General features: G+C 68.3%; 56 protein-coding genes and 1 pseudogene. 42 read left to right on the top strand and 15 right to left on the bottom strand.

Annotation, left to right across the window (positions count from 1 at the left end):
• From U1T56_RS21690 to U1T56_RS21550, 29 genes are all read left to right on the top strand, one after another.
• The coding region (locus tag U1T56_RS21690) for an EF-Tu C-terminal domain-related protein (protein WP_471683464.1) at positions 1 to 372 on the top strand (372 nt) is incomplete at its 5' end.
• A 37-nt stretch (positions 373 to 409) separates the two neighbouring features.
• Positions 410 to 718, top strand: coding sequence for a 30S ribosomal protein S10 (gene rpsJ, locus U1T56_RS21685; protein WP_418161595.1), 309 nt, complete (start codon positions 410 to 412; stop codon positions 716 to 718).
• A gap of 13 nt (positions 719 to 731) precedes the next feature.
• On the top strand, positions 732 to 1,451 hold the full coding sequence (gene rplC / locus U1T56_RS21680; protein WP_418161597.1) for a 50S ribosomal protein L3: 720 nt from the start codon (positions 732 to 734) through the stop codon (positions 1,449 to 1,451).
• A gap of 3 nt (positions 1,452 to 1,454) precedes the next feature.
• A complete protein-coding gene (gene rplD / locus U1T56_RS21675) occupies positions 1,455 to 2,075 on the top strand; it encodes a 50S ribosomal protein L4 (protein WP_418161594.1) in 621 nt (206 codons plus the stop codon).
• Positions 2,072 to 2,365, top strand: coding sequence for a 50S ribosomal protein L23 (locus U1T56_RS21670; RefSeq protein WP_418161593.1), 294 nt, complete (start codon positions 2,072 to 2,074; stop codon positions 2,363 to 2,365). The genes rplD and U1T56_RS21670 overlap by 4 nt, the downstream gene beginning before the upstream one ends.
• Positions 2,366 to 2,369: 4 nt before the next feature.
• The gene (rplB, locus tag U1T56_RS21665) at positions 2,370 to 3,215 is read left to right on the top strand and encodes a 50S ribosomal protein L2 (RefSeq protein WP_418161592.1); all 846 of its coding nucleotides are present in this window, start codon (positions 2,370 to 2,372) and stop codon (positions 3,213 to 3,215) included.
• A gap of 5 nt (positions 3,216 to 3,220) precedes the next feature.
• Positions 3,221 to 3,499 carry a 30S ribosomal protein S19 gene (gene rpsS / locus U1T56_RS21660; protein WP_418161591.1) on the top strand — a complete coding sequence of 93 codons (279 nt, stop codon included), beginning with the start codon at positions 3,221 to 3,223 and terminating at the stop codon, positions 3,497 to 3,499.
• Between the two features lie 3 nt (positions 3,500 to 3,502).
• Positions 3,503 to 3,907 carry a 50S ribosomal protein L22 gene (gene rplV / locus U1T56_RS21655; protein ID WP_418161590.1) on the top strand — a complete coding sequence of 135 codons (405 nt, stop codon included), beginning with the start codon at positions 3,503 to 3,505 and terminating at the stop codon, positions 3,905 to 3,907.
• On the top strand, positions 3,907 to 4,623 hold the full coding sequence (gene rpsC, locus U1T56_RS21650; RefSeq protein WP_418161589.1) for a 30S ribosomal protein S3: 717 nt from the start codon (positions 3,907 to 3,909) through the stop codon (positions 4,621 to 4,623). Before rplV ends, rpsC begins: the two co-directional genes overlap by 1 nt.
• Positions 4,620 to 5,057: a 50S ribosomal protein L16 gene (rplP, locus tag U1T56_RS21645; RefSeq protein ID WP_418161588.1), complete on the top strand. Its 438-nt coding sequence runs from the start codon at positions 4,620 to 4,622 to the stop codon at positions 5,055 to 5,057. The genes rpsC and rplP overlap by 4 nt, the downstream gene beginning before the upstream one ends.
• Positions 5,054 to 5,269 carry a 50S ribosomal protein L29 gene (rpmC, locus tag U1T56_RS21640; RefSeq protein WP_418161587.1) on the top strand — a complete coding sequence of 72 codons (216 nt, stop codon included), beginning with the start codon at positions 5,054 to 5,056 and terminating at the stop codon, positions 5,267 to 5,269. The genes rplP and rpmC overlap by 4 nt, the downstream gene beginning before the upstream one ends.
• A 14-nt stretch (positions 5,270 to 5,283) precedes the next feature.
• Positions 5,284 to 5,553 (top strand): 30S ribosomal protein S17, encoded by a 270-nt coding sequence (rpsQ, locus tag U1T56_RS21635; RefSeq protein ID WP_418161586.1) that lies wholly within the window; start codon positions 5,284 to 5,286, stop codon positions 5,551 to 5,553.
• Positions 5,554 to 5,556: 3 nt separating this feature from the next.
• On the top strand, positions 5,557 to 5,925 hold the full coding sequence (gene rplN, locus U1T56_RS21630) for a 50S ribosomal protein L14 (protein WP_418161585.1): 369 nt from the start codon (positions 5,557 to 5,559) through the stop codon (positions 5,923 to 5,925).
• The gene (gene rplX / locus U1T56_RS21625) at positions 5,925 to 6,245 is read left to right on the top strand and encodes a 50S ribosomal protein L24 (protein ID WP_418161584.1); all 321 of its coding nucleotides are present in this window, start codon (positions 5,925 to 5,927) and stop codon (positions 6,243 to 6,245) included. Before rplN ends, rplX begins: the two co-directional genes overlap by 1 nt.
• Before the next feature lie 10 nt (positions 6,246 to 6,255).
• Positions 6,256 to 6,795: a 50S ribosomal protein L5 gene (gene rplE, locus U1T56_RS21620; RefSeq protein ID WP_418161583.1), complete on the top strand. Its 540-nt coding sequence runs from the start codon at positions 6,256 to 6,258 to the stop codon at positions 6,793 to 6,795.
• A gap of 17 nt (positions 6,796 to 6,812) precedes the next feature.
• Positions 6,813 to 7,118, top strand: a complete 306-nt coding sequence (gene rpsN, locus U1T56_RS21615; RefSeq protein WP_418161582.1) for a 30S ribosomal protein S14 — start codon at positions 6,813 to 6,815, stop codon at positions 7,116 to 7,118.
• A gap of 16 nt (positions 7,119 to 7,134) precedes the next feature.
• Positions 7,135 to 7,533, top strand: a complete 399-nt coding sequence (gene rpsH / locus U1T56_RS21610) for a 30S ribosomal protein S8 (protein WP_418161581.1) — start codon at positions 7,135 to 7,137, stop codon at positions 7,531 to 7,533.
• A 1-nt stretch (position 7,534) separates the two neighbouring features.
• On the top strand, positions 7,535 to 8,068 hold the full coding sequence (rplF, locus tag U1T56_RS21605) for a 50S ribosomal protein L6 (protein WP_418161580.1): 534 nt from the start codon (positions 7,535 to 7,537) through the stop codon (positions 8,066 to 8,068).
• A gap of 3 nt (positions 8,069 to 8,071) precedes the next feature.
• On the top strand, positions 8,072 to 8,434 hold the full coding sequence (gene rplR / locus U1T56_RS21600; protein WP_418161579.1) for a 50S ribosomal protein L18: 363 nt from the start codon (positions 8,072 to 8,074) through the stop codon (positions 8,432 to 8,434).
• Positions 8,435 to 8,448: 14 nt separating this feature from the next.
• Positions 8,449 to 9,021 carry a 30S ribosomal protein S5 gene (rpsE, locus tag U1T56_RS21595; protein ID WP_418161578.1) on the top strand — a complete coding sequence of 191 codons (573 nt, stop codon included), beginning with the start codon at positions 8,449 to 8,451 and terminating at the stop codon, positions 9,019 to 9,021.
• 7 nt (positions 9,022 to 9,028) lie between these two features.
• Positions 9,029 to 9,220, top strand: a complete 192-nt coding sequence (rpmD, locus tag U1T56_RS21590) for a 50S ribosomal protein L30 (protein ID WP_418161577.1) — start codon at positions 9,029 to 9,031, stop codon at positions 9,218 to 9,220.
• Between the two features lie 10 nt (positions 9,221 to 9,230).
• Positions 9,231 to 9,710, top strand: coding sequence for a 50S ribosomal protein L15 (gene rplO / locus U1T56_RS21585; protein WP_418161576.1), 480 nt, complete (start codon positions 9,231 to 9,233; stop codon positions 9,708 to 9,710).
• 31 nt (positions 9,711 to 9,741) lie between these two features.
• Complete coding sequence (secY, locus tag U1T56_RS21580; RefSeq protein WP_418161575.1) at positions 9,742 to 11,085, top strand: preprotein translocase subunit SecY; 1,344 nt, start codon at positions 9,742 to 9,744, stop codon at positions 11,083 to 11,085.
• Positions 11,082 to 11,735 carry an adenylate kinase gene (locus U1T56_RS21575; RefSeq protein WP_418161574.1) on the top strand — a complete coding sequence of 218 codons (654 nt, stop codon included), beginning with the start codon at positions 11,082 to 11,084 and terminating at the stop codon, positions 11,733 to 11,735. Before secY ends, U1T56_RS21575 begins: the two co-directional genes overlap by 4 nt.
• Positions 11,736 to 11,840: 105 nt before the next feature.
• Positions 11,841 to 12,221: a 30S ribosomal protein S13 gene (rpsM, locus tag U1T56_RS21570; protein ID WP_418161573.1), complete on the top strand. Its 381-nt coding sequence runs from the start codon at positions 11,841 to 11,843 to the stop codon at positions 12,219 to 12,221.
• A 4-nt stretch (positions 12,222 to 12,225) separates the two neighbouring features.
• Entirely contained in the window at positions 12,226 to 12,621 is a 396-nt protein-coding gene (rpsK, locus tag U1T56_RS21565) for a 30S ribosomal protein S11 (protein ID WP_418161572.1), read from the top strand.
• A gap of 131 nt (positions 12,622 to 12,752) precedes the next feature.
• A complete protein-coding gene (locus tag U1T56_RS21560) occupies positions 12,753 to 13,769 on the top strand; it encodes a DNA-directed RNA polymerase subunit alpha (protein ID WP_418161571.1) in 1,017 nt (338 codons plus the stop codon).
• A gap of 62 nt (positions 13,770 to 13,831) precedes the next feature.
• On the top strand, positions 13,832 to 14,260 hold the full coding sequence (gene rplQ / locus U1T56_RS21555; protein WP_418161570.1) for a 50S ribosomal protein L17: 429 nt from the start codon (positions 13,832 to 13,834) through the stop codon (positions 14,258 to 14,260).
• A gap of 132 nt (positions 14,261 to 14,392) precedes the next feature.
• Positions 14,393 to 15,439 (top strand): dipeptidase, encoded by a 1,047-nt coding sequence (locus tag U1T56_RS21550; RefSeq protein WP_418161569.1) that lies wholly within the window; start codon positions 14,393 to 14,395, stop codon positions 15,437 to 15,439.
• A gap of 21 nt (positions 15,440 to 15,460) precedes the next feature.
• Here U1T56_RS21550 and U1T56_RS21545 read toward each other — a convergent pair whose 3' ends face one another.
• Positions 15,461 to 16,432, bottom strand: a complete 972-nt coding sequence (locus tag U1T56_RS21545; RefSeq protein ID WP_418161568.1) for an AraC-like ligand-binding domain-containing protein — start codon at positions 16,430 to 16,432, stop codon at positions 15,461 to 15,463.
• Positions 16,433 to 16,679: 247 nt separating this feature from the next.
• Here U1T56_RS21545 and capB point away from each other — a divergent pair, with 247 nt between their 5' ends.
• The 3 genes from capB (at position 16,680) to U1T56_RS21530 (ending at position 22,018) form a co-directional block, all read left to right on the top strand.
• A complete protein-coding gene (gene capB, locus U1T56_RS21540) occupies positions 16,680 to 18,431 on the top strand; it encodes a caprolactamase subunit beta (protein WP_418161567.1) in 1,752 nt (583 codons plus the stop codon).
• Positions 18,432 to 18,513: 82 nt separating this feature from the next.
• Positions 18,514 to 20,592 carry a caprolactamase subunit alpha gene (capA, locus tag U1T56_RS21535; RefSeq protein ID WP_418161566.1) on the top strand — a complete coding sequence of 693 codons (2,079 nt, stop codon included), beginning with the start codon at positions 18,514 to 18,516 and terminating at the stop codon, positions 20,590 to 20,592.
• Positions 20,593 to 20,665: 73 nt separating this feature from the next.
• A complete protein-coding gene (locus tag U1T56_RS21530) occupies positions 20,666 to 22,018 on the top strand; it encodes a purine-cytosine permease family protein (RefSeq protein ID WP_418161565.1) in 1,353 nt (450 codons plus the stop codon).
• A gap of 143 nt (positions 22,019 to 22,161) precedes the next feature.
• On the opposite strand, the gene lpdA is transcribed toward U1T56_RS21530, so the two are convergent.
• Entirely contained in the window at positions 22,162 to 23,577 is a 1,416-nt protein-coding gene (lpdA, locus tag U1T56_RS21525) for a dihydrolipoyl dehydrogenase (RefSeq protein ID WP_418161564.1), read from the bottom strand.
• Positions 23,578 to 23,731: 154 nt separating this feature from the next.
• On the opposite strand from lpdA, the gene U1T56_RS21520 reads away from it, so the two are divergent.
• Entirely contained in the window at positions 23,732 to 24,892 is a 1,161-nt protein-coding gene (locus tag U1T56_RS21520) for an AI-2E family transporter (RefSeq protein ID WP_418161563.1), read from the top strand.
• Here the strand turns inward: U1T56_RS21520 and U1T56_RS21515 are convergent.
• The 8 genes and pseudogenes from U1T56_RS21515 to U1T56_RS21480 all read right to left on the bottom strand — a co-directional run bounded on the left by U1T56_RS21515 (position 24,873) and on the right by U1T56_RS21480 (position 35,295).
• Entirely contained in the window at positions 24,873 to 25,025 is a 153-nt protein-coding gene (locus tag U1T56_RS21515) for a type II toxin-antitoxin system VapC family toxin (RefSeq protein ID WP_418161562.1), read from the bottom strand. The two genes, U1T56_RS21520 and U1T56_RS21515, sit on opposite strands and share 20 nt — an antisense overlap.
• A 98-nt stretch (positions 25,026 to 25,123) precedes the next feature.
• Positions 25,124 to 25,273, bottom strand: a pseudogene (locus U1T56_RS21510) (type II toxin-antitoxin system VapC family toxin); the annotation flags it as partial.
• 152 nt (positions 25,274 to 25,425) lie between these two features.
• Positions 25,426 to 26,700 carry a 2-oxoglutarate dehydrogenase complex dihydrolipoyllysine-residue succinyltransferase gene (odhB, locus tag U1T56_RS21505; protein WP_418161561.1) on the bottom strand — a complete coding sequence of 425 codons (1,275 nt, stop codon included), beginning with the start codon at positions 26,698 to 26,700 and terminating at the stop codon, positions 25,426 to 25,428.
• A 28-nt stretch (positions 26,701 to 26,728) separates the two neighbouring features.
• Positions 26,729 to 29,587: a 2-oxoglutarate dehydrogenase E1 component gene (locus tag U1T56_RS21500; RefSeq protein ID WP_418161560.1), complete on the bottom strand. Its 2,859-nt coding sequence runs from the start codon at positions 29,585 to 29,587 to the stop codon at positions 26,729 to 26,731.
• 128 nt (positions 29,588 to 29,715) lie between these two features.
• Positions 29,716 to 30,594, bottom strand: coding sequence for a succinate--CoA ligase subunit alpha (gene sucD / locus U1T56_RS21495; RefSeq protein ID WP_418161559.1), 879 nt, complete (start codon positions 30,592 to 30,594; stop codon positions 29,716 to 29,718).
• A 3-nt stretch (positions 30,595 to 30,597) separates the two neighbouring features.
• A complete protein-coding gene (gene sucC / locus U1T56_RS21490; protein ID WP_418161558.1) occupies positions 30,598 to 31,767 on the bottom strand; it encodes an ADP-forming succinate--CoA ligase subunit beta in 1,170 nt (389 codons plus the stop codon).
• A 24-nt stretch (positions 31,768 to 31,791) separates the two neighbouring features.
• The gene (gene mdh / locus U1T56_RS21485) at positions 31,792 to 32,754 is read right to left on the bottom strand and encodes a malate dehydrogenase (protein WP_418161557.1); all 963 of its coding nucleotides are present in this window, start codon (positions 32,752 to 32,754) and stop codon (positions 31,792 to 31,794) included.
• 222 nt (positions 32,755 to 32,976) lie between these two features.
• A complete protein-coding gene (locus tag U1T56_RS21480; protein WP_418161556.1) occupies positions 32,977 to 35,295 on the bottom strand; it encodes a calcium-binding protein in 2,319 nt (772 codons plus the stop codon).
• 196 nt (positions 35,296 to 35,491) lie between these two features.
• On the opposite strand from U1T56_RS21480, the gene U1T56_RS21475 reads away from it, so the two are divergent.
• Positions 35,492 to 36,091 (top strand): ribbon-helix-helix domain-containing protein, encoded by a 600-nt coding sequence (locus U1T56_RS21475; protein ID WP_418161555.1) that lies wholly within the window; start codon positions 35,492 to 35,494, stop codon positions 36,089 to 36,091.
• Between the two features lie 78 nt (positions 36,092 to 36,169).
• On the opposite strand, the gene U1T56_RS21470 is transcribed toward U1T56_RS21475, so the two are convergent.
• From U1T56_RS21470 to prsR, 4 genes are all read right to left on the bottom strand, one after another.
• Positions 36,170 to 36,748 (bottom strand): response regulator, encoded by a 579-nt coding sequence (locus U1T56_RS21470; protein WP_418161554.1) that lies wholly within the window; start codon positions 36,746 to 36,748, stop codon positions 36,170 to 36,172.
• Between the two features lie 42 nt (positions 36,749 to 36,790).
• Positions 36,791 to 37,381, bottom strand: coding sequence for an ActR/PrrA/RegA family redox response regulator transcription factor (locus U1T56_RS21465; protein ID WP_418161596.1), 591 nt, complete (start codon positions 37,379 to 37,381; stop codon positions 36,791 to 36,793).
• The gene (locus tag U1T56_RS21460; protein ID WP_418161553.1) at positions 37,365 to 38,756 is read right to left on the bottom strand and encodes an ActS/PrrB/RegB family redox-sensitive histidine kinase; all 1,392 of its coding nucleotides are present in this window, start codon (positions 38,754 to 38,756) and stop codon (positions 37,365 to 37,367) included. Before U1T56_RS21460 ends, U1T56_RS21465 begins: the two co-directional genes overlap by 17 nt.
• 171 nt (positions 38,757 to 38,927) lie before the next feature.
• Positions 38,928 to 40,298, bottom strand: coding sequence for a PEP-CTERM-box response regulator transcription factor (gene prsR / locus U1T56_RS21455; protein WP_418161552.1), 1,371 nt, complete (start codon positions 40,296 to 40,298; stop codon positions 38,928 to 38,930).
• Positions 40,299 to 40,989: 691 nt separating this feature from the next.
• Between prsR and U1T56_RS21450 the strand changes: the two genes are divergently transcribed.
• The 5 genes from U1T56_RS21450 to U1T56_RS21430 all read left to right on the top strand — a co-directional run bounded on the left by U1T56_RS21450 (position 40,990) and on the right by U1T56_RS21430 (position 45,371).
• Positions 40,990 to 42,132 (top strand): alpha-D-ribose 1-methylphosphonate 5-triphosphate diphosphatase, encoded by a 1,143-nt coding sequence (locus U1T56_RS21450; protein ID WP_418161551.1) that lies wholly within the window; start codon positions 40,990 to 40,992, stop codon positions 42,130 to 42,132.
• A gap of 68 nt (positions 42,133 to 42,200) precedes the next feature.
• On the top strand, positions 42,201 to 42,929 hold the full coding sequence (locus U1T56_RS21445; protein WP_418161550.1) for a DUF1045 domain-containing protein: 729 nt from the start codon (positions 42,201 to 42,203) through the stop codon (positions 42,927 to 42,929).
• Entirely contained in the window at positions 42,926 to 44,128 is a 1,203-nt protein-coding gene (locus U1T56_RS21440) for a Bcr/CflA family efflux MFS transporter (RefSeq protein ID WP_418161549.1), read from the top strand. The genes U1T56_RS21445 and U1T56_RS21440 overlap by 4 nt, the downstream gene beginning before the upstream one ends.
• A gap of 117 nt (positions 44,129 to 44,245) precedes the next feature.
• The gene (locus U1T56_RS21435) at positions 44,246 to 44,383 is read left to right on the top strand and encodes a hypothetical protein (protein ID WP_418161548.1); all 138 of its coding nucleotides are present in this window, start codon (positions 44,246 to 44,248) and stop codon (positions 44,381 to 44,383) included.
• A 109-nt stretch (positions 44,384 to 44,492) separates the two neighbouring features.
• Complete coding sequence (locus U1T56_RS21430) at positions 44,493 to 45,371, top strand: HpcH/HpaI aldolase/citrate lyase family protein (protein ID WP_418161547.1); 879 nt, start codon at positions 44,493 to 44,495, stop codon at positions 45,369 to 45,371.
• A gap of 19 nt (positions 45,372 to 45,390) precedes the next feature.
• Here U1T56_RS21430 and U1T56_RS21425 read toward each other — a convergent pair whose 3' ends face one another.
• A complete protein-coding gene (locus tag U1T56_RS21425) occupies positions 45,391 to 46,701 on the bottom strand; it encodes a branched-chain amino acid ABC transporter permease (RefSeq protein ID WP_418161546.1) in 1,311 nt (436 codons plus the stop codon).
• A gap of 120 nt (positions 46,702 to 46,821) precedes the next feature.
• Between U1T56_RS21425 and U1T56_RS21420 the strand changes: the two genes are divergently transcribed.
• From U1T56_RS21420 to U1T56_RS24700, 3 genes are all read left to right on the top strand, one after another.
• Positions 46,822 to 47,886, top strand: coding sequence for a MaoC family dehydratase (locus U1T56_RS21420; protein WP_418161545.1), 1,065 nt, complete (start codon positions 46,822 to 46,824; stop codon positions 47,884 to 47,886).
• Between the two features lie 135 nt (positions 47,887 to 48,021).
• Complete coding sequence (locus U1T56_RS21415; protein WP_418161544.1) at positions 48,022 to 48,189, top strand: hypothetical protein; 168 nt, start codon at positions 48,022 to 48,024, stop codon at positions 48,187 to 48,189.
• 37 nt (positions 48,190 to 48,226) lie between these two features.
• Complete coding sequence (locus U1T56_RS24700; RefSeq protein ID WP_471683465.1) at positions 48,227 to 48,811, top strand: helix-turn-helix domain-containing protein; 585 nt, start codon at positions 48,227 to 48,229, stop codon at positions 48,809 to 48,811.
• Positions 48,812 to 49,278 lie beyond the last annotated feature (467 nt).

Genomic DNA, 49,278 nt, shown 5'->3' with positions numbered 1-49,278 from the left:
GGGGACAATATCGGGGTTCTGTTGCGCGGCACCAAGCGGGACGAGGTGGAGCGCGGGCAGGTGCTGTGCAAGCCGGGCTCGATCACGCCGCACACCAGGTTCAAGGGCGAGGTGTACATTCTGACCAAGGAGGAGGGCGGTCGGCACACGCCGTTTTTCTCGAACTACCGGCCGCAGTTCTACTTCCGCACCACCGACGTGACCGGGTCGATCAAGCTGCCCGAGGGCACGGAGATGGTGATGCCGGGGGACAACGTGGCGATGGACGTGGAGCTGATCAGCCCGATCGCGATGGAGAAGGGCCTGCGCTTCGCCATCCGCGAGGGTGGCCGCACCGTCGGCGCCGGCGTCGTCGCCGAGATCATCGCCTAACAGGAAGGAACGGTTCGGCAGCGGACCGGCGACACGCATGGAAACGCAGAACATCCGTATCCGGCTCAAGGCTTTCGATCACCGCGTGCTCGACCAGTCGGTCCGCGAGATCGTCGGCACGGCCAAGCGAACGGGGGCCCGTGTGCGTGGCCCTATCCCGCTGCCGAACCGGATCGAGCGCTTCACGGTGAATCGTTCGCCCCACATCGACAAGAAGAGCCGCGAGCAGTTCGAGATCCGGACGCACAAGCGACTCCTCGACATCGTCGACCCCACGCCGCAGACCGTGGACGCGCTGATGAAGCTCGACCTCGCTGCGGGCGTGGACGTCGAGATCAAGCTCTGAGGGTGAGGCCATGCTGCGTACCGGGCTGATCGCCCAGAAGGTGGGCATGACCCGACTGTTCGGCGTCGACGGCAGCCATGTGCCCGTGACGGTGCTGAAGGTCGAGAAGTGCGAGGTCGTGGCCGTCCGCACCAAGGACAAGGACGGCTACACCGCCGTGCAGATCGGCGTGGGCAAGGCCAAGCCGAAGAACGTGTCGAAGCCGATGCGAGGCCACTTCGCCAAGGCCAAGGTCGAACCCAAGGCCGTGCTCGGCGAGTTCCGGGTCTCCGAGGACGCGCTCTTGAACGTCGGCGACGAGCTCCATGTCGGTCACTTCGTGGCCGGCCAGTTCGTCGACGTCGTGGGCGTCTCGATCGGCAAGGGCTTCGCCGGTGCCATGAAGCGGCACAATTTCGGCGGCCTGCGCGCCACGCACGGTGTCTCGATCTCGCACCGGAGCCACGGCTCGACCGGCAACCGCCAGGATCCGGGCCGCGTGTTCAAGGGCAAGAAGATGGCGGGCCACATGGGTGCCCGTCAGGTGACGGTGCAGAACCTCGAGGTGTTCGGCGTCGACCCCGAACGCGGGCTGATCCTGCTCAAGGGTGGCGTGCCGGGCCCGAAGGGCGGATACCTGCGCATCTCGGACGCGGTGAAGAGCGCTCTGCCGAAACAGGCGCCATTCCCCGCTGCCGTCATCCACAAGGGCGAGGCTCTCGAGACCTTCGCGGTCGGCGAGAGCGAGGCGTAAGCGATGCAGGTTCAGGTCAAGAATCTGGCTGCCGAGGAGGTGGGCTCGGTCGAGCTCCCCGATACGATCTTCGGCGTCGAGGTGCGCACCGACATCCTTCACCGTGTGGTGGTCTGGCAGTTGGCCAAGCGCCGTGCCGGCACCCACAAGGTGAAGAGCCGCGGCGAGATCGCCCGCACCGGTGCGAAGATGTACAAGCAGAAGGGCACCGGCCGGGCCCGTCACGGCTCGCGGCGCGTCAACATCTTCCGCGGCGGCGGTGTGGCCTTCGGACCGAAGCCGCGCGATCACGCGATCGATCTGCCGAAGAAGATCCGGGCGCTGGGCCTCAAGTGCGCGCTCTCGAGCAAGGCCAAAGAAGGCAAGCTCGTGGTCCTGGACGAGGCGAAGCTGCCCGAGCCCAAGACCAAGGCTCTCGTCGGCGCGTTCGACAGGCTGGGCTTGGGCTCGGCGCTCGTGGTCACCGGTGCCGAGGTCGAGCGCAACTTCGCGCTCGCGTCGCGCAATCTGCCGCTCGTCGACGTGCTGCCGGCGCAGGGGCTCAACGTGTACGACATCCTCCGGCGCGACACGCTCGTGCTGACCCAGGATGCCGTGCGCCGGATCGAGGAGCGCCTGGCATGAACCGGCTCGCGATGTACGACGTGATCCTGGCCCCGGTCGTCACCGAGAAGTCGACCCGGGTCTCGGAACACAACCAGGTCGTCTTCAAGGTCAGAAAGGACGCGACCAAGCCCGAGATCAAGGCCGCCGTCGAGGGCCTGTTCGGCGTGAAGGTGACCGCGGTCAACACGCTGGTCCAGAAGGGAAAGACGAAGCGCTTCAAGGGCCGGGTGGGCTTCCGCTCGGACGTGAAGAAGGCAATCGTCACCCTGGCGGAAGGCCAGAGCATCGACGTGACGACGGGAATCTGACGCCATGGCGCTCAAGACCTACAACCCGACCAGCCCGTCGATGCGGCAGCTCGTCCTCGTCGATCGGAGCGAGCTGCACAAGGGCAAGCCGGTCAAGAAGCTGACTGTGGGCCTCTCGAGCTCGGGTGGGCGCAACAATCTCGGTCGGATCACGACCCGCTTCCGCGGCGGTGGCCACAAGCGGGCCTATCGCCTCGTCGACTTCAAGCGACGCGGCAAGTGGGGCATGACCGCCACCGTCGAACGGCTCGAGTACGACCCGAACCGGACGGCGTTCATCGCGCTGATCCGTTACGAGGACGGCGAGCTCGCCTACATCCTGGCCCCGCAGCGGCTCCAGGCCGGCGACAAGGTGGTGGCGGCCGACCGCGTGGACGTGAAGCCCGGCAACGCGGCGCCGCTCAGGGCGATCCCGGTCGGCACGATCGTCCACAACGTCGAGCTGAAACCGGGTGCCGGCGGCCAGCTCGCCCGCTCGGCGGGCGCCTTCGCGCAGCTCATCGGCCGCGACGGCGACTGGAGCATGCTGCGGCTCGGCTCGGGCGAGATCCGCAAGGTGCGCTCGGAGTGCATGGCCTCGATCGGTGCCGTGTCGAACCCCGACCATCAGAACGTGAACTGGGGCAAGGCGGGCCGCATGCGGTGGAAGGGCCGTCGCCCGCACAACCGCGGCGTGTCGATGAACCCTGTCGACCATCCGCACGGCGGCGGCGAAGGCCGGACCTCGGGCGGCCGGCACCCGGTGAGCCCGTGGGGGCAGCCCACCAAGGGCCACAAGACCCGCCGCAACAAGAAGACCGACGGCATGATCATTCGCAGCCGTCATCTCGCCAAGACCAGGGGAGCCTGAGGCTGATGCCGCGCTCTGTTTGGAAGGGCCCGTTCGTCGACGGCTATCTCTTCGACAAGGCCGAAGCTGTCCGCGCGTCGGGCCGTAACGACATCATCAAGACCTGGTCGCGCCGCTCGACGATCGTGCCGGATTTCGTGGGTCTGACCTTCGCCGTCTACAACGGTAAGAAGTTCGTGCCCGTCTACGTCACCGAGAACATGGTCGGCCACAAGTTCGGCGAGTTCTCGCCGACCCGGACCTATTACGGTCACGGCGCCGACAAGAAGGCGAAGAGGAAGTAGGCCATGGGCAAGCCCAAGCGCGAGCGGTCGCTTGCCGACAACGAGGCCATGGCCGTGGCGACCCTGCTGCGCACCAGCCCGCGCAAGCTCGATCTCGTGGCGGCGCTGATCCGCGGCATGGACGCGGGCCGGGCGGTGACCACGCTCGAGTTCTCGCGGAAGCGCATCGCCCAGGCCGTGCGCAAGACGCTCGAGTCCGCGATCGCCAACGCCGAGAACAACCACAATCTCGACGTCGACCGGCTCTACGTGGCCGAGGCCAGCGTCGGCAAGCATATGGTCATGAAGCGCCTGCACGCCCGTGCGCGCGGCCGTGCCGGCAGGATCGAGAAGCACCTGAGCCGGTTGCGGATCGTCGTGCGCGAGCGAGCCGACGAGGTCGAGACGGCCGAGAAGGAGGCCGCCTGATGGGCCAGAAAGTCAATCCGGTCGGGCTCCGGCTCGGCATCAACCGCACCTGGGATTCGCGCTGGTACGACGATCGTGGCTACGCGAAGCTCCTGGCCGAGGATCTCAAGATCCGCTCGTTCATCGAGAAGCGGCTCGCTCAGGCCGGCATCAGCCGCGTCGTGATCGAGCGTCCCGCCAAGCGGGCCCGGATCACGATTCACACTGCCCGCCCAGGTGTCGTGATCGGCAAGAAGGGCCAGGAGATCGAGACGCTCAGGAAGGAGCTCGCGGCGCTCACCTCGGGCGAGGTGCACCTCAACATCACCGAGGTGCGGAAGCCCGAGCTCGACGCGAAGCTCGTCGCCGAGAACATCGCCCAGCAGCTCCAGCGGCGCGTGACCTTCCGTCGCGCCATGAAGCGCGCGGTACAGTCGGCGATGCGCCTGGGCGCTCAGGGCATCAAGGTGACCTGCGGCGGCCGCCTCGGCGGGGCCGAGATCGCCCGCAGCGAGTGGTACCGCGAGGGCCGCGTGCCGCTGCACACGCTGCGCGCCAACGTCGACTTCGCGCGTGCCACGGCGCACACGCCCTATGGCACGTGCGGCGTGAAGGTCTGGGTGTTCCGTGGCGAGATCATGGAGCACGATCCGATGGCCTACGACAAGCGCCTGGCCGAGATCGGCCCGAGCCACGAAGGCCACCGGCGCGATCGCGAGCGGGGTGAACGGCCATGATGCAGCCCAAGCGCACGAAGTTCCGCAAGGCGCACAAAGGCCGTATCCACGGCCTTGCGAAGGGCGGTTTCGAGCTTAACTTTGGTGCCTACGGCATGAAGGCGCTCGAGCCCGGCCGGGTGACGGCCCGGCAGATCGAGGCGGCCCGGCGTGCCATCACGCGCCACCTGAAGCGTGTCGGCCGGGTGTGGATCCGGGTGTTCCCGGATGTCCCCGTGTCGAAGAAGCCGGCCGAGGTCCGGATGGGCAAGGGCAAGGGCTCGGTCGAGTTCTGGGTCTGCCGCATCAAGCCCGGCAGGATCATGTTCGAGATCGACGGCGTACCCGAGGAGCTGGCGGCGGAGGCCATCCAGCGCGGCGCCGCCAAGCTTCCGGTGGAGACCCGCTTCGTGCGGCGCATTCAGCAGACCGGCGAGGAGGCCGCGGCGGCATGACCAAGGTGGCCGACTTCCGTGCCAAGACGACGGACCAGCTGCGGGACCAGCTCCTGCAGCTCAAGAAGGAGCAGTTCAACCTGCGCTTCCAGAAGGCGACGGGACAGCTCGAGAGCACCGCTCGGGTGCGGCAGGTGCGGCGCGACATCGCGCGCATCCTGACTGTGCTCGGCGATCGGGCGAGGTCGTCGTCTACCGCAGCGCAGGGTTGAGGAGTTAGACGGCGATGCCGAGGCGCATCCTCCAGGGCACCGTGGTGAGCGACAAGGGCGACAAGACCGTGATCGTGTCGGTCGAGCGTCGCGTCATGCACCCGATCTACAAGAAGTACATCCGGCGCACGAAGCGGTACGCGGCGCACGACCCCGAGAACCGCTACAAGGTCGGGGACGTGGTCCGCATCATCGAGTGCCGGCCGTTGTCGCGGACCAAGCACTTCGAGGTGCTCGCCGAGGGTGCCGAGGCTGGTGCCGCCGAGCCGACGACGGAGGCCTGAGCCATGATCCAGCCCGAGACCAATCTCGAGGTCGCCGACAATTCCGGCGCCCGCCGGGTGCAGTGCATCCGTGTGCTCGGCGGCTCGCACCGGAAGTACGGCGGGGTGGGCGACGTGATCGTGGTCTCCGTCAAGGAGGCGATCCCGCGCGGCAAGGTGAAGAAGGGCGACGTCCACATGGCGGTCATCGTCCGCACCGCCAAGGAGATCCACCGCCCGGATGGCAGCGCCATCCGCTTCGACAAGAATGCGGCCGTGCTCATCAACAAGCAGGGCGAGCCGATCGGCACGCGCATCTTCGGGCCGGTGACGCGCGAGCTTCGGGCGAAGCGCTTCATGAAGATCATCTCGCTCGCCCCGGAGGTGCTGTGATGGCCGCGAAAGTCAAGAAGGGCGATCGGGTCGTCGTCCTGTCCGGTCGGGACAAGGGCAAGGAGGGCGAGGTGCTCGCCGTCATGCCCAAGGAGAACCGCGTCGTCGTGCAGGGCGTGATGCTGGTCAGGCGGCATCAGAAGGCGAGCCCGCGCAACCCCGAGGGCGGGATCGTCACCAAGGAGGCGCCCATCCACGTCTCCAACGTGGCGCATCTCGACCCCAGGGACGGCAAGCCGACGCGGGTGGGCTTCAAGTTCCTCGAGGACGGCCGCAAGGTGCGCTACGCCAAGCGCTCCGGCGAAGTGATCGATCGCTGAGAGACGTAAGATGGCACGGTTGAAGGAGCATTACCGCGAGGTCGTGGCGCCCGCGCTGCAGAAGCGGTTCAACTACAAGAACCCGATGCAGGTGCCCCGCCTCGAGAAGATCGTCATCAACATGGCGGTCGGCGAGGCGGTGCAGGACGCGAAGAAGCTGACCAACGCCACGAACGAGCTCGCGAAGATCAGCGGCCAGAAGCCGGCGATCTGCAAGGCACGGAAATCGGTCGCGAACTTCAAGCTGCGGCAGGGCCAGCCCATCGGCTGCAAGGTCACGCTGCGCGCCGAGCGCATGTACGAGTTCCTGGATCGGCTGATCAACATCGCGCTGCCGCGCGTGCGCGATTTCCGCGGCGTGTCGCCGAAGAGCTTCGACGGCCGGGGCAACTACGCCTTCGGCATCAAGGAGCAGATCATCTTCCCCGAGATCAACTTCGACGACGTCGACGAGACGCGGGGAATGGACATCATCATCTGCACCACGGCGCGGACCGACGAGGAGGCGAGAGAGCTGCTCGCGGGCTTCAACATGCCGTTCAGGAAGTGACGGGGCGAGGTCAGGTCATGGCGAAGAAGAGCGCCGTCGAGAAGAACAACCGTCGCCGCCGTATGGTGGACCGGTTCGCGGCCAAACGCGCTGCTCTGAAGGCGATCATCATGGATCGCGACCGCGACCCCGAGGAGCGCTTCGAGGCGACCTTGAAGCTCGCGGAGCTGCCGCGCAACGGCTCGAAGGTGCGGGTGCGCAACCGCTGCATCCTCACCGGTCGCCCGCGCGGTTACTATCGTAAGTTCGGTCTCTCGCGCATCGCGCTCCGGGAGCTGGCATCCGAAGGCCAGATCCCCGGCGTGGTGAAGGCGAGCTGGTAAGGCGGGAATAGCCAAGATGGCGATGAGCGACCCGCTCGGGGATATGCTGACCCGGATCCGCAACGGGCAGATGGCGAACAAGAGCGCCATCAAGGCTCCGGCTTCCAAGCTGCGGGCCAATGTGCTCGAGGTGTTGCGGCGCGAGGGTTACATCCGCGGCTACGAGACGGTGGATCTCGGCGGCGGCAAGATGGAGCTGAACATCCAGCTCAAGTACCACAATGGCGAGCCCGTGATCCGCGAGCTGCGTCGGGTGTCCAAGCCCGGCCGCCGGATCTATGCCGGCGTCAAGGAGCTGCCCAAGGTCTATAACGGCCTCGGCATCGCGATCCTGTCGACGCCGCGCGGGGTTCTGTCCGACGCCGAGGCGCGCGAGGCGCGGGTCGGCGGCGAAGTGCTCTGCACGGTGTTCTGACATGTCACGGATCGGCAAGCATCCCGTCGTGGTGCCCAGCGGCGTCACGGTGAACCTCGAGGGTCGCAAGATCACCGCCAAGGGCAAGCTCGGCGAGCTCTCGCTCGAGCTGCCGCCCGAGGTCGACGTGGCGCTCGACGACGGCAAGGTCACGGTCAGGCCACGTGACCAGGAGAAGCGCTCGCGGGCGATGTGGGGCATGTCCCGCTCGCTCGTGCAGAACCTGGTCAAGGGCGTGTCCGAGGGTTATACGCGCAAGCTCGAGATCGCGGGCGTGGGCTACCGCGCCGCCGTCGACGGCAAGGTCTTGAACCTGCAGCTCGGCTACAGCCACGACATCAAGTTCGCGATCCCGCCGGACGTGAAGATCGTCTGCGAGAGCCCGACCGCGATCACGATCAGTGGTGCGGACAAGCAGCGCGTCGGTCAGATCGCGGCCGAGATTCGGGCGTTCCGCAAGCCCGAGCCGTACAAGGGCAAGGGTGTGAAGTACGCGGAGGAGAAGATCCTCCGCAAGGAAGGCAAGAAGAAGTAGGCCATGGTCAAGGCTGCTGAGCGGTTCGAGCGGCGGCGGCGCCGGGTGCGCTACGCCCTCAAGGTGAATGGCAATGGCCGTCTGCGGCTGTCCGTGTTTCGTTCGGGCCGCCACATCTATGGCCAGGTGATCGACGACGCCGAGGGCCGGACCCTCGTCGCGGCGTCGACGCTGGACAAGACCCTGCGTGGCGAACTCAAGACCGGGGCGGACAAGAACGCGGCGCATCGCGTGGGCCTGCTGCTCGCCGAGCGCGCCAAGGCTGCGGGCATCGAGACGGTGATGTTCGACCGCGGCGGCTACAAGTATCACGGCCGGGTCAAGGCCCTTGCCGATGGCGCCCGCGAGGGCGGCCTGCAGTTCTAGGACGAGGAAAATCCATGGCACGCCAAGGTCGCGAGAGGGCCGCGGACGACCGTCAGGACAGCGAGCTGATCGATCGCCTGGTGAGCGTCAACCGTGTCGCCAAGGTGGTGAAGGGCGGCCGCCGTTTCGGCTTCTCCGCGCTGGTCGTCGTCGGCGACGGTAAGGGGCGGGTCGGCTACGGCAGCGGCAAGGCCCGCGAGGTGCCAGAGGCGGTCAGGAAGGCGACGGAGCAGGCGAAGCGGTCGATGATCCGCGTCCCGCTGCGCCAGGGCCGCACGCTGCACCACGACGTCATCGGCCATTTCGGCGCCGGCCGGGTGCTCCTGCGCACGGCTCCTCCGGGCACCGGCATCATCGCCGGCGGCCCGATGCGCGCCGTGTGCGAGGCACTGGGCATCCAGGACGTGGTCGGCAAGTCGCTCGGCTCGACCAACCCCCACAACATGGTCAAGGCGACCTTCAACGCGCTGGGGCTCGTCGTGAGCCCGCGTGCGGTGGCCGCGAAGCGCGGTCGCAAGGTGGCCGACATCCTGGGCCGCCGTGACGCTGCCGAGGCCACGGCCCAGCCGCAGGCCCGGGCGGAGTGAGCACATCATGGCGACGAAGCTGAAGGTCACCCAGATCAAGAGCCCGATCGCGCGCCCCGAGATCCAGGAGCGCACGCTGATCGCTCTGGGACTCAACAAGCTGCACCGCTCCCGCGTGCTGGCCGACACCCCGGCCAATCGCGGGCGGATCGAGAAGGTGAAGCATCTGCTCCGCGTCGAGCAGGTCGAGAGCGAATGAGTATCCGCCGATGAAGCTCAACGAACTCCGCGACAATCCGGGTGCTCGGCCGTCCGGCAAGCGCCTCGGGCGGGGCATCGGCTCGGGCCTGGGCAAGACGTCGGGCAAGGGCCACAAAGGTGCGAAGGCCCGCAAGAGCAACCCCAAGCCCCGCTTCTTCGAGGGCGGCCAGATGCCGATCTACCGGCGTCTGCCCAAGCGCGGCTTCAAGAATCCGACCCGTCCGAACTATGCCGAGGTCAATGTCGGCCGGCTGCAGGCCGCGATCGAAGCCGGCAAGCTCGACGCGGGCAAGACCATCGATGCCGAGGCGCTGATCGCCGCCGGCCTCGTCCGTCGTGCGCTCGACGGCATCCGGCTCCTGGGGCAGGGCGAGCTCAAGACCGCGGTGACGGTCGAGGTCGTGGGCGCCTCGAAGGGGGCTATTGCCGCGGTCGAGCAGGCCGGCGGCAAGGTCGTGGTGCTCGGCGCGGCTTCGGCCGAGGCGTGAGCGGCACCGCGGCAGCGAAGGGGAGATCCGAATGGCGTCGATAGCCGAGCAGCTCGCCGCCAACATCAATTTCGGCGTGTTGAGCAAGGCCACGGAGCTCAAGCAGCGCCTGTGGTTCACGCTCGGCTGCCTCGTCGTCTATCGTATCGGCACTTATATCCCGCTGCCGGGCATCGATCCCGAGGTGATGGCGCAGATCTTCCAGCAGCAGCGCGGCGGCATCCTCGGCATGTTCAACATGTTCGCAGGCGGTGCGCTCGCGCGCATGTCGATCTTCGCGCTCGGCATCTTGCCCTACATCTCGGCGTCGATCATCCTCCAGCTCATGACGGCGATCTCGCCGCAGCTCGAGGCCCTGAAAAAGGAGGGCGAGAGCGGGCGGAAGAAGATCAACCAGTACACCCGCTACCTCACGGTGCTGCTGGCGGCCTTCCAGTCCTGGGGCCTTGCCGTCGGGCTCGAGGCCATGAGCGGACCTTCCGGCTCCGCCGTGATCGATCCGGGCTGGTTCTTCCGCATCACGACCGTGATCACGATCGTGGGCGGCACCTTGTTCCTGATGTGGCTCGGCGAGCAGATCACCGCCCGCGGCATCGGCAACGGCACCTCGCTCATCATCTTCATCGGCATCATCGCCCAATTGCCGCACGCGCTCGTGAGCCTGCTCGAGCTCGGCCGCACAGGCGCCATGTCGCCGCTGTTCATCGTCTTCTTCCTCGTCATGGCGGTCGCGGTCATCGCGCTCATCGTCTTCTTCGAGCGGGCGCAGCGCCGGATCCTCGTGCAGTACCCGAAGCGGCAGCAGGGCAATCGCATCTTCGGCGGCGAGAGCTCGCATCTGCCGCTCAAGCTCAACACCTCGGGCGTCATCCCGGCGATCTTTGCGAGCTCGCTCCTCCTCCTGCCCGCCACCGTCGGCGGCTTCGCGGGCGGGGCCGGCCCCGACTGGTTCGTCGCGATCACGGCGTCCCTGGGCTACGGCCGGCCGCTGCACATCGCGATCTACGTCGCACTCATCGTGTTCTTCACCTTCTTCTACACCTCGATCGTCTTCAATCCGCAGGAGACGGCCGAGAATCTGAGGAAGCACGGCGGCTACGTGCCGGGCTACCGCCCCGGCCAGCGCACGGCCGAGTATCTCGACTACGTGCTCACGCGCCTGACCACGATCGGCGCCATCTATCTCGCAGCCGTCTGCGTCCTGCCCGAGATCCTGATCGCGCGGTACTCCGTCCCGTTCTACTTCGGCGGCACCAGCCTCCTCATCGTGGTGTCGGTCACGATGGACACTGTGGCGCAGATACAGTCCCATCTGATTGCGCATCAATACGAGGGGCTGATCAAGAAGGCCCGCTTGAGAGGGAGAAGGGGATGAGGCTGATTCTGCTCGGGCCGCCCGGAGCGGGTAAGGGCACGCAGGCGCAGTGGATCAAGGACACCTACAAGATTCCGCAGCTTTCCACGGGTGAGATGCTGCGCGAGGCCGTCGCCAAGGGTACCGAGGTCGGGCGCGAGGCGAAGGCGGTCATGGAAGCGGGCAAGCTCGTTTCCGACGAGATCATCAACCGGATCGTGGCCGAGCGGATCGACCAGCCCGACTGCGTCAACGGTTTCATCCTGGATGGCTACCCGCGGACGATCCCGCAGGCCGAGGCTTTGGACCGGATGCTCGCCGAGCGAGGCCTCGCCCTCGACGCCGTGGTCGAGATCCGGGTCGACAACGAAGCGCTGGTCGAGCGGATCGCCGGCCGGTTCTCGTGCGCGAAGTGCGGTGCCGGCTACCACGACAAGTTCAAGCCGACCAAGGTGCCCGGCGTGTGTGACGAATGCGGCGGCACCGAGTTCGTGCGCCGCAAGGACGACAATGCCGAGACGGTAAAGCAGCGCCTTGCCGCCTATGAGGCGCAGACCGCACCGCTCCTGCCGTACTATCGGGCCAAGGGCCTGGTGCGCACGGTCGACGGCATGGCGTCCATCGAGGAGGTGACCGCGGCAATCCGGCGAGCGCTGGATGCGGCGGCCTGATTGACACTAGAGGTTCGGTGCCTATAATCCCGGCGCTTCGCAGAGCCGGTCCACGGCGACGGACCGGACGCGCCGTGTGTATTGGCGCAGATTGAGGAGAAGGACGTGGCGCGTATTGCGGGTGTCAACATCCCGAGCCAGAAGCAGGTGTGGGTCGCGCTCACCTACATCTACGGGATCGGGCCCCACAACTCGAAGAAGCTGCTCTCGGAAATCGGTGTTCCGTTCGAGCGTCGCGTGAACGAGCTCACGGATGCCGAGATCAACCGCATCCGCGAGAAGATCGACCGCGAGTACAAGGTCGAGGGTGACCTCCGCCGCGAGGTCGCGATGAACATCAAGCGGCTGATGGACCTCGGCTGCTACCGTGGTCTGCGCCATCGCAAGGGCCTGCCGGTTCGCGGCCAGCGCACGCACACCAACGCGCGCACGCGCAAGGGTCCGGCACGGCCGATCGCCGGCAAGAAGAAGGCGACGAAGAAGTAAAGAGATGGCAGCTACCGACAACACCCAGCGCTTGCGTCGGCGCGAGCGCAAGAACATCTCGGCGGGCGTGGCCCACGTGATGGCGTCGTTCAACAACACCGTCATCACGATCACCGACGTCCAGGGCAACGTGATCGCCTGGGCGACGGCGGGCTCGCAGGGCTTCAAGGGCTCGCGCAAGAGTACCCCGTTCGCGGCGCAGGTCGCGGCCGAACAGGCCGGCCGCCGCGCTGCCGAGCACGGCATGAAGTCGCTCGAGGTGCAGGTGAAGGGGCCGGGCTCGGGCCGCGAGTCGGCGCTCCGTGCGCTGCAGGCGGTCGGGTTCCAGATCACCTCGATCAAGGACGTCACCCCGATCCCGCACAACGGTTGCCGGCCGCGCAAGCGGCGCCGCGTGTAAGCGCCGAGCACCCGGCGCAAGCTCCTTAAGGGCAGGGAGGCCTGGGGTGCTTCGCGGCACCCTTGGGCCTCTTGCCGTTTGACGCCGCTGTGTCCCCCGTTCGCAATCGCTGGCGATAGCGAGGAAGATCCGTGATCCAGAAGAATTGGCAGGACCTGATCAAGCCGCAGCGGCTCGACGTGCAGCCCGGCCGTCGGCCCGATCGCGAGGCCACCATCGTCGTCGAGCCCTTGGAGCGCGGCTTCGGCATCACGCTGGGCAACGCGCTCCGGCGCGTCCTGCTGTCGTCGCTCCAGGGTGCCGCCATCACCCAGATTCACATCGACGGCGTGCTCCACGAGTTCTCGAGCATCCCCGGCGTGCGCGAGGACGTGACCGACATCGTCCTCAATCTGAAGGCGCTCGGCCTGCGCATGCACAGCGATGTGCCCAAGCGCATGCATCTCAAGGTCGAGGGCCCGTGCATCGTCACGGCCGGCATGATCGAAGCCGGCCACGACGTCGAGATCATGGATCCCGACCACGTCATCTGCCATGTCGACAAGGGCGGCAAGCTCTCGATGGAGATGACGGTCCAGCTCGGCAAGGGCTACGTGCCGGCCTCGATGAACAAGGCCGAGGACGCGCCCATCGGCCTCATCGCCATCGACGCGATCTACAGCCCGGTGCGCAAGGTGGCCTACAAGGTCGACAATGCGCGTGTCGGCCAGCAGACCGACTATGACCGCCTGACGCTTCAGGTCGAGACCGACGGTTCGGTGGCGCCCGACGACGCGGTGGGCCTCGCTGCCCGGATTCTGCAGGACCAGCTCCAGCTCTTCATCAACTTCGAGGAGCCGCACCTCGCCCAGCCGCAGGAGCGGCGGCCCGAACTGCCGTTCAACCCGAACCTGCTGCGGAAGGTCGACGAGCTCGAGCTCTCGGTCCGCTCGGCCAACTGCCTCAAGAACGACAACATCGTCTACATCGGCGATCTCGTTCAGAAGACCGAAGCGGAGATGCTGCGCACGCCCAACTTCGGCCGCAAGTCCCTGAACGAGATCAAGGAGGTGCTGTCGCAGATGGGGCTGCATCTCGGCATGGAGGTGCCGGGCTGGCCGCCGGAGAACATCGAGGAGCTCGCCCGCAAGGTCGAGGAACCCTATTGAGCCAACGATAGCCCGGCCGCCGTCGCGAAGACCTCCGGCCGGACGAGAGGGAAGCACCTGTCATGCGTCACGCCAAGCGCGGCCGCCGGTTCAGCCGTAGCCACAGCCACCGCCAGGCCATGTTCGCCAACATGGCCCAGGCCCTCGTCAAGCACGAGCAGATCGTCACCACGCTGCCCAAGGCCAAGGATCTCCGGCCCGTGGTCGAGAAGCTCATCACGCTCGGCAAGCGCGGCGACCTGCACGCCCGCCGCCTCCTGATCGCCCGCACCCGCTCCGAGGCGACCGCAGCGAAGCTCATCGATGTCCTCGGCCCCCGCTACAAGGACCGCGCCGGCGGCTATGTCCGTATCCTGAAGGCGGGCTTCCGCTACGGCGACAACGCGCCGCTCGCGGTGATCGAGCTCGTGGATCGCGACGTGAACGCGAAGGGCCAGGACAGCGGCCCGGTCGAGGTCCATGAGGAGGTCGAGGCGCAGGCCGTCGCCTGAGCCCCGGACGGCCGAAGAGCCGCCGCATCTGGACAGCTTTCGGCGAAGGGGTGCCTTGCGAGGCGCCCCTTTTGCTTTTCACCGCGAACCGCCTAGCTTGCCCTCGGACGAGCCACGAGAGCCCAGGTCACGATGCCGAACCCGATCGCCGTCTTCGACGGCCACAACGACACGCTGCTGCGCCTCTTTCAGGAGAAGCTGCCGCTCACGAGCTTCGTCGAAGGCAGTGGGGCCGGTCACATCGACCTGCCGCGGGCACGCGCCGGCGGCTTCAAGGGTGGCCTGTTCGCCTGCTTCGTGCCGTCCGTCCGCCCGGCCGGCGCGGGCCTGCCCACCGGTGTCCGCGGCTATACCGCCGAGGGCCGCACACCCTCGCTCGAGCACGCCCAGCGCGTCACCTTCGCCCTCGCCGCCCGCCTGCGCCGCCTCGAGCGCGCAGGTGCCCTTTCCGTCTGCCGCAGCGTCGCCGACATCCGCGCCGCCATGACGGCGGGCCGGCTCGCCGCCGTCTTCCACATCGAGGGGGCGGAAGCGATCGATCCCGAGCTCGAGGCGCTCGAGGTCCTCCATGCCGCGGGCTTACGCTCACTCGGGCCGGTCTGGAGCCGCCCCAACGTCTTCGGCCACGGCGTTCCGTTCCGCTTCCCGAGCTCACCCGACACCGGCCCCGGCCTCACCGAGGCCGGCAAGGCGCTGGTCCGTGCCTGCAACGAGCTCGGAATCGTCGTCGACCTCAGCCACCTCAACGAGCAGGGCTTCTGGGACGTGGCGAAGCTGAGCACGGCTCCTTTGGTCGCCAGCCACTCCAACGCCCATGCCTTGTGCCCGGCCTCGCGCAACCTCACCGACCGCCAGCTCGACGCGATCCGCGAGAGCGGCGGCCTGGTCGGCCTCAACTTCGCCGCCGGCTTCCTGCGCCCCGACGGCCGCGACGATCCCGACGTACCGCTCGACGTGCTCGCCGACCATCTCGACCGTCTCGTCGATCGCCTCGGCATCGACGGCGTGGCGTTGGGTTCGGACTTCGACGGCTGCACCGTGCCCGTCGCGATTCGCGACGCCGCCGGCCTGCCGCGTCTGTTCGACCATCTGCGCGCCCGCGGCTGGGACGAGCCGAGCCTCGCGAAGCTCGCGCACGAGAACTGGCTGCGCGTCCTCGAGCGCACCTGGGGCGGGTGAGGGGTCCGATCCGGCCAGCGCTCAGCAGCGGCCGGCGAGGGCACGGGTGATCGCCGCGGCACGGACCTCGCGCGGCGTGAGGCCGAACAGGCTCTTGAACTGGCGCGCGAACTGCGCCTGGTCGCTGAAGCCGCACGTATAGGCGATCTCGGCGATGCTGCGCCGGTTGGCGGGCTGGCGCAGCGCGGCCTCGGCGGCGCGCAGGCGGGTCTCGCGCACGAAGCCGCATACCGTGCGGCCGGCGTCGCGGAAGAGATCGTGCAGATAGCGGGTGGAGATGCCGCAGGCGCGCGCGATCCGCTCGGGCGAGAGGTCGGGATCGCCGAGATGCTGACGGATATGGGCCTCGATCCGCGCCATGTGTGCCTCGCGCACCGTGCTGGCGCTGCTCGCGAGCACGCGCGGATCGCCGCCGATGGCGAGGGCCAGAAGATCGACGAGCTGCCGCCCCACCGTGTCGAGCATGGCGGCATCGGCCGCATCCAGCCGCTTGGGCACGAGGCGCAGCATGTCGGCGAAGAAGGCACCCACGCCCGTGGTGGCGTCGAACTCGAGGGCGCAGAACCGGTCGGGGCGGCGCAGGCGCTCGCCGAGGAGCGATCCCGGCACCTTCAGCACGAACAGGTCGTTGGGCTCGGCGTAGCTGAACTCGTAGGGCTCGTGGCTGCGCTCGATGATGAAGCCGCCGGGCAGGCAGCACACGTCCTGCCCGCACTGCGCGAAGCTGACCGGCGCTCCGGCCGGCAGGGTCACGAGATACTGCTCGCCGGTCTCCGCCACCAGATGGTGACGCCGCCGCCGGTAGGTGAGCGGGTCCGAGGTCAGGCGCGAGAGCGAGGCCGGGCCGAGCTCCCAGGCGACCAGCGTGCCGTCGAAGCTCTCGGGGGCCGGAAAGCCGAGATCGAGCGGGAAATAGGTGGCGGCAATGATCTCCGACCAGCGCGCCGCGCGCTGGCCCCGAGGTATGCCGGCGGTACGAAGCGGTGACGCCATCGCTCCCGAGCGGCCCGGCCCTTGTAGCCGGGATCGCCTCCCCCCTGATCGATCCGCCGCGAGAATGCGTCGGGACGGCATTGCCTGGCAAGCGGCTGTCCTCATCTACCGCCCCGATCTGCGCTCCGCGTCGAGTTTTTCTGCGCGCAGCGTCAAGACGCAGGGCCGGTCGCGCGCTCATGCTCCACCTCCACGAAACATCGGCCGGCTTTCGGGCCGGGCCACGATCATCGGGAGGCATCAGGCGATGCGACGGCAAGTCGACCCGATCACGCTCTCCGTGGTGCGCGGCGTGCTCGAGACCACCCAGCGCGAGATGACGGTGGCGCTCGAGAAGACCGCGCGCTCGAGCGTGTTCAATCTGGCGCACGACTATTCCAACGCGCTGTTCAACCACGTGCCCGAGATGATCCTGCAGGGCCAGGACATCCCGATCCATCTCGGCTCCTTGATCCCGGCCATGAAGGCCGTGGCGCGCTTCTTCGGCGACGACATCCACGAAGGCGACGTCATCCTGCACAACGACCCGGCCTACGCCGGCTCGCACATCATCGACACCTGCATGTACAAGCCGGTGTTCTACAAAGGCGAGCTCGTCTTCTGGACGGTGTGCAAGGGTCACCTCACCGACATCGGCGGGCCGGTGCCGGCGGGCTACAACCCGGCCGCCACCGAGATCTACGCGGAAGGCCTGCGCATCCCCCCGGTCAAGATCCGGGACAAGGGGGTCGAGCGCTACGACGTCATGAACCTGCTCCTCACCAACATGCGCGCCCGCCGCAACCAGGAAGGCGACTTCAACGCCATGCTGGGTGCCGTGCAGGTCGGCGAGCGCAACCTCATAGCGCTCCTCGACAAGTACGGCGTCGAGGAGGCTCGGGCCTGCATCGACGAGCTCCTCGCCATGGCCGACCGGCACATGCGCACCCTGATCGCGTCCGTTCCCGACGGCACCTACAAGGGTACCGCCATTCTCGAGGATGCCGGTCACGGGCTCGGCGACTTCGCGATCACAGCGACCGTGACCATTGCGGGCGATAGCTGCCACATCCGCATCGACAGCCCGCCGCAGGTGCCCTACTTCATCAATTCCTACGAGGGGAACTCCTACTCCGGTGTCTATCTGGGCCTGATGATGTTCGCCCAGGTGCCGCCGCCCTACAACGAAGGCCTCTATCGCTGTGTCACGGTCGACATGGGCGAGAAGGGCACCTTGTGCAACGCGCACGAGCCGGCACCCCACGTCAATTGCACGACGACACCCATGGAGACGCTCACCGACGCGGTGCGCCTCGCCTTCGAGCAGGCGGCTCCCGCCCGGGTCAGCGCATCCTGGGGCCATGCCAACGGCTGCAACATCGCCGGCTGGGACACGCGCCACGACGAGGAGTACGTGACGATGGTGCTGGCCTCGATCATCTCGGGTGCCGGCGCCACTCCGCACCAGGACGGCTGGCACGCCTGCGGGCCGGAATGCTGCTTCGGTGCTCTGGAATCGGGCGACATCGAGCTGCTCGAATACTCGTACCCGATCATCATCCACCGCTACGCGCTCATGACCGACAGCGGCGGGGCCGGCAAGTTCCGCGGCGGCTCCGGTACCTGCTGGGAAGTCGAGCCTCTCGACCGGCCGATGCGGTTCATCACCTTCGGTGAGGGCCGGCGCATCCCGGCGATGGGAGCCGCCGGCGCCCGCTCGGCGCTGATCGAGCCCAAGGTGGGCCGGCTCGAGATCACGCGCGGCGGTCGCACCGAGGTCGTCAAGCGCAACGTCATCGAGACCATCCGGCCCGGCGAGCGCGCCGCCAACATGAATCCCGGTGGCGGCGGCTACGGCAACCCGTACGAGCGTCCGATCGAGAAGGTGGTGACCGACGTGCGCGCCGGGCTGGTCTCGCTCGACGGTGCGCGCCTCGACTACGGCGTCGTGATCGCGGACGCCACGACGCTCGCCGTCGACCACGCCGCGACCGAGGCCCTACGGCGGCTGCGGGGTTGAGCCCCGAAAAGCGCCCTTTCCCGACCTTCCATCATCGAGCCGACCGCCCCGCTGCTCGCCCGCGCGGGGCAGGAGGAGAGACATGCGCAGCAAGTACCGTCTGGGTGCGGATGCCGGCGGCACCTTCACCGATTTCGTCCTCGCCGATAACGCCGGCAATGTCCGCCTCTACAAGACCCCCTCGACCCCGGACGATCCCACCCGAGCGCTCGCCGCCGGCCTCGAGCTGATCGCCCACGATCTCGGCCTCACCCCGGCCGAGATCGTGGCCGAGAGCGATCTTTGCATCAACGGCACCACGGTGGGCCTCAACGCCCTGATCCAGCACAAAGGGGCCAAGGTCGGCCTGCTCTGCACCGCCGGCCACGAGGACAGCCTCGAGATCCGCCTCGGCCACAAAGAGGACGGCCACCGCTACGACCCCGAATATCCCCCGGCCACCATGCTGGTGCCGCGCCATCGGCGCCGGCCGATCCGCGAGCGCGTGCTCTCGACCGGCGAGGTGCGGATCCCGCTCCACGAGAGCGACGTGCGCGAAGCCTGCGAGCTGTTCCGGGCCGAGGGCGTGGAATCGGTCGCGATCTCGTTCGTCTGGTCCGTGCTCGATCCGTCCCACGAGCGCCGTGCGGCCGAGATCGTCCGCGCCATGCTGCCGGACGTGCCGGTCACCGTGGGCTCCGAGCTCTACCCACAGGTCCGGGAATATACCCGCACCTCGACCGCGGTGGTGAACGCCTATCTCGGGCCGATCATGAAGGCTTACGTCGAGCGCGTGGACCGGTTCTTCCGCGATCTCGGGGCGAAGCAGCCCGTGCGCTACTTCCAGTCCAACGGCGGCCTCGCCACCGGGGCGGTGATGGCCGACCGCTCGGTCTACGCCATCAACTCCGGCCCGGCCTCCGCACCCCAGGCCGGGCTCTACGTGGCCGAGCCGTTCGATGCTCGGAACGTCATCACCGTCGACATGGGCGGCACCTCGTTCGACATCACGCTGGTGAAGGACGGTGTCACCAACATCAAGAAGAACGCCGATTTCTTACGCTACCGCATCGGCGTGCCGATGATCCAGGTCGAGACCTTGGGTGCCGGCGGCGGCTCGATCGGCTGGATCGACGAGCTGGGCCTCCTGCAGGTCGGCCCGCAGAGTGCCGGTGCGGTGCCCGGTCCCGCCTGCTACGGCAAAGGCGGCACCGAACCCACCGTCACCGACGCCAACCTGGTCCTGGGCTATGTCAGCCCCGAAGGGCTGCTCGGCGGGCGCATGGCGCTCGATCGCGACCAGGCCGTGGAGGCCATCCGCCGCCGCATCGCCGAGCCCTTGGGCATCTCGGTCGAGCGCGCCGCCTACGGCATGTTCACCATCGTCAACAACAACATGGTGAACGGCATCCGCCGCGTCTCGGTCGAGCGCGGCTACGACCCGCGCGACTTCGTCCTGGTCGCGGCCGGGGGTGCCACTGCCGCCCACATCACGGCCCTCGCGCGCGAGATGGGGATCGGCACGGTGCTGGTGCCCAAGCTCGCCTCGGGCCTGTGCGCCTTCGGCCAGATCATCTCGGACGTGAAGTACAACCACATGGCGACGGCCCCCTTGCGCCTCGAAGGCAACGAGGCCTTCGCCCGCATCGACGCGCTCTTCGCCGAGATCGAGGCCGAGGGCAGGGCGTATCTTGAGCGGGACGGCTTCGACGAGGAGACGATCGCCATCCGCCGCAGCATGGACATGCGCTATGTCGGCCAGGTCCACGAGTGCACGGTCGAGATCGGCAACTTCCGGATCGACGCCTCGACCATCGACGAGGTCAAGGCGGCGTTCCACCGCCGGCACGAAGAGCTCTACACCTATGCCGAGCCCAGGACGCCGATCGAGGTGGTCAACATCGAGAGCACCTTCTTCGGTCGGGTGAGCAAGCCGCAGCCGCCGCGCATCGCCCGCGGCGGCGACCCGGCGGCGCTCAAAGGCCGGCGCGAGATGATCTTCGATGCTTCCGGCAGCGCCATCACCGCACCGGTCTACGACGGAGCGAAGCTGGGTGCGGAGGCCGTGATCGCCGGGCCCGCCGTGATCGAGGAGCCGACCACGACCATCGTGCTCGAGCCGGGCTGGACCGCCCGCCTCGACGAGCGCGGCACTTACGTCCTGACCGGCTCCTCTGCCTGAAGCGGGCAGCTTTTTCGGGATGACAACCAAATGGGGTGCCGAACCGGCGCCCCGATCAGGGAGAAGCAATGCCATGGCTGGAACCGTGACCGACGGTAAGGGTGCCTCCACCGATCTCGACTACGCTTCGGCGGCCGTGCCGCCGGACGGCCGGATGCCCAAAGGTGCCCTGACGATGGCCTGGTGGGCCGTGTGCAGCGCCATGTTCTACATTGTCGTCGCCGCCACGCTGGCGCTCAACTTCGGCGCCAGGAACGCCATGATCGGCATGGCGCTCTCGGTTGTGGCCTACGGGCTCATCAACGGCGTGCTCAGCCGCTACGCGATCCGCACCGGCCTCTCGGTGGCACTGTTCTCGCGCGTGCTGTTCGGCAATATCGGTGCTGCGATCGCGACCCTGATCTTCTTCGCGACCGCGACCTATTATGCCGTGTTCGAGGGCTCGGTGATCGCCGTCGCCCTGAGCCACGTCTTTCCGAGCCTCGGCTACGAGCTCGCGGCGCTCGTCGTGGTGCTCTACAGCGTGGCGCTGATCTTCGGCAGCATCCAGCACTGGCTCGACAAGCTGAACGGCGTGCTGCTGCCGTTCTACGCGCTCGGCCTGCTCGCCGCCATCGTCCTCACCATCGCCACCTACGGCTACAGCCACGCCTGGCTCGACATGGGTCCGGCCGGTGGCGCGCCTGCGAACGGCTGGTGGAGCTGCTTTGTCTACTTCATGGGGGTGTGGATTCTCATGATGTACACGTTCGACTACGCCCGCTTCGGCCGCAAGGAGGATGCCGACTACCACGCCCGCTTCAACTTCGGCATGCCGTTCTATCTCGTCACCTTCTTCCTGAACGGTGTCGCGGGCATCTTCCTCGCGAGCTCGATCCCGACCGAGGGAGCCTTGAGCGAGGTCTCGGTGGTGCTGGCACTCCTTCAGCTCATGGGGATTTGGGGGCTCGTCTTCGTCTGGGTCACGCAGACCCGGATCAACACTGCGAACTTCTATCTCGCGGCCGTCAACATGGAATCGTTCTTCCAGCTCGTGGCTGGGCTGAGCTTCAGCCGGATCGTCTGGGCGGTCGTGGTCGGTGCCATCGTCTACGGGCTGATGCTGGCCGACGTGTTCGGCTGGATTCTCCAGGCCCTGGCCTACCAGGGGATCTTCGTCGTCGCCTGGGTGGCGATCGCGCTCGGGCACATCCTGCTCACGCGCGATGGCGGGGTCGTCGAGTACCGCAGCGACCGGGTCCCGGCCTTCGACCCGAACGGCCTGATCGCCTGGTTCGCCGCGGCTGCCGTCGGCGTGGTGCTGCTCGAGGCGGGCGGCTCCTTCGCCGGGTTCTCGGCCCCGGCCACCGCCGTCGTCGCGGGTCTCGTCTACCTCTTGCTCCGCAGCAAGGCGCGGCGCGGCCGGCTCGCCGGCGAAACGGCGTAAGCCTCGAAGATAGGACGGCGAGCAGGCCGAGATCACCTAGGCCGGGCGGTCGCTCCCGTTGCGGAAGCGGCGGGGAGGAAGCCGGATCTGCCACGCCGGCGGCAAGCGGCGCCGCCCGGAGGGGAGCGCCGCTTGCGGGCGGGTCAGAGGTGGATCGGCTTGCCGAACGCCGCGGCCATCGCCGCCTCCTTCACCGCCTCCTCGAGCGTGGGATGCGCGTGGCAGGTGCGGGCGATGTCCTCGGACGAGGCGCCGAACTCCATGGCGATGCCGATCTCGGCGATCAGCACCCCGGCCTCGGGGCCGATGATGTGCGCACCCAGCACCCTGTCGGTCTTCTCCTCGGCCAGGATCTTGACGAAGCCGTCCGTGGTGCCGACCGAGCGCGCGCGGGAGTTCGCCATGAACGGGAACTTGCCGACCTTGTACGCGATGCCGGCCTCCTTGAGCTGCTCCTCGGTCTTGCCGATCGAGGCCACCTCGGGAGCCGTGTAGACCACGCCCGGAATGATGTCGTAGTCGATGTGGGGCTTCTGGCCGGCGAGGCGCTCGGCGCAGACCGAGCCTTCCTCTTCCGCCTTGTGCGCCAGCATCGGGCCCTTGATGACGTCGCCGATGGCGTAGATGCCGGGCACGTTCGTGGCGAAGTGGTCGTCCACCTCGATCCGGCCACGATTGTCGAGCCGTACGCCGACCTTCTCGAGCCCGAGGCCCTCGGTGTAGGGACGCCGGCCGATCGCGACCAGGACGGTGTCGCAGGCGATGGTCTCGGGGGCACCACCTGCTGCGGGCTCGACCGTGACCTGGAGTCGGTCGCCCGAGCCGTCCACGCCGGTCACCTTGGTGCCGAGCCTGAAGCTCATGCCCTGCTTCGTGAGGATCTTCTGGAACTCCTTCGCGACCTCGCCGTCCATGCCGGGCGTGATGCGGTCGAGGAACTCGACCACCGTGACCTTGGCGCCGAGCCGCCGCCAGACCGTGCCCATCTCGAGGCCGATGTAGCCGGCGCCCACGACGAGGAGATGCTCGGGCACCCGCTCGAGATCGAGGGCACCCGTCGAGGAGACGATGCGCTCCTCGTCGATCGTCACTCCCGGCAGCGGCATCACGTCCGAGCCCGTGGCGATCAGGATGTTCCTGGTCGCGAGCTCCCTGGCGCCGCCATCGCCGCTCTGCTGGACCACGACCTTGCCGGGGCTCTCGATCCGGCCGGTGCCCACGACGTAATCGACCTTGTTCTTCTTGAACAGGAACTCGATGCCCTGAGTCAGGCCTTTGACGACCTTGTCCTTGTTGTCGAGCATGGCGCCGAGGTCGAGCTCGACATCCTTGATCTTGATGCCGTGCCGGCCCATGCCGTGCACGGCCTCCTCGTAGAGATGCGAGGAGTGGAGCAGCGCCTTCGAGGGGATGCAGCCGACGTTGAGGCAGGTGCCGCCGAGGCTGCCGCGCTTCTCGACGCAGGCCACCTTCATGCCGAGCTGGGCGGCCTTGATCGCGGCGACGTAGCCGCCCGGACCGCCGCCGACGACGACGAGATCGTATGCTGCCTCACTCACGGAACCGTTCTCCTGACCCAGGACATCGTTGGCCGGCGGCCGAGAGCCGCCGAATCGCGCCGCAGCCTAGCGGCACCGGCCGACGAGGTCACCCATTGCCGGCTACGACATGGAAGCGCAGTCTCGGCCGGAAGAGCCAAGAGGGAGAGGCTCGATGTCGGACACGACCACGCAACCGGCCGATCTTATGGTCTCGCGCGTCGCCGTCGAAGCGGTGGTCAGGGTGGGGCTGCTCCTGCTCCTGACCTTCTGGTGCTTCACGATCGCGAAGCCTTTCCTGGTCCCGGTCGTCTGGGGAACGCTTATCGCGGTCGCGATCCACCCGGTCCATCACCGGCTGCGCCATGATCTCGGCGACCGCGACCGGCTGGCGGCGTTCCTGGTGAGCTTCCTGCTCCTGATTCTGCTCATCCTGCCGCTGGTCGTGCTCTCGCGAGCGCTCGTGGATAACGTGGCGAGTCTCGCCCGCGTGCTGGCCGAGGGCGGGATCGCCCTGCCACCGCCGCCCGAAGGGCTCGCCGGCTGGCCGGTGATCGGCCCGCCGCTCGACGAGTTCTGGCGCCTCGCCCTCGACAACCTGCGGACTGCGCTCGGTCAGGTGACGCCGCAGCTCAAGGTGCTGGCGGGCTGGCTGGTCTCGCTCGTGGCCGGGGCCGGCTTCGGCATCCTCAACTTCCTGATCGCGATCGTCATCGCCGGCATCCTCCTGGTCCATGTCCGCGAGGCGGGCGGGTTCGCGCAGGCAGTGTCCGTCCGCCTTGTCGGCAGCCGTGGGCCGGAGCTGGTCGAGCTCACCGAGCGGACGGTGCGCAGCGTCGCGCGCGGCATCCTCGGCACGGCGATCGTCCAGTCGATGCTGGCCGGCATCGGCTTCGTCGCAGTCCACGTGCCCGGGGCGGCCTTCCTGACCCTGATCTGCTTTCTGCTCTGCATCGTTCAGATTGGCCCCGCGATCGTGCTGCTGGGAGCCGTGATCTGGGTTTTCTCGACGGCGACGCTTCCGGCAGCACTTCTGTTCCTCGTCTGGTGCCTGTTCGTGGCGCTGCTCGACAACGTGCTCAAGCCCTACCTGATGGCGCGGGGTGGGGGCGTGCCGCTCGCAGTCGTGTTCGTGGGTGCCATCGGCGGGCTGCTCGCGCACGGGCTGATCGGCCTGTTCGTGGGGCCGGTCGTGTTCGCGCTGGGGTTCCGGCTGTTCCAGGCCTGGATCGCCGGGCCGGAGGCGGCCGTGGCGGCGAGCCGGCAGGCGGAGCCGAGCGCTTCGCCGCCTACCGGCAGGACGGGTCCGACGCCGGTCAGAGGGCGGCGATCTTGACGTCGGTCTGGCGGAAGCCGTCGCCCTCGAACAGAGGCGGAGCATCGAGCTGCCTGGCGGGCGCATGGGCGAACAGGTCGCCGAAATGGAGGACGGCGGGCGGAGAGCCGCAACCTTTCCCGAAGCGGCGCATGCCCTCGTCCGCATGCTGGGCCTGCAGCCTGTCGACAGGGACGATCTCGATGCCGTTCGCCCCGGCGAGGCGCCGGGCCGGTCGGTGGCCGCCTGCCCACGACGCAGGCGGAGCACCCTGAGGGTCTCGATCAGCGTGCCGGCCGACATCACCGGCTCGTTCCGCGCCAGGCGTTCGGCGGACGCCAACGCCTCCGGCTCGTCCTGGAGCATCGCCACGATGGCCGACGTGTCGACGGCGAGGATCACAGGACCGGGTTGCCCTCGTCGTCGTGGAGATCCTTGTCGGTGAAGCCGGGGCGCCGCTCGGGCAGGGATTTCATCGATGGGATGATCTCCCGCGTCTTGCGCAGCTTCTTCCTATTAGGCCGGCGGCCCGAAGGCCGCCAGCACAGATCCGTTCAGGCGTCGATCAGCATCCGCTCGGGCGCCTCGATGCACTCCTTGACGCGCACCAGGAACGAGACGGCCTCCCTGCCGTCGATGATCCGGTGGTCGTAGGACAGCGCCAAGTACATCATCGGCCGCGCCTGGATCGAGCCGTCCGGCATCACCACGGGGCGCAGTTTCGTGGCGTGCATGCCGAGGATGCCGACCTGCGGCGGATTCAGGATCGGCGTGCTCAGCATCGAGCCGAACACCCCGCCGTTGGTGATCGTGAAGGTGCCGCCCGTGAGCTCCTCCATGGCGAGCTTGCCGTCGCGCGCCCGCTTGCCGAGGTCGGCGATGCGCTTCTCGATGTCGGCGAGGCCGAGCACATCCGCGTCGCGCACCACCGGCACGACGAGCCCCTGGTCGGTGCTCACCGCCACGCCGATGTCGTAGTAGTGCTTGTAGACGATGTCGTCGCCGTCGATCTCGGCATTGACCGCAGGATAAGCCTTCAGCGCCTCGATCGCCGCCTTCACGAAGAAGCTCATGAATCCCAGCTTGATGCCGTGCTTCTTCTGGAAGGCGTCCTGGTAGCGGCTCCGGAGCTCGCTCACCGCCGTCATGTCGACCTCGTTGAAGGTCGTGAGCATGGCGGCGGTGTTCTGCGCCTCTTTCAGCCGCTCGGCGATGCGCTTCCTGAGCCGGGTCATCCGCACCCGCTCCTCGCGGCCCGTGGGCCGTGCCGCCGGAGCGGGGGCCGGCGCAGAAGCAGCAGGGGCCGCCTTCGCGGCCGCGGGATGGGTCAGCACGTCGGCCTTGGTCACGTTGCCCTTGGGGCCGGTCGGCGTCACCGCGGCGAGGTCGATTCCTTTCTCCTCGGCGAGCTTGCGCGCGGCGGGACCGGCCTGGGCGGCGCCACCGCCGGGCTGGGCCGCCTGCGTTTCCGCCTTCTCCATCGCCCGGGCCGGCGCGCTCATGGGCGAGGCAGGGCCGTCACCCTCGGCGAGAGCCTGCTCCTTGACGTCGGCCGCAGCAGGCTTCTGCGGCAGCGCCGCAGCGGCGGCGCCTCCGGTCTCGATCCGGCCGATCACGGTGCCGACCGAGACGTCGCTGCCGACGTCGACCAGGATCTCCGAGAGCACGCCCGCCGAGGGGGCCGGCACCTCGAGGCTCACCTTGTCGGTCTCGAGCTCCACCACCGGCTCGTCGGCGCTCACCGGCTCGCCGGCCTTTTTCAGCCACTTCGCGACCGTGGCCTCGGTGACCGACTCACCGAGCGTCGGCACGCGAATCTCGATGCTCATTCCCTGTCTCCCCCGTGACGATGCCGGTTCAAACGCTGAACGCGTCCTCGACGAGCTGGCGCTGCTCGCGCTCGTGCTGGGCATGGTAGCCGGTGGCCGGGGCCGCGGACGGCCGCCGCCCGGCGTAAGCGAGGCGCCGCTGCTCGAAGCCCGCAGCTTCCATCAGGTTCTCGATCCTGGGCGCCACGAAGAACCAGGCCCCCATGTTGCGCGGCTCCTCCTGGCACCAGACCAGCCGCACGTCCTTGCGATAGCGCTTCAGCTCGGCCGCGAGCGCTTCCTCCGGGAAGGGAGCCAGCTCCTCGAGCCGGACCAGCGCCACCTGGCTGTCGAGGCCCTTGTCTTCGCGCGCCTGCAGGAGCTCGTAATAGATCTTGCCCGAGCAGAGGATGACCCGCTCCACCTCCTGGTCCGCCGCGGACGGAGGGGCCTCCCACAGCACGCGGTGGAAACTCGAGCCGGTCGAGAGCTCCTCGAGCGTGCTGACACAGCGCTTGTGCCGGAGTAGCGACTTCGGCGTCATCACGATGAGCGGCTTCCGGAACTCGCGATGGAGCTGCCGCCGCAGCACGTGGAAGTAGCTCGCCGGCGTGCTCGGGTAGACGATCTGCATGTTGTTCTCGGCGTAGAGCTGGAGAAAGCGCTCCAGCCTGGCCGAGCTGTGCTCCGGACCCTGGCCCTCGTAGCCGTGGGGCAGAAGGTTGACGAGGCCGCACATGCGCAGCCACTTGCTCTCGCCCGAGCTGATGAACTGGTCGTAGTAGACCTGCGCCCCGTTGGCGAAGTCGCCGAACTGCGCCTCCCAGATCGTGAGGCAGTTCGGGTCGGCGAGGCTGTAGCCGTACTCGAAGCCCAGCACCCCCTCCTCGGAGAGGATGGAATCGATCACCTCGATCGAGGCCTGGTCGGGCCGCAGATGCGCCAGGGGGATGTGCTTCTCCTCGGTCATCTGGTCGTAGATGACGGCGTGGCGTTGGCTGAACGTGCCGCGGCCCACGTCCTCGCCCGAGAGCCGGACCGGGAAGCCCTCGCAGAGCAGCGTGGCGAAGGCGAGGTGCTCGGCCGTGGCCCAGTCGATGCCCTGGCCTTCCTCGATCGCCTTGCGGCGCTGCTGGATGACGCGCTTCAGGCGGGGATGGACGTTGAGGCTCGGCGGCAGGTCGGTCATCTTCAGGCCGAGCTCGCGCAGCGTCTCCGGCGCCACCCCGGTCTTGCCGCGCTCGTACTCGATGGGAGCGGCGCGCAGGCCCCGCCAGGCACCCTCGAGCCAGTCGATCTTGTTGGGCTTGTAGTTGCGTGCGGCCTCGTGCGCCGCCTCGAGCTGCCGGATGAAGGCGTCGTACATTCCTTGCGCCTCGCCCGGCTGGACGATGCCCTCCTGCTCGAGCTGGCGGGCGAAGATCTGCCGCACGCTCGGGTGCTGGGCGATCTTCTTGTACATGAGCGGCTGGGTGAAGCCGGGCTCGTCGCCTTCGTTGTGGCCGTGGCGCCGGTAGCACCACATGTCGATGACCACGTCCTTCTTGAACTTCTGGCGGAACTCGGTCGCGAGGCGGGCGACGTGGGTGACGGCCACGGGATCGTCGCCGTTGACGTGGAACACCGGGCACTGAACGCCGCGCGCCACGTCCGAAGGATAGGGCGAGCTGCGCGAATAGGCCGGGCTCGTGGTGAAGCCGATCTGGTTGTTGATGATGACGTGGATCGTGCCGCCGATGCGGTAGCCCTTGAGATCCATCATCTCCAGGCACTCGTGCACGACACCCTGGCCGATGAAGGCGGCATCACCGTGCAGGAGGACGCCCATGACGCGCGTACGCTCGGTGTCGCCCTTCTGGCGCTGCTTCGCGCGCGCCTTGCCCATGACGACCGGGTTCACGGCCTCGAGGTGCGAGGGGTTGGCCGTGAGCGAGAGATGGATCTGCTTTCCGTCGGGGAGCGTCCGGTCGGTCGAGGTGCCGAGATGGTACTTGACGTCGCCCGAGCCCAGGACCTCGTCGAACACCGCCTTGCCCTGGAATTCGGACAGGATCGCGGCGTAGGGCTTGCCCATGACGTTGGCGAGCACGTTGAGCCGGCCGCGGTGCGGCATGCCGAGCACGATCTCCTCGCAGCCGAGCTCGGCCGCGGTGCGGATGATCGTCTCGAGCGCGGGGATGGCGCTCTCGCCGCCGTCGAGGCCGAAGCGCTTCGTGCCAGGGAACTTGACGTGCAGGAACTGCTCGAAGCCTTCGGTGGCGGTGAGCTGCTCCAGGACCTCGCGCTTGTCCTCGGCGGTGGTGGTGAAGATGCCACCGGTACCCTCGATGCGCGACTGGATCCAGGCTTTCTGCTCGGGGTCCTGGATGTGCATGAACTCGATGCCGACCGTGCCGCTGTAGGTCTTCTTCAAGACCTCCATGATCTGGCGCAGCGTGGCCTTCTCGAGGCCCAGCACGTAGTCGAGATAGAACTCGCGGTCGAGGTCGGCGTCGGTGAAGCCGTAGGACCTGTAGTCGAGCTCGGGATGATGCTCGTTGTGGGTGAGGCCCAAGGGATCGAGCCGCGCGATCAGATGGCCGCGCACGCGGTACGCACGGATCAGCATGATCACGCGCAGATGATCGCGGATGAGCTGCTTCGTTGCCGCCTCGTCGAGGCTGCCCGCGAACGCCGCAGGCGCTGGTGCCGGCTGCACCAGGCGCAGGTGCGAGGGTCGGGGCTGGACCGCGGCGCGCGCGCGCTCGAACAGCGCCCGGTTCTCGGGCTCGAGCTCGTCGAAATAGGCGCGCCAGCTCGGGTCGATCGAGGCCGGGTCCGTCAGGTAGCGGGCGTAGAGCTCCTCGATGAAGGAGCTGTTGCCGCCATAGAGAAAGGAAGTCTGCTCGAGCTCGCGTCGCTTCGCCATCGTCCTGACCACCTCTCGCGGGCGCCGCGCGCCTGGCGGGACAGGAGCGGCACCGGCCGTTCACCCAAGAACCGTTCTCGAGAAGCGAGCGGGCGGTCTATGCGACCGCCCGCTCGGGGTGGCTCGCCTCAGCGGCCCCCCATCGCCTCGACCATCGCCTCGCCGATATGGGCGGGGCTCTTCGCGATCCGAATGCCTGCAGCCTGCATGGCCTCGATCTTCTCCTCGGCGCCGCCCTTGCCGCCCGAGATGATCGCCCCGGCGTGGCCCATGCGGCGCCCCGGAGGGGCCGTGCGGCCGGCGATGAAGCCGACGATCGGCTTCTTGCAGCCGGAAGCCTTCCAGAACGCGGCGGCCTCCTCCTCGGCCGAGCCGCCGATCTCGCCGATCATGATGATGCCTTCGGTCTGAGGGTCCTCGATGAACATCTGCAGCACGTCGATGAACTCGGTCCCCTTCACCGGGTCGCCGCCGATGCCGACGCAGGTCGACTGACCCAGGCCCGGGCGGGTGGTCTGGGCCACCGCTTCATAGGTAAGCGTGCCCGAGCGCGAGACAATGCCGATCTTGCCGGGGAGGTGGATGTGCCCCGGCATGATCCCGATCTTGCACTGGCCGGGCGTGATGACGCCAGGGCAGTTCGGACCGACCAGACGCGATTTCGAGCCCGAGAGGGCGCGCTTGACCTTGACCATGTCCATCACCGGGATGCCCTCGGTGATGCAGACGATCAGCGGCACCTCGGCGTCGATCGCCTCCAGGATCGCGTCGGCCGCGAACGGGGCCGGGACGTAGATCACCGAGGCGTCGCAGCCGGTCTGCTCCCGCGCCTCCTGGACCGTGTTGAACACCGGCAGGCCCAGATGGGTCTCCCCGCCCTTGCCGGGGGTGACCCCACCCACCATCCTGGTGCCGTAGGCGATGGCCTGCTCGGAGTGGAAGGTTCCCTGGGCACCGGTGAAGCCCTGGCAGATGACCTTGGTGCTGGCGTCGATCAGAACGGACATCGCTCAGGCGGCCTTCTTGACGGCGTTGACGACCTTCTCGGCGGCATCGGCGAGGTCGTCCGCCGGGATGATCGGCAGGCCCGACTCGCGCATGATCTGTTTGCCGAGATCCACGTTGGTGCCCTCGAGGCGGACCACCAGCGGCACGTTGAGGTTGACCTCGCGTGCCGCGGCGACCACACCCTCGGCGATCACGTCGCAGCGCATGATGCCGCCGAAGATGTTGACGAGCACACCCTCGACGTTGGGGTCCGAAAGCAGCAGCTTGAAGGCCGCAGTGACGCGCTCCTTGGTGGCGCCGCCGCCCACGTCGAGAAAGTTCGCGGGCTCGCCGCCATAGAGCTTGATGATGTCCATGGTCGCCATGGCGAGGCCCGCGCCGTTGACCATGCAGGCGATGTTGCCGTCGAGCTTGATGTAGTTGAGCTCGTGCCGGCTGGCCTCGATCTCGTGCGGGTCCTCCTCGTCGAGGTCCCGGAGCTCCATGATCTTGGGCTGGCGGTAGAGCGCGTTGCTGTCGAAGTTCATCTTGGCATCGAGCGCCACGAGATCACCCTCGGCCGTGACCACGAGCGGGTTGATCTCGACGAGCGACGCGTCGCGCTCGACGAAGCACTGGTAGAGGCCCTTCATGAACGCGACCGCCCTGCCGACCTCCTTGCCCTTGAGGCCGAGACCGAAGGCGAGGAGCCGGCCGTGGAAGGACTGGAAGCCGGTGGCAGGGTCGATCGCGACCTTGATGATCTTCTCGGGATGCTTGGCCGCGACCTCCTCGATCTCGACCCCGCCTTCGGTCGAGGCCATGAAGGTCACGCGCGAGGTGGCGCGGTCGAGCACCGCACCGAGATAGAGCTCGCGGGCGATGTTGCAGCCGTCCTCGATGTAGACGCGTTTCACCACGCGCCCCTGCGGGCCGGTCTGGTGGGTGACCAGCGTCATGCCGAGCATCTTGTCGGCGAGCTGGCGCACCTCCTCGACCGAGCGGGCGAGCTTGACGCCACCGCCCTTGCCGCGACCGCCGGCGTGGATCTGCGCCTTGACCACCCAGACCGGGCCGCCGAGTGCCCGGGCCGCCTGCTCGGCCTCCTCGGGCGTGTAGGCCACCTGGCCGCGGAGAACGGTGACTCCGTACTCCTTGAGCAGCGCCTTGGCCTGGTATTCGTGAATGTTCATGCGTCGCTTCCCTGGGCTCGCCGTTTAGAGCTGCACCTGGCCCATCCCGTTCACGACCTGGCAGAGCGCGCGCACGGCCGACACGGACTTGTCGAACATCGCCTTCTCGTCGGCGTCGAGCTCGATCTCGACGATCTTCTCGACGCCGTTCCTGCCGATGATCACCGGCACGCCGACATAGAGGCCGTTCACGCCGTACTGGCCGGTGAGGTAGGCGGCGCAGGGCAGGAGCCGGCGCTGGTCCTTGAGGTAGCTCTCGGCCATCTGGATGGCGGAAGCCGCCGGCGCATAGAACGCCGAGCCGGTCTTCAAGAGCTTCACGATCTCCGCACCGCCGTCGCGGGTGCGCTGAACGATCGCATCCAGCCGCTCCTGCGTGGTCCAGCCCATCTTGACGAGGTCGGGCAGCGGGATGCCCGCCACGGTCGAGTAGCGCACGAGCGGGACCATGGTGTCGCCGTGGCCGCCGAGCACGAACGCGGTCACGTCCTCGACCGAGACCTTGAACTCCTCGGCGAGGAACAGGCGGAAGCGCGCACTGTCGAGCACGCCGGCCATGCCGACCACGCGCTCCGGCTTGAAGCCCGTGACCTTCTGCATCACCGCCACCATCACGTCGAGCGGGTTGGTGATGACGATGACGAAAGCGTTGGGCGCGTACTTCTTGATGTTCTCGCCGACGGTCTTGACCACGCCGGTGTTGATCCCGATCAGGTCGTCGCGGCTCATGCCGGGCTTCCTGGGCACGCCGGCCGTCACGATGACGACGTCCGCACCCTCGATCGCGGCATAGTCGTTGGTGCCGGTAAGAGTGGCGTTGTAGCCCTCGACGGGGCCCGTCTGCGCCAGATCGAGCGCCTTGCCGGCCGGCATGTCCTCGACCACGTCGAACAGCACGACGTCGCCCAGCTCCTTCTGGGCCGCGAGGAGGGCAAGGGTGCCGCCGATCTGGCCGGCACCGATGAGCGCTATCTTGTTGCGAGCCATGCGACTGCGTGCCCCTCTTCTGGTCGGTTGATGCGGCTTGGCTGAAGTGGCGCTCTATCTACCCCCAGGTCCGGCGAGGGACAAGGCGAGCACCCGACGGCCCGGCGAGGCCCGCATGCGTCCAATCAGCGCGTGGATCACGTCATCGACGGGACGAAAAATGATTCGGGCGGCCGTAGAGCCGCCCGAGATCATCGCAAGACAGCGCAAAGATGTCGCAGGCTAGGACGTCGCACCGTCCGAGCCGGTGAACGTCGCGACCTCGTGAAGAGGCGTGCCCGGGCCGACGCCGACGGGGTTCATCAAGGTGGCGACATGCTCCGGCACATAATGGCTGCCGCTGCCGTCGAGATCGACGATCACCTTGATGTCGGCCGTGCCGTTACCGTCGGCCTCGGTCGCCTCGAAGCGCAGGAAGTCGCCCGCGTTCGCGGCGTTCGGGTCGAATCCGGTCCCGGCGAGCAGGCGGCCGAGGTCGAGCCGGTCGCCGGCCGTGGCATCGAAGTCGAGAATGATGTCGCGGCCGTCGCCCAAGGCCGTGAGCACGAACCTGTCGGCGCCGGCTCCGCCCGCGAGCACGTCCCGGCCGGGGCCGCCCACGAGAATGTCGTCGCCGTCGCCGCCGAACAGGCGGTCGTCGCCGTCGCCGCCGTCGAGGAAGTCCCCGCCGCCGTTGCCGAACAGGTTGTCGTTGCCGTCGCGGCCCGCGATCGCATCGATGCCGTCCGTGCCGGCGAGCGTGTCGCTGCCGGGGCCGCCGTCGTCGTTCAGATCGTCGATCGTGACCGTGATCGTCGCCGGTCGGCTCTCGAGCCCATCCGCGTCGGTGACGACGAGGCTCGCCTCGCGCGTGCCGGGGTGCGGGTCGGTGTCGTTCAGCAGCCGGACGGCGTTCAGCACGTCCTGGTAGTGCTGGATGCTGTCCTGGCCGGAGAGCCGGAGATGGGTGGTGCTGGCCTCCTCGATCCGGATCGAGGTACCATCGACGATCCCGTCGCCGTTCCGGTCGAGCGTGTGGCCGAACGCGAGGTGATCGCCGCTCTGGAACTGCGTGAGCCGCAGCTCCGCGCCGCTCAGGCTGGTGCCGTCGTCCCGGATGGTGATGTTGAAGGCGCCGTCCTCGTGCCCGCCACCGTAGAACAGGGCCAGATCCTGCACGGGCCCGAGATGCAGGCGGAAGGTGACGTCGTTGTAGTCGCCGTCCGCGGGCTTGCTGCCGGCGTCGAACAGCTTGTCCTCCATCGAGAAGACGAGATCGCCCGTAGCGCTGTCGTACCAGGACACCACGTGCGTCTGGCCGTCGGGGTTCAGCACGTTGACGTGCGGCGAGCCCGGGTCCGGATCGACGGTGACGAACAGAACGCCCCTGACCAGCGTCTCGTGGCCATGGGCGTCGATGTGGATCAGCACCGGCGGCACGCCGTCGCCGATGGCGGCCGGAGCAGAATGGTCGGCGCCGCTGCGCAGCTCGAACCGGCCGCCGTCTTCGAGCAGGCCGGGGGCGTTCAGGCGAAACCCGTCCGAGACCAGGAAGAAGCCGAGCTGCGAGCCGCCGGGGATCACGCCCAGGGATGTCGAATCGCCCGGTGTGAGCGGGCCCTTGCCGTCCAGGATGTAGGGTAGGCTCGGATCGAGGACCGTGCTGTTGACGTTCGGGAACAGCAGCTTCGCCGCGCCGAGATGGCCATCGGCGTCGACCTGGAACACGCCGAGCGAGCTCTTCAGCTTCGCGACCTCGCCCTCGAACACGATGCTGGCCGTTCGGGCGGCGTCGAGCGCGACGTCGCGCGGGTCGATGCCGTTGATCCTGCCGTCGGGCAGCCGGACACGCTCGACGAGGCCGGGATCGTCCTTGGTCGACCCGTACGCGAAGCCGATGCTCTGCTCGCGCACGAGGCCGTGGGTGGCGCCGGCGATCTCGATCGTGGGCGCCGTCGGGGGCGAGGAGGGCTCGCCGTCGCCCCGCTCCCCCAGAGCACCCTCGATGCGCGGGAACTCGGCCCCATAGGAGAGCGCAGTCGGGCCCAAGGGACCTGTCGGGTTGAGGCCGGGGCCGATGTCACCCGGATCGTAAGGGGCGAACGCAGCGCCACCGCCGGCGGTCGTCTTGCCCCGACCTTCGCCCGCCGCCGTGTCGGTGTCGCCCGGCACGGGAATCTGGACGATCGTCACCGGCTGCGCGGGCGGCCCCACGAGGTCGGCGCGGGCGAGCAGCGTGTCGGCATCGACCGGCGGACCACCCAGCACCGAGAGCGTGGGCGGATGGCCGGGATGGCCGAAGAAGCGATCGAGGACGAGAACGCCGCCGTGCTCGGGTGTGACCACCAGATCGTCGCCGTCGATCACGTAGCGGGCGTGCTTGGGATCGAAGATCTCGTCCGGGAGCGCCACGGGCTGGCCCGGCGCCACCGGGATCGTGATGCGCTCCCCGATCGCCGGCGGCTCCATGACCAGTGGCCTGGTCGGTGCCGCGGCGCGAGGAACCTGCGCCGCCGGTGTCGCGGAGCCCGTCACGGGCTTCGAGGGTGTTGCCTCGTTCATGGTGTGACTCCAAGGCGCTCCATGGTGTGGCTCCGGGCATTCGCGGCAGGCAGACATACTCCGAAGCGCGTGCTAACCAAATCAAAACTATTAAGCGATATGTGTAGAAGCCAATGGCGCGGCGGGTTGCTATCCTGTCATACGCTATTAAGCCGGTGGTAACGAAAAGGGGCCCGGACGGATGATCCGGAAAACGATGCGCATTGGCGAGGTGCGTACCTCGATCAAGCTCGAGAAGGAATTCTGGAGCTATCTTAAAGACGTAGCCGAAGAGCGCAACATGCGCCTTTCGGCTCTGGTCAACGAGGTGGCGGACGCAACCCCGGAGCGCACGAACCTCGCCTCGACATTGCGCACCTTCGCCCTGACCCATGCGAGGCTGCGCGCCCAGACGCTGCAGCGCGAGCTGGACCGCCTGTCGCTCGCCGGCAACACCCAGGACCTGACCCGGGTGCTCGAGGCGTGCCCGCTGCCGTGCGTGGTGCTCGATCAGGAGCGGGTGGTAAAACAGATCAACCGTGCCTTCGCGCTCTGGCTGAACCTCGACCCGCGTGCCACGATCGGCCAGAAGCTCGACAACATCATGATCCTGCGCGCACAGGGCCTGAAGGAGCTCTGGGCAGGGCTGGGCGACGGGCGGCTGGCGCGGGCGACGTTCAGCGCTACCTATGTCTCGCCCGGCAAGGTACGCACCGCCCAGGCCGTGGCGGTGGCGCTGAGCAGCGGCGAGGACACCGGAAGCCGAGGCGGGCGCGGCTCGGTGGTGCTGTTCGAGACCCTGGCGGGCCGGAGCTAGGCTGGTCCGCTCGTGACACGTGCCACATCCGCCCGCCACTCGGGTCGCGAGGATCTCCGCGGCTTGCCTCGCCGCCGCTCAGGGGCGCGGCGCCCGCTTCGAGAGGATGCGCTGCAGGGTGCGGCGGTGCATGTTGAGCCGGCGTGCCGTTTCCGACACGTTGCGGTTGCACTGCTCGAACACGCGCTGGATGTGCTCCCAGCGCACCCGGTCCGCCGACATCGGCCGGACCAAGGGCTCCAGGCCGTCGTCGGCCTGGCCGAGGAGGGTCGCCACCACCTGCTCGGCCTGGACGGGCTTGGCGAGGTAGCCCGCTGCGCCCGCCTTGAGGGCCACGAGGCTCGACGCGATGCTATCGTAGCCTGTGAGGATGACGATGCGCACGCCCGGCCGCAGCTCCTGCAGGGTGCCGATCAGCTCCATGCCGTACCCGTCCTGCAGATTGAGATCGAGCACGGCATAGTCCGGGCAGAAGTCGGCAGCCACGTCGTAGGCCTCCTTGAGGCTGCCGGCCGTCGCCACCTCGAACCCCTCGCGCTCGAAGGCGCGGACGAGGTTTTTGCGCAAGGCCACCTCGTCGTCGACCAGGAGAAGCTTGCGGCTCTCCGACCCGACACGGCCTCCTGCCATGCCGGGCTGCTCTTTCTGCACGGCCATCTCCCCCACTTTCTCGTGCTGCCGCCGGGCGCCGTGCGATGCTTACTCCCTTGGCGCCCGTTTGTTGAGGATGCGCTGCAGGGTGCGGCGGTGCATGTTGAGCCGGCGTGCCGTTTCCGACACGTTGCGGTTGCACTGCTCGAACACGCGCTGGATGTGCTCCCAGCGCACCCGGTCCGCCGACATCGGATTGGCCGGCGGCGGCGGCAGGCTCGAGCCCGTGGCGAGGAGCGCGTTGATGACGTCGTCGGCATCGGCCGGTTTCGCCAGATAGTCGGCCGCTCCCGCCTTCACCGCCGCCACGGCGGTGGCGATGTTGCCGTAGCCGGTCAGAATCACGACCCGGACCTTGGGATGGAGCTCGCGCAGCCGCTTGACCAGCTCGATGCCGCTCCCATCCTCGAGGCGCAGGTCGATCACGGCATAGTCCGGCTTCACGCTGTGCGCGAGGTTCAGCCCGGCTTTCAGGCTGTCGGCGGTATAGACCTGGAAATTGCGCCGCTCCATCGCGCGCTGCAGGCTGCGCCGCAAGGGCGCGTCGTCGTCGACGAGGATGAGGATGGGGGAGTCGCCGCTGGCGCGCTCACCCGGTGCCGACGGTGTCGCCGGCGACGTGTTAGTCGCGTTTTCCATCATGGTTCAGCTCTCCGAAGGCCCGCTCGAGAAACTGCGTCGGCCAGCTCAGTGTGACGCGCGCTCCCTGCTCCGCGTTGTCAAAATGAACCTTTGCGCCCGTTCGGGCAAGCAAGGTATTCGCGATGAAAATGCCCAAGCCTAGTCCTCCCTGCTCGCGCCGGGTGGAAAGGAACGGCTCTCCCAGCCAGTGGAGCAATTCTGCCGGGAAGCCGGGTCCGTCGTCCTGGATCGTGAGAACCAGTGCGGTGCGCGACGGCTGCACCCGAATCTCCACTCGTCTTCGTGCGAACTGGATCGCGTTGTCGATCAGGTTGGCGAGCGAGTGGCGCAGTTCCGGCGTCAGGCCGACATGCGGCTCCTCCGTGTCGTCGACCCGATCGACCGTGATTCGCACCGCGATGTCGGGGCGGGCGAACTCCGCTGCGATGTGCTCGAGCATGCTCGAGATAGGGGCTCGCGTGAACCGTGCGTGCTCCCGGTGGTCGGAAGGCTTGCCGAGGCCGGCCAGGAGATCGCGGCAGCGCCGTGCCTGCGTCAGGAGCTCGGCGACGTCCTCGGCCAGAGGGCTCCCCGGCGGCAGCTCGCGCACCAGCTCCTTGGCGATGATGTTGATGGTCGCAAGCGGCGTGCCCAGAAGATGGGCTGCCGCCGCCGCCTGACCGCCCAAGGCCGAGAGCTGCTGCTCGCGGGCGAGCGCCAGTTGGGTGGCGCTGAGCGCCTCGGCGCGCTGGCGTGCCTCCTCGGCGATGCTCCAGGCGAAGACCGCGATCAGGACGACCGCCATGCTGAGCGCCACCCAGCCGCCCACACGGTAGAGCGCCGGCAGGGTGAGCCCGCCGTCGCGCCAGGGCAAAGGCCCCCCGGCAAGCGCCAGGACCGCGACGCACAGGAGCGCCAGCAGCGTGATGCCTACCGTCGAGCGCAGGTCGAGCGTGGCGGCGGCCAGCGCCATCGGGACGAGCAGAAGGACAGCGAACGGATTCTGCAGGCCGCCGGTCAGCACCACGAGATAGCAGAGCTGCAGGATGTCGAACGCAAACAGAGCCGCAGCGCTCCGCTCCGGCAGACGCGTGGTCGCCTTGAGTCCCAGGGTCAACGCCAGGTTGACGAGCGCGCTCAGTACCACGGCTGGCAGAAGCGCTGCGAGCGGCAGGGTGATGCCGAGCGAGAAATGCACGAACAAGATGGTGAAGAGCTGCCCGGCCACCGCGATCCAGCGGATCAGCGAGACTGTGTGCAGCCGAACCCGGCCCGGCGTGCCCTTGGCGAGACCACTCAGCGCTTGCAGGCGCTCCACCAGCCACGCCCTGCCGGTTTCTTTGCCAAGCCCGCCCGCAGGTGGCTCCCGGCTCGCATCGAAGATCCTCGTCACGCGCCCTTCCGTGCCGATCCGACGATGTCCGCTTTCATAACGTCGACCAGCCGTTGATGGGAGGAATTTCTTTCTGTCAACGCGACTTTCCGTAGCAGGGGCCGCCCCCCGAGGGGGACTGCTCGCCACACATGGGCCGGCAGCATCACGATCGTCGGCGGGGCATGCGTTTCAGCTCCTGAGCCGGTGCTGGCGCAGGAGGTCGTAGAGCGTGGGCCGGCTCACCCCGAGCAGTCGCGCCGCTAGGGACAGGTTCCCTTCCGAACGGGCCAGCGCCCGGCGCAGCACCGCGTGCTCGGCCCGCTCGCGGCAGCTCCTGAGGTCGAGATCACCGATCTCCTCGGCCTCGGCCGGGAGGTCGAGATCCTCGGGCCGGATGCGCGGGCTCTCCGCCATGATCACGGCGCGCTTGACGCGGTTCTGCAGCTCGCGGACGTTGCCGGGCCAGCGATGGGTGTCGAGCGCGCGCAGAGCGCCGCTCGTGTAGCCCTTCACCTTGCGCCCGAGAGAACTTGCATACTGGGTCAGAAAGTAGCGTGCGAGCAGCACGGCATCGCCGTCGCGCTCGCGCAGAGGCGGGATATGCACACCGATTTCGGCCAGCCGGTAATAGAGATCCTCGCGGAACTCTCCGCTCGCCATGAGCTTGCCGAGATCGCGATGCGTAGCGCAGATCACCCGCACGTCGACCTCGATCTCGCGCCGCCCGCCGATCCGCTCGAGCACGCGCTCCTGCAGGAAGCGCAGGAGCTTGGCCTGCAGGCTCAAGGGCAGATCGCCGATCTCGTCGAGGAACAGCGTGCCGCGATGGGCGAGCTCGATCTTGCCCTGGGTCTGCTTGACCGCGCCGGTGAAGGCGCCGCGTTCGTAGCCGAACAGCTCGGCCTCTAGGAGGGTATCCGGAATCGCGGCACAGTTGATGGCGACGAAGCGCTCGCTGCGCCTTGCGCTCAGGGCGTGGAGTGCTCGGGCGACCACCTCCTTGCCCGTGCCGCTCTCGCCCGTGAGCACGACGCTGAGATCGGACGGTGCCACCCGCTCGATCGTGCGGCAGACCTTGAGCATCGCCGGGCTGTCGCCGACCACGCCGGGCAGCGAGGTGTGGCTGGTCGAGAGCAGCCGGCGCTGGTGCTCGTCCTCGAGCTCGGTGAGGTGGAGCGCTCGGTCGAGCGTGACGCGGATCCGCTCGGTCTGGATCGGCTTCAGGTGGAAATCGTAGGCGCCGCAGCCGACCGCACGGACCGCATGGTCATGGTCCTGCTGGCCGGTCATGACGATCACCTTGGTGCCGGGTGCGCTGTCGAGGATCGACTCCAGCACCCTGAAGCCCTCGGTGACGCCGTGCGGGTCCGGCGGCAGGCCCAGGTCGAGCAGCACCACGGGCGGGGCGTGCTCGCGCAGGAGCCCCAGCGCCTCGGTCCGGTCGTACGCCTCCAGCAGATCGAGGCTGTCCAGCGCCGCCCGCAGATGCATCTGCTGCAGCGGGTCATCCTCGATGACCAGAACCTTGCCGGGATTGATCACCACGACGGCATTCCGCAACTGACCTCACGCACGCCCTGCCTCTTGGATGGCCACTTTAGAGCATGTTCTCCCTGCAGGGGAAAAAAGTTCATCGGGGCATACTGGAGAATGGCAGCTCAGCCGGGAAAGGCAACCGGTATTGTACAGTTGCACAAGCAACCGGTCAACGAAGGTCAAATAATCCATAGTTGAAGGCAGGTCGTGTCGCCTGAACCGAGAATTCAATGCCAGCCAAGGTCGCGTTCGAGAAACATTCTGGATCGCCATCAGCTTGACGATCGAACGCAAGGCGCCGCATCAGAAGCGGACGGACTCGATTCAACCATAGAACATCCGAAGCGGTACATGCAACGTTGCACCACTCGCCTCGACCTTCGCCGTCAAGTCCTCCTACACCAACGATGATTAGCGATCCTTTGCCTACATCTCGCGGTATTTCGAAACTGCGGAAGCGGCAAGCGACCGCTGGCATCTTGCTTCCAGGTTGCTATGGTCCTGGCGGCTTTGCAAATACCAATCGCTCGATCGACAGCTCGGTTTCGCCTCGTCCGATTCGCGGCCGGCCGGGCGTTCTTCTGTCGCACGGCTCCCGTCCGCTCCCGAAGCGCGTCCGAGCCGGGCCGAAGCGGCGAAGATGCCATGGCATCTTCCCTACGGCTGGGGACCGTGCCACTCCTGCCTTGCCTGCGTCGCAGCTCGAGGTCGTTCCATGCGCGAGCCCTTCGTCCTCACCAATGCCCGGATCGTCACGGAAGACAGAGTCGTCACGGGCTCGCTCGTCGTCCGTGACGGCCTCGTCGAAGCCGTCGACGAAGGACCGAGCCGGACCAGGAGCGCCATCGATCTCGAGGGTGACTGGCTCTTGCCCGGTCTGGTCGAACTCCACACCGACAATCTCGAGCGACAGTTTACACCGCGTCCCGGCGTCCGTTGGCCGGCCGATGCCGCCATGCTCACCCACGATGCGCAGGTGGCGGCCGCCGGCATCACCACCGTGTGCGATGCCATCTGCGTCGGCTTCTATGGCGGCAAGAGCGAGCGGCTGGAGTATCTCAACCTGTCGATCGAGGTCCTGCGCCGCGCGCAGCGCGCCGGCGCCCTCAAGGCCGAGCATTTTCTCCACCTCCGGCTCGAGCTCACCGATCCCCACATGCTCGAGCTGTTCGAGCCACTGAGGGACGAGCCGTCCTTGCGGCTGGTCTCGCTCATGGACCATACCCCGGGCCAGCGGCAGTGGCGCGATCTCGACCGGCTTCGGGGCTTTCATCTCGGGCGCGAGGTCAAGGACGAGGCCGAGTTCCAGGCCATGGTGGCGCGCCGCATCGAGGAGCAGCGCACCTATGTCGAGCGGCATCGCGCGGCGGTGCTGCGCCTGCTCGACGGTCACCGTGCCGTTCGTGCCAGCCACGACGACACCACCGAGGCGCACGTGGCCGAGGCCAGTGCCTGCGGCTGCGCCATAGCCGAGTTCCCGACCACCCTCGAGGCGGCGCGCGCGGCGCGCGCGGCCGGGATGAGCATCGTCATGGGAGCGCCCAACCTCGTCATCGGTGGCTCGCATTCCGGCAACGTCGCCGCCGCCGAGCTGGTCGAGCACGGGCTCCTCGACGTCTTCTCCTCGGACTACGTGCCCGCGAGCCTGCTCCAGGCCGCCTTCCTGCTGCGCGAGGGCTTCGGCATCCCGATGCCGGACGCGATCGCGCCTGTGACCCGGATACCGGCAGACCTGCTGGGTCTCGGCGATCGCGGGCGGATAGCGCCCGGGGCTCGTGCCGACCTCGTCCGGGTGCGCGAGATCGGCGTGACGCCCACCGTACTCGCGGTCTGGCGCGAGGGGTGGAGAATCGCGTAAGAGCCCGATTGGCGGAACCAGCCGGCATCGACCGCGATTCGAGGGGCACGCCGCAGGAGAACGCATCCATGAGCGCCGATACCGGAACCGACAGCGATTACGGCCCGATGGACACCCGCTACGCGGTCTACTACGCGCCGCCGCCGGGAAGTCCCCTGAAGCGGCTCGCGGATGCCTGGCTCGGCAGGGACCCCGATCGCGACGAGCGCGTCTCGTTCCCGGTGGTCGATGGCATCACGCCGGAACGGCTGCTCGAGATCACCGCCGCACCCCGGCACTACGGCTTCCATGCCACCCTGAAGGCTCCGTTCGCTCTCGCCGAGGGCATGGAGGCCGCCGGTCTTCTCGGCGATGTCGAACAGTTCGCCATGTCGCGCAGGCCCTGCCGTGTGAAGCTCAAGGTGGGCGAGCTCGCGGGCTTCCTGGCCCTCGTACCGGCCGAGCCGTCGCCGGCGGTCGACCGGCTCGCGGCCGACTGCGTGCGCGAGTTCGAGCGCTTCCGCGCCCCTCTGTCCGAGGAGGAGCGCGCCCGCCGCCAGCCCGAGCGTCTGTCCGAGCAGGAGCGCGCCTATCTCGATCGGTGGGGCTATCCTTACGTGTTCGAGCTGTTCCGCTTCCACATGACGCTCACCGGGCCTCTGGAGGAGCCCGAACGCGGACGGGTGAGGGCGATCCTCGAGCACGCCTTTGCCCCCTATCTCGTGGAGCCGCTCGTGATCGACCAGATCGCTCTCTTCACCCAGACCCACCGCGTGGCGCCGTTCCGCGTCGCCGGCCGCTTCCCGTTCCGGGCTTGATCGCCGGCATCACGCCGCGTCCGGTCGCCCCCGGCTCGCGCGCCTTCATCGCCCTGATCGCGGCGATCATGACGCTCACGGCGATGTCGATCGACATCAACCTGCCGGCCATTCCGGCGACCGCCCACGCCCTCGGCGCCGGCCTCACCACGACCCAGCTCACGGTGACGCTGTTCTTCGCGGGCTTCGCGATCGGCCAGCTCCTCTGGGGGATGCTCTCGGACCGGACCGGCCGCAAGCCCGCCATGCTCGTGGGCTTCGTGCTCTACGAGATCACCACGCTCGGCTGCGCACTGGCGCCCGACATCGCGACCCTCCTGAGCTTGCGCGTGCTCGAGGGCTTCTCGGCCGGGGCCGCGGCCGTGCTCGGGCGGGCCGTGATCCGCGACCTGTTCGAGGGGCCGCAGATGGCGCGCATCCTCTCCCTGGCGCTCGCGGCCTTCGTCACCGCCCCGATCATCGCCCCCTCGATCGGGGCGGTGATCCTGAGCCTCGCCGGCTGGCGCTGGATCTTCGGCTTTCTCGCCGTCTATGGTGCCGTGCTGATGGTGCTGGCCGCCCTCTTCCTCGAGGAGAGCCTGAAGACGAGGAACCCGACAGCACTGCGGCCGGGAAAGCTGGTCGAGGCCTTCGCCGCCGTGTTCCTCGACCCGCGCAGCCGGCCCTGGGCCACTGTCACCATCCTGATCTTCGGCACGCTCACGACCTATCTCACCAACGCCTCGGCTGTGTTCATGGCAGGCTACGGCCTCGGCGCTTCCGCCTTCGGCGGCGCGTTCGCGGTGATCGCGGCCTGCTCGTCGGCCGGCAACCTGCTCAACTCGCGCCTCGTGCGCCGCTTCCGGCTTCCGCGCGTCGTCCGCGCAGCGCTCGCGGCGGCCTGTCTTTGCGCGATCCTGGCCCTCGCCGTCGCCGCGACCGATTTCGGCGGTGTCGAGGCCCTGATCGCGAGCTTGGGCTTGTTCTTCGTCGCCTTCGGTCTGGTCGTGGCCAACGCCACCACGCTGGCGCTGCAGCCGCACGGTGCGATCGCCGGCTCCGCCGCGGCGGCGCTCGGCTTCGCCCAGACCGTGGTGCCGGCCGGCATAGCGAGCCTGGTCGCCGCCCTCTACGACGGCACGGCCCGGCCCATGCTCGCCGCCATCATCCTCCTGGTCGCGGCGAGCTTGCTCGTCTCGGCCAGGTCATCCGCAAGGTGAGCGGCCGTTCCCGAAGACGATGCTCCCTCTCGCGCGAGTGATGGAACCGAAACGATCTTTCCCTCTTCTTTGCACGACATCCGAGATCATGGACGGAACACCACGGAGGGACGGATCATGACCATCCCCGATCCCCTGACCTTGCTGATCGCTTCCTACGTCCTGCCGGCGGCGGTGACGACCTACTCGGCCTGGCTCCTCTACGTCGGCGCCGCCGAGCGCCTGTGCTGCCAGAAGGGCCGTCGGAAGCGCTGAGCCGCCCGCATTCCTGCACCCGGACGGTCCGCTCCTCCACGGCTTCCGACCTGCGCGAGCCTTCGCTATAGCAGCGCACGAGATCGCAAGCTTCGAGGAGAGCGCAGCAATGCCCGCCACCGTCCGTCCGCGCCGCAGCATCCTCTACATGCCGGGCTCCAATCCGCGTGCGCTCGAGAAAGGCCGCACGCTTCCGGCCGACGGCCTCATCCTCGACCTCGAGGACGCGGTGGCGCCCGACGCCAAGGAGCAGGGCCGCGCCGAGATCAGGAAGGCGCTCGAGGCCAAGGCGGCTTACGGTGGCCGCGAGCTGATCGTCCGCGTCAACGGCCTGGATACGCCCTGGGGCCACACCGACCTCGTCGCCATGGCGCAGGCCGGTGCCGATGCCATCCTGCTTCCCAAGGTCGACAGCGTCGATATGGTCCGCCGCGCCGCTTGCGTCCTGGACGGCGCCGGCGCTCCCGTCGATCTTCCCATCTGGTGTATGATGGAGACCCCGCGCGGCATCCTCCACGCCGAGGAGATCGCCGACCATCCGCGCGTCGCCTGCCTCGTCATGGGCACCTCCGACCTCACCAAGGACCTGCACGCGCTCCACACGCCCATGCGCCTGCCGATGCTGGTCTCACTCGGTACCTGCCTCCTCGCCGCGCGTGCTGCCGGCATCTCGATCCTCGACGGCGTCCATCTCGACCTCGCCGACGAGGAGGGCTTCAAGGCCTCCTGCCGGCAGGGCCGGGAGTTCGGCTTCGACGGCAAGACCCTGATTCACCCCAAGCAGATCGAGCCCGCCAACGCCGCCTTCGGTCCCGGCGAGGCCGACGTCGCCTGGGCGCGCAGGATCATCGCCGCCTTCGAGGAAGCGCAAGGTCAGGGCAAAGGTGTCGTCGTCGTCGACGGCAAGCTCGTCGAGAATCTGCACGTCGCCGAGGCGAGACGGCTCGTCGCCATGGCCGAGGCGATCGCCGCCCGCGGCAACGCCTGACCCGGCCGGCCGGCTGCCCTCAGGCCCGCGGCCGGCCGCCCCACACGTTCGGATTCTCGGCCGCCCCCGCCGCCTCGCCGAACAGGCCGTGCGGCCGCAGGATCAGCATCAGCGCCAGCAGCCCGAACAGCGCCACCTCGCGATAGGCGCCGGGCAGATAGCCCGCCCACAGGCCCTCGAGCAGCCCGATCAGGACACCGCCCAGCGCCGCCCCCGACACCGAGCCGATCCCGCCGACCACGGCCGCCGCCAGCGCCTTGAACCCCCAGAGCGTCCCCATCCCGAAGCCCACGATGCCGTAGCGCATCGCGACCACGAACCCCGCCGTCGCCGCGACCATGCTCCCGAGCACGCACGCCCGCCGCAGCGTCCGGTCGGTGTCGACCCCGAGCAGCGCCGCCGCTTCCGGATCGTCGGCGCAGGCACGATAGGCCCGCCCGAACGCGGTCCGCCGCAGCACGACGACGACACCCACGATCGTCGCCGCCGCGATTCCGGCGAGTACGAGTTGCCCCAGGCTCAGCATGACCTCGCCCCCGCTTCCGGCGAGGAGCGTCAGCGGCTGGTCGAGGAACGGCTCCAGCCAGCGCTGCTGCGCGCCGACGAGGAGCCGCAGGCCCTCGCTCACGACGATGGCGAGCCCGATCGTCGCGATCAGGAGCGCTTGCGAGCTGCGCTCCTGCAGGGGTGCGAACACCGCCGCCGCCAGCACCGCCCCGAGCCCGATCCCGGCCAGGACCGCGAGCAGGAGGCCCACCCCGGCCGCGACCGGCGCCACCCCCGCCAGGCCCAGCGCCGCCAGCACGAACCCGTTGAGCGCCGCGAACGCCCCCACCGTCGTGAAGTCGCCGAACGCGAGATTGATCCGCCCGGTGATCCCGTAGATCAGCGCGTACCCTGTCGCGAGCAGCGCATAGATCGCCGAAGGCGCGATGGCGTTGGCGAGCTGCTGCAGGAAGTAGGGCAGGGGGGCGAGCCCGCCCGGCCGCCCGGCCGCCAGCCCGAGGGTCGGATCGTCGAGCCCGTACTCGCGCAGGAAGAACAGCGCCGCCGCCGAGAGCTCGCCGTCGCGCTCCGAGCGCACGCCCATGAGCTCCGGCGCGAGCCGCCCCGGCTCGTCCGGCGCGAACCGGCAGGTCAGGTGCTGCTCCCCCCGTGCCTCTTCCGCCCGGTAGCGCAGAATCACCGTATCGGGCAGCTCCGGTGCCACCACCCGCTCCACGACCCGCGGACTCCGCCCCGCCTCCAGCACGGCGAGCGCCCGCTCGCAGATCTCCATCCGCGGCCGCTCGTCCGGCGCGCAGGCCGCGAGGAGGCCGAGCGCCCACACCAGCCCGTACCCCGCTGCGAGCCTGTGCCACGTTGCGCCAAATCGCCGCCTTCTCCGGCCGCGCCCCAACCTCTAGCCCTCCCGGATGACGGCAACCGGATCGGGAGCGCGGACCAGGCCATGACCAAGACCAACGCCGGCAACTTCTTCGAGGATTTCTGCCTCGGCCAGGAGATCCGCCACGCCACCCCCCGCACGGTCACGGCCGGCGACGCCGCCCTTTACCTGGCGCTCACCGGCTCCCGCTTCTTGCAGCACTGCTCCGACCCGTTCGCAAGCGCGCACGGCCTGCCCCGGGCCCCGGTCGAGGACCTCCTCGCCTTCCACATCGTCTTCGGCAAGACCGTCCCCGACATCTCCCTGAACGCCGTCGCCAACCTCGGCTATGCCGACGGCCGCTTCCTCGGTCTCGTCTACCCCGGCGACACGCTCCACGCCCGCTCGGAAGTGATCGGCCTTAAACAGACCTCGAGCGGCCAGACCGGCATCGTCTGGGTCAGAAGCCGCGGCTTCAGGCAGGACGGTACCCTCGTCCTCGACTATGTCCGCTGGGTGATGGTGCGAAAGCGCGACCCGAAGTCCCCCGCTCCCGATCCCGTCACGCCCGAGCTTCCCCGTTTCGTCACGCCCGACCGCCTCGTCGTCCCTGCCGGCCTCCGGGTCTCCCGCATCGACCCCGCCGAGACCGGCTCGCCCTTCTTCTTCGAGGACTACGAGCCCGGCGAGCGCATCGACCATGTCGACGGCATGGGGGTGATGGAAAGCGAGCACCGGCTCGCCACCCGCCTCTACCAGAACACCGCCCGCGTCCACTTCAACGACCACACCGAGCGCCAGGGCCGCCTCGGTGCCTGCATCGTCTACGGCGGCGTCGTCATCTCGCTCGCCCGCGCCCTTTCTTTCAACGGCCTCGGTAACGCGCTCCACATCCTCGCCATCAACGCCGGCAGCCACGTCAACCCCTGCCGCGCCGGCGACACCGTCTACGCCTGGTCCGAGATCCTGCAGAAAGCCGATCTCCCCGGCCGCACCGACGTCGGCGCGCTCCGCCTGCGCCTCGTCGCCACGAAGAACCGCCCCTGCCACGACTTCCCGCTCAAGGACGCCGAAGGCAAGTACTTCCAGGACATCCTCCTCGACTTCGACTACTGGGTCCTGATGCCCAAGCGCAGCGTGGCGGTGTGAGAGAGGCGGGAAGGGACGCACCGCGCCTCGCTGGCATATCGGATCTGATGTCATATCGTTCCGGGCGTGCGGTGCGTTGTCGATACGGAAGCGGTGGTGGCCGCCCGGCGCAGCCCGGCCGGAGGCTCGGTCGCCTTGCTTCGCCTCGTCGGGCAGCGCCGGGCGACGCTGCTGCTCACGCCGACCCTGCTGCTCGAGTACGAGGCTGTGTGCCACCTCGCCGAGCATCGGCTCGCGTCGGGCCTCCCCGCCCATGACGCCGACCGGTTTCTGGATGTCCTGGCCCTTCGGCAGAGCCCGTGATACCGAATCCGATTGATGCCTGCGGGCGGGTTTGGACGTGGTAGGCTGCAGGAATGCCGACCACACCCTGGAAGCTCGCCCGAGCACGGCGATCGAGCGCTCCCACCTGCGGATCGTCCGGCTGCTGAGCCGGGGCCGGAACGAACGCGCGGTAGCGGCGGTCACGGGCTGGGGCCAGCGCTGGATCGCCGAGATCGTGCGGCGCTACAACGCCGAGGGTGCCGGCGGCCTCGGCGATCGGCGGGCGAAGAACGCCGGCGCGCAGCCGTTCCTGAGGGAGGAGGAGGCCACGGCGCTGCGAGAGGCGCTGGGCAAGCCAAGGCGGCGAGCGCCGAGGAGCAGGAGGCTTTCAAAAAAAGCCCGGCGCAGCCGGTCGATGAGCCCCGCGCCGCCGACCCCGGGCCGGCCGGGCGAGGTTTGGGCTTTCGACGGGCACCGGGTCGGCCTGCAGCCGATCATCCGCCGGCCCTCGCGAGCCTTGGGCTCGCGCCCCTGGCGGGACCGGATCGATGTTGCTGGCATCGATGGGCACCCAAAGGCCAGCGGCCGACCGCGCGCTGCCAGCATCGGTTCGAGTGACTCGATATCTACGGCTTCGTGCTCCCGAGGACCGGCAAGGTGATCCGGTTCTCGTGCAACGGCGTCGGCACGGTGCTGCTCGGCGCGGCTCTGGCGGCGTTCGCGGCAGCCGTCGGCGCCGGCAAGGGCAAGCTCGTGATGCTGGCCTTGGACAATGCCGGCTGGCACGGCAGCGACCAGCTGGGGTACCCGAAGGGCGGCTGCTGGCGTTTTTGCCGCCCTACTCGCCCGAACTGCAGCCTGCGGAGCGGCCGTGGCCGCTCACCAACGAGGCGGTGGCCGTCCAGAGCTTCGCGCACCTCGAGGAGCTGGACGAGGCTTTGGGGCGCGCTGCTGCGCTCTGGCGGCCATGCCCGAGCTGATCAAGAGCTGCTCCAGTTATAGTTGGCGGCCGAAACTGTCCCGGGCGGTCGCCAGCCCGAAGCGATTAGGCCGTGTCTGCAAAGCGGTTGCACTGCCGGGATGTAGCCCCATCTGGGGCGGCTGGCACGCTTCGAGCTGACCGATCGG

Origin of the sequence: Benzoatithermus flavus (genome assembly GCF_037908215.1) — a bacterium.
GTDB lineage: Bacteria > Pseudomonadota > Alphaproteobacteria > Geminicoccales > Geminicoccaceae > Benzoatithermus > Benzoatithermus flavus.
The sequence above is the reverse complement of the archived record's forward strand: the minus strand, read 5'-3'. Positions and strand labels throughout refer to the sequence as shown.

Bases quoted from the DNA above. Each gene is read 5' to 3' on its own strand.
- U1T56_RS21545 (WP_418161568.1), bottom strand. From the start codon at position 16,432: ATGGCGTCACCGCTTCGTACCGCCGGCATACCTCGGGGCCAGCGCGCG.
- capA (WP_418161566.1), top strand. From the start codon at position 18,514: ATGCGCAGCAAGTACCGTCTGGGTGCGGATGCCGGCGGCACCTTCACC.
- U1T56_RS21500 (WP_418161560.1), bottom strand. From the start codon at position 29,587: ATGGCGAAGCGACGCGAGCTCGAGCAGACTTCCTTTCTCTATGGCGGC.
- rplP (WP_418161588.1), top strand. From the start codon at position 4,620: ATGATGCAGCCCAAGCGCACGAAGTTCCGCAAGGCGCACAAAGGCCGT.
- U1T56_RS21470 (WP_418161554.1), bottom strand. From the start codon at position 36,748: ATGGCCGTGCAGAAAGAGCAGCCCGGCATGGCAGGAGGCCGTGTCGGG.
- odhB (WP_418161561.1), bottom strand. From the start codon at position 26,700: ATGAGCATCGAGATTCGCGTGCCGACGCTCGGTGAGTCGGTCACCGAG.
- rplQ (WP_418161570.1), top strand. From the start codon at position 13,832: ATGCGTCACGCCAAGCGCGGCCGCCGGTTCAGCCGTAGCCACAGCCAC.
- rplE (WP_418161583.1), top strand. From the start codon at position 6,256: ATGGCACGGTTGAAGGAGCATTACCGCGAGGTCGTGGCGCCCGCGCTG.
- U1T56_RS21480 (WP_418161556.1), bottom strand. From the start codon at position 35,295: ATGAACGAGGCAACACCCTCGAAGCCCGTGACGGGCTCCGCGACACCG.
- rpsS (WP_418161591.1), top strand. From the start codon at position 3,221: ATGCCGCGCTCTGTTTGGAAGGGCCCGTTCGTCGACGGCTATCTCTTC.
- rplD (WP_418161594.1), top strand. From the start codon at position 1,455: ATGCAGGTTCAGGTCAAGAATCTGGCTGCCGAGGAGGTGGGCTCGGTC.
- U1T56_RS21520 (WP_418161563.1), top strand. From the start codon at position 23,732: ATGTCGGACACGACCACGCAACCGGCCGATCTTATGGTCTCGCGCGTC.
- rpsJ (WP_418161595.1), top strand. From the start codon at position 410: ATGGAAACGCAGAACATCCGTATCCGGCTCAAGGCTTTCGATCACCGC.
- U1T56_RS21550 (WP_418161569.1), top strand. From the start codon at position 14,393: ATGCCGAACCCGATCGCCGTCTTCGACGGCCACAACGACACGCTGCTG.
- U1T56_RS21445 (WP_418161550.1), top strand. From the start codon at position 42,201: ATGAGCGCCGATACCGGAACCGACAGCGATTACGGCCCGATGGACACC.
- U1T56_RS21430 (WP_418161547.1), top strand. From the start codon at position 44,493: ATGCCCGCCACCGTCCGTCCGCGCCGCAGCATCCTCTACATGCCGGGC.
- rplR (WP_418161579.1), top strand. From the start codon at position 8,072: ATGGTCAAGGCTGCTGAGCGGTTCGAGCGGCGGCGGCGCCGGGTGCGC.
- mdh (WP_418161557.1), bottom strand. From the start codon at position 32,754: ATGGCTCGCAACAAGATAGCGCTCATCGGTGCCGGCCAGATCGGCGGC.
- U1T56_RS21420 (WP_418161545.1), top strand. From the start codon at position 46,822: ATGACCAAGACCAACGCCGGCAACTTCTTCGAGGATTTCTGCCTCGGC.
- U1T56_RS21465 (WP_418161596.1), bottom strand. From the start codon at position 37,381: ATGGAAAACGCGACTAACACGTCGCCGGCGACACCGTCGGCACCGGGT.
- secY (WP_418161575.1), top strand. From the start codon at position 9,742: ATGGCGTCGATAGCCGAGCAGCTCGCCGCCAACATCAATTTCGGCGTG.
- rplN (WP_418161585.1), top strand. From the start codon at position 5,557: ATGATCCAGCCCGAGACCAATCTCGAGGTCGCCGACAATTCCGGCGCC.
- rplF (WP_418161580.1), top strand. From the start codon at position 7,535: ATGTCACGGATCGGCAAGCATCCCGTCGTGGTGCCCAGCGGCGTCACG.
- U1T56_RS21435 (WP_418161548.1), top strand. From the start codon at position 44,246: ATGACCATCCCCGATCCCCTGACCTTGCTGATCGCTTCCTACGTCCTG.
- sucD (WP_418161559.1), bottom strand. From the start codon at position 30,594: ATGTCCGTTCTGATCGACGCCAGCACCAAGGTCATCTGCCAGGGCTTC.
- rpmC (WP_418161587.1), top strand. From the start codon at position 5,054: ATGACCAAGGTGGCCGACTTCCGTGCCAAGACGACGGACCAGCTGCGG.
- rpmD (WP_418161577.1), top strand. From the start codon at position 9,029: ATGGCGACGAAGCTGAAGGTCACCCAGATCAAGAGCCCGATCGCGCGC.
- U1T56_RS21530 (WP_418161565.1), top strand. From the start codon at position 20,666: ATGGCTGGAACCGTGACCGACGGTAAGGGTGCCTCCACCGATCTCGAC.
- U1T56_RS21475 (WP_418161555.1), top strand. From the start codon at position 35,492: ATGCGCATTGGCGAGGTGCGTACCTCGATCAAGCTCGAGAAGGAATTC.
- rpsN (WP_418161582.1), top strand. From the start codon at position 6,813: ATGGCGAAGAAGAGCGCCGTCGAGAAGAACAACCGTCGCCGCCGTATG.
- rplB (WP_418161592.1), top strand. From the start codon at position 2,370: ATGGCGCTCAAGACCTACAACCCGACCAGCCCGTCGATGCGGCAGCTC.
- sucC (WP_418161558.1), bottom strand. From the start codon at position 31,767: ATGAACATTCACGAATACCAGGCCAAGGCGCTGCTCAAGGAGTACGGA.
- U1T56_RS21515 (WP_418161562.1), bottom strand. From the start codon at position 25,025: ATGCGCCGCTTCGGGAAAGGTTGCGGCTCTCCGCCCGCCGTCCTCCAT.
- rpsK (WP_418161572.1), top strand. From the start codon at position 12,226: ATGGCAGCTACCGACAACACCCAGCGCTTGCGTCGGCGCGAGCGCAAG.
- rpsQ (WP_418161586.1), top strand. From the start codon at position 5,284: ATGCCGAGGCGCATCCTCCAGGGCACCGTGGTGAGCGACAAGGGCGAC.
- rplX (WP_418161584.1), top strand. From the start codon at position 5,925: ATGGCCGCGAAAGTCAAGAAGGGCGATCGGGTCGTCGTCCTGTCCGGT.
- rplV (WP_418161590.1), top strand. From the start codon at position 3,503: ATGGGCAAGCCCAAGCGCGAGCGGTCGCTTGCCGACAACGAGGCCATG.
- U1T56_RS21450 (WP_418161551.1), top strand. From the start codon at position 40,990: ATGCGCGAGCCCTTCGTCCTCACCAATGCCCGGATCGTCACGGAAGAC.
- rpsC (WP_418161589.1), top strand. From the start codon at position 3,907: ATGGGCCAGAAAGTCAATCCGGTCGGGCTCCGGCTCGGCATCAACCGC.
- rpsH (WP_418161581.1), top strand. From the start codon at position 7,135: ATGGCGATGAGCGACCCGCTCGGGGATATGCTGACCCGGATCCGCAAC.
- U1T56_RS21575 (WP_418161574.1), top strand. From the start codon at position 11,082: ATGAGGCTGATTCTGCTCGGGCCGCCCGGAGCGGGTAAGGGCACGCAG.
- capB (WP_418161567.1), top strand. From the start codon at position 16,680: ATGCGACGGCAAGTCGACCCGATCACGCTCTCCGTGGTGCGCGGCGTG.
- rplO (WP_418161576.1), top strand. From the start codon at position 9,231: ATGAAGCTCAACGAACTCCGCGACAATCCGGGTGCTCGGCCGTCCGGC.
- U1T56_RS21670 (WP_418161593.1), top strand. From the start codon at position 2,072: ATGAACCGGCTCGCGATGTACGACGTGATCCTGGCCCCGGTCGTCACC.
- rpsE (WP_418161578.1), top strand. From the start codon at position 8,449: ATGGCACGCCAAGGTCGCGAGAGGGCCGCGGACGACCGTCAGGACAGC.